Here is a 55,271-nt window from a genome sequence, read left to right as displayed (position 1 = left end):
CCACCTTCGAGGAGCCCTTTCTCTCCAAACATAGGCATTCACCCTGTTCGCAGCCAGGTACCGGCCGGCCAGTCGTATGCCCGTTAACCTTCGATCCGCTCTTCAACCGGGACAAGCGGAAGGGCCACCGGCGTGGGCGGTGGCATGGCCGGATCGGGGGAGTCAGCGTGGCGGCGGTCGGGTGGGTTCTCCCACCCACTAATAGGAGCCGTACATCCCCTCCTCACCCCACATATCCCTTCCTCACCCCAAGTATCCCCTCCTCCCCCTACTTCGTCAAGCTGGCGATGCGGTACCAGAGCACATCCCTTCCTCAACCCAAGTATCCCCTCCCCCCCTGCTTCGTCAAGCTGGCGATGCGCTACCAGAGCACATCCTTTCCTCACCCCAAGTATCCCCTCCCCCCCTACTTCGTCAAGCTGGCGATGCGCTACCAGAGCACATCCCTTCCATATCCTAAGTATCGTTCCCCCTTATGCGCCGTTGCCGATCCTTCATTCGCCCGGCCTGCTCTACACCAACAGTCTATCTTGGGCGTTCCCTTACCAATTTAAGTCGCCGTGCCGCCCCCCTCCGCCCCCGATTGCTACCGCGTACCCACCACCCCTTCTTCCGGTGAATTTCGCGATCGGGGCAGCAAATTCGTCGCCGTGCTTCGGCCGGTCCGCAGCGAAGCGGAAGCCCTTGCCGTCGTCGAGGAGCAGCGGCTGGCCCACCCGAAGTGCAACCACCACTGCTATGCTTACCGGATCGGACCCGGTACCGATCGCTGGCGGGCCAACGACGACGGCGAGCCCAGTGGTACCGCCGGTAAACCCATTCTCGGACAAATAGACAAGGAAGGCCTCAGCGACCTCATCATCGTCGTATCCAGGTACTTCGGCGGCACTAAGCTGGGCACCTCCGGCCTGATTACTGCCTACCGGGAAGCCGCCCGACTGTCACTGCTGGAAACGGTCCTGGCGGAGCGGGTACTAACCTCCCCCATCCTGCTGGAATTCGGCTACGCCCTCATGACGCCGGTTATGGGGGCGCTCAGCCAGCTCGGACTGGAAATGGCCGATCAGGAATTTACGGAGCGCGCCCGGATAAAACTAGAAGTCAGGCAGTCGGAAAGGGAAGCGACGGTAAAGGAGCTCAAGGCCGCCATCGCCGGCGTCTACCTCGCTGAAGTCCACGATACCTTCGTGGTGGAAGGACTTACCGTTTCGCTACCCGGTTAGTACCGCCGATGGCCCGCAAACGCCCTGGCAGCTCCCTTTCGGCACCGAGGCTAAAGTCCGGGGGTACGCACCCACCCTTTAGCAACTGTCTCTCCACCTTCCGGGGAGCTGCGGGGAAACCGCTCTTCTGTTTTGCGCCGGTGCGCGGGTGCACCAGCCAATCAGGAACGGAATTGCATTCCGGCAGCCAAAACCCATCCCGCTACCAGTCCAGTAGCTGTAGTTGGTTGCCCGCAGCCTTTCGCGGCCGAACCCGGACAATGAGCGGGCCAACGGGGCTTTTTTCACGGTTTCCGGTTGCTTCCTTTCCCTGCGCGCCGGCGCCCCCTTTCTGCTGGTCGCCCGAAAGTAAGCCCGGGGGAAATTGCCGCGAACGAAGCCCCATCGCCTTCGATCGTCGGCTGAAAAGCCTATTTTAACCGGCAAGTCTACCCTCCCATGAATCGCAGAAAAATCATTCAGGGCATTGCCGCCGGCACCATCGGTCTTCCCCTGGCCCTGCGCCTCTTCGGCGGCCGGGGCCACGCCCAGTCGACCGCCGGTACGGTGAGCGGAGAACGCTTCAATTGGAAGATGGTGACCACCTGGCCCCCAGGTTTTCCTATTCTGGGCGAAGGCTGTCAAATGCTGGCGGATATGTGCCGGGAGATGTCCGGCGGCCGCCTGAATATTACCGTGTACGGGGGTGGCGAACTGGTACCCGCTCTGGAGGCCTTCGATGCGGTCCGCCAGGGTGCGGCGGAAGTCGGGAGTGGAGCCGCCTATTACTGGTCCGGAAAACTGCCGGCCGCACAGTTTTTCGCCGGCTTCCCCTTCGGCATGAACGCCCAGCAAATGAACGCCTGGTTGCTTTCCGGCGGCGGGCTGGAATTGTGGCGGGAGCTGTACGCTACCGTCGGTCTGCTACCCTTCGCCGGCGGCAATACCGGGGTGCAAATGGGCGGCTGGTTTAACCGGGAGATCAATACCGTCGCTGACTTCCGCGGACTCAAAATGCGCATGCCCGGATTAGGCGGGCGCGTACTGGAACGACTGGGAGGAACCCCCGTACTGCTGCCCGGCGGAGAAATCTACACCGGGCTCGAGCGGGGCATCCTCGATGCTACGGAGTGGGTTGGACCCTACCACGACTACATCATGGGCTTCCACGAAATCGCTAAGTATTACTATTACCCCGGCTGGCACGAACCGGGCACCAACTTTGAGTTTTTCGTAAACCTGGAGAAGTTCGGCGAGCTCCCCCCAGACCTCCAGCAGATCTTTACCATAGCTACGCACTACATCAACCTTTACACCCTCTCCGCCTTCGAGGCGAAAAATGCCGAATACCTGGCCAAACTGAAGGAGGTACCTACGCTATCCGTCCGCCCTTACCCCGAAGAGTTGCTGACCCTCGCGCGGCGCGCTTCGTTGGAGGTAATGGAAGAATATGCCGACTCGGATGCCACTACCCGCAAGGTGTACGATTCCATCCTCCGCTTTCAAAGGCTGGCTAAGCCCTGGAATGCCATTACGGAGCGGTGGTACTATGACGGTCTCGAATCTTAAATATCCGGCACTTCCGTCGGCTCTTTGATCTTGGTAGGGTCGTGGGGGTGCGGCTCGGCCGGGGTAGGTTGCAGTAAAGACAGGATCACGCCGCCGGTGAGGGTCACGAAGATGACGACCAGGCTGACCCACTCCTCGGGATGCCACACCTCGTGCAGCATCAGCTTGATGCCCACGAAAGTGAGGATCAGCGCCAGGCTGTACTTCAGCAAACCAAACTTGTCGATCATCGATGACAGTACGAAATAGAGGGCCCGCAGTCCGAGCACGGCCAGGATATTCGAGGAGAAGACCAGAAAGGAATCCGTCGTAATACCCAGGATGGCCGGAATAGAATCGATGGCAAAGATCACGTCCGTGGTTTCCACCATCACCAGCGCCACGAACAGGGGCGTAGCGTGCAGCTTGCCGGCGTGGCGGACCCAGAAATCGTGGCCATGGTAATCGTGGGTGACCGGCACGATGCGCTTCACCAATTTGATCACCGGATTCTCCGAAGGATGTACTTCCTCCCCTTTGCCAACCATTTTGTAGGCGCTGAACAGCAGGAGCAATCCGAAGACGTAGAACATCCAGTCGAACTGTTCGAGTAGGTAAACCCCGGCGAGGATCATCGCCAGTCGGAAAAATACCGCTCCCAGGATACCCCAGAAGAGCACCCGGTGCTGATATTTGGCCGGCACCTGAAAGTACCCGAAGATCACCGCGATAACGAATACGTTGTCCATACTCAGCGACAACTCCACCAAATACCCCGTCAGGTAGTTGATCATAGCGGTGTGAGCCGGTAGATCGGACTCCACCCAGCCGTTAGAGTATGCTAAGTAGATAAATCCACAGAAACCGATTCCGATCGTCATCCAGAGCCCGGTTTGCCCGAGCGCTTCCCGGGTACGGGGGACATGGTCCTTCGCGTTCAGGACGAACAGATCTAAAAAAAGCAGCAAGGCCACGAATACGGCAAAGCCAATCCAAATGATGGGCATATTAAAACGTTATGTGCCTTATAACAGGTGGTCTGTAGGTATGTTTCAACCCCGGAGCTGCCACGTTCCCGACATTGTACGTCAGCCGTAACCGACCTGCCGGCACACCTCAGTTCATATCTTTAGGCCAATGAAAACGCGCGGTAAATGGTACGTTCTGGTGTTCGCGCTAGTGGTGTTGGCCCGGACCGCGGTAGCCCAGTCGGTACCGGAACACAGCGTCGCGCGAAAGTGGAATGAGGTTTACCTCACTGCCATCCGCAACGACCTGGCCCGTCCCGTCGTTCACGCCCGCAACTTATACCACAGCGCTGCCGCCATGTACGACGCCTGGTCGTTGATCAACCGCAGCGGCAGCCCGGCCCTGATGGGACGCACGCGCCCCGGTTATCGTTTGCGCATCGATCCGGCAACGGTTCCGGACTATCCGGACAAATCCGCCGCCAGCCGGGAAGCCATCAGCTACGCAGCCTACCGCCTGCTGCTACATCGCTACCGGGATGCCCCGGGATTCAAGCTGATCGCCCGCCAGGCCGATCAGTTGATGACCGAATTGGGTTTTGATCCGCAGGTCATCACCGAAAATTTTGTCGCTGAGGGGCCGGCAGCCTTAGGCAACTACATCGCCGCGGAGATTATCGCCTACGGGACGACCGACGGGGCAAACGAGCGGAGATTGTACGAAAACGACGGGTATCCCGCCCCGGGTAACCCGCCGCTCGTACTGGGTAATCCGCTCAGCATCCTGGAAGTCGAAAATCCGAATCGCTGGCAGCCGCTCGCTTTCCCCGGGGTAGTGATCGATCAGTCGGGGAACATTCTCGACGGTAACGTACCCGGCTTCCTGGGGGCCACCTGGGGAAAGGTCGACCCCTTCGCGATTCCCGAATCCGCCAAAACCATTTCCACCGACCAGTTCCCTACCCCGGCCCAAAGCCCCGTTTACCATGACCCCGGCCCGCCCCCCTTTTTCAATCCGACGGATACCGCCGAATTCAATTTCTACCGCTGGAATTTCGAAACGGTACTGAAGTGGTCCAGCCACCTCGACCCGGCCGACGGCGTGCTGTGGGATATATCTCCCGGAGCGAGAGGGAATATCCCAGATGCCCTCCCCCGTACTCCCGCCGAATACCGGGCGTTCTATAAGCAGCACGAAGGCGGGCAGCCCGGCACCGGCAGGGCGGTGAACCCGGTTACCGGTCTGCCCTACCCGCCAAATGTCGTTCCCCGCGGAGACTATACCCGGGTGTTAGCCGAGTTCTGGGCGGACGGCCCGCAATCCGAAACGCCCCCCGGCCACTGGTTTTCCATCCTGAACACGGTCATGGATCATCCCCTCTTCGAACGGAAGCTGTACGGCCAAGGACCTGATTTGCCGGCCCTGGAGTATGACGTGAAGATCTACCTGGCCCTCGGGGGCGCCATGCACGATGCGGCCATCACCGCTTGGAGCATTAAGGGCAAGTACGACTACGTCCGCCCCATCACCGCCATCCGCTACCTCGCGGTACGGGGCCAGGCGACCGTGGTGGACCACCCCCTTTACGAACCAACCGGCATCCGGCTCGATCCGGGCTTCATTGAGTTGGTTGACAGTGCGCACGAAGTGGTTAATACCACGATTGGCATGACCGTCAAGGCGCGCGCGTGGATCGGAAATGTCTTTATCGACGATCCGGACTTGGAGCAGGCCGGGGTAGACTGGATCAATCCGACGGTCTGGGAACCCTACCAGCGACCGACTTTCGTCACGCCCAACTTTGCCGGATACATTTCCGGTCACTCCACCTTCAGTGCCGCCGCGGCTACCGTACTGGAATCCCTCACCGGCAGCCCCTATTTTCCGGGCGGAGTCGGGGAGTTCGTGGCTGATAAAAACGAGTTCCTGGTTTTCGAGGAGGGGCCTAGCCAGGACATTGTTTTGCAGTGGGCTACCTACCAGGACGCGGCCGCCGAAACCAGCCTGAGCCGCATCTGGGGCGGGATACACCCCCCGGTCGATGACATCCCGGGCCGACGGATCGGGCGGATCGTAGGTCAGGATGCCGTCCGGCACGCCGATAGTTTGTTCGCGGGCACCATCGCCCTTCCCGCACCACTCCCCCGGCCTGCATACGAACTGTCCGTGTTCCCGAACCCGGCAGGAAACGGACAGATCGTGACCGTAGAAGTTTTCCGCCAGGATCCCCTCGATGGACCGCTTCGGGTGTACAACGGCCTCGGACAACTCATCGCCTCCACCGAAGTAGTCCGGTCGCAGGCCCGGATCGAAGTGTTCGATTGGCCCCCGGGTATCTATTTCCTTCAGCTGGGGGACGGAGGGGTAACCGGCAAACTTCAGGTCCGATAGCCACCCCACTGTGGCCCTCCCTTTCGGGCGGGATAGCCCATCAGAACGATGGCATCAAAAAAGGGGTGCCCGACTTGTCGAACACCCCTTTTTAGTCGCGGACCGGCCGTTTACACCATCAGGCGGATCGGATCCTCCAACGTAGCTTTAACGTCATTCAAGAACTGTGCCGCGGAAGCTCCGTCAACTACCCGGTGATCGCTGCTCAGCGTCACTTTCATGATTTTGCCGGGCACTACCTCCCCGTCGCGAATAACGGGCTTGTCGTTAATACCGCCGACCGCCAGGATGCAGGCATCGGGCGGATTGATGATGGCCGTAAACTCTTCGATGCCGAACATACCCAGATTGGAGATCGTGAAGGTGTTGCCCGTCATTTCATCTTGGGAAAGTTTCTTATTCTTCGCCCGGCCGGCCAATTCCTTGACCTCGGTGTTGATTTGGCTCAGCGACTTCATATTGGCGTAGCGGATCACCGGTACCAGCAAGCCGTCCGGGATCGCCACGGCGACGCCGATGTTGACGTCTTTGTTCACGCGGATGTGGTCGCCCTGCCAGCTGGAGTTGATCGCCGGGTGCTTGGGCAGGTTGACCGCGCAGGCCTTCACCACCAGGTCGTTGAAGCTAATCTTGACCGGCGCGACTTCGTTGATCCGCTTGCGCATCTCCCATACCTTGCTCATTTCGATTTCCACCGTAACGTAAAAGTGGGGAGCCGTAAACTTGGACTCTCCCAAGCGGCGAGCGATCACTTTCCGCATTTGGCTCACGGGAGACTCCTCAAAGTTGGCCCCTCCGCCGCCAAAGGCGAAAGCAGGAACTTTCTGCTGCGGCTTCTCGACATCCACGTTCGGGCTGGGCTGTTGGGCGGGTACGGGCTGCGGGGTTTTGGGTTGGGCGGCGGGCGCAGGTGCGGTGCTGGCGGGAGCCGTTTTCGCTTCCTCGATGTCGCGCTTGACGATCCGACCATTTTCCCCGGAACCACTGACGGATTTCAGGTCGATGCCGGCCTCTTTTGCCATGGCCCTGGCCAGGGGGCTTACTTTCAGCCGGTCGTCATCACCGGTTTCTTCGGTAGTAGTGCGGGCGGGAGTTGCCGGGGCGGCATCTTCGGGGACGGTTGGTTGCCCGGATTGATCCGAGGTTTCCCCTCCGGACTTTTCTTCCTGGCCTCCACCGGAAGTGCCTGCATCGGCCGAACCGTTGCCACCCGCGCCTTCGATGGCGGCTTTCCAGTCCTCGCCTTCTTCCCCGATCACGGCAATGACGCCGTCGATCGGAACGGCACCTTCCTTTACGGCAATGTGGAGCAGGGTTCCTTCGAAGAAGGAATCCAGTTCCATGGTGGCCTTGTCGGTTTCGACTTCGGCCAGGGTTTGACCAGGTTCAACGGCCTCTCCCTCTTCGACGAGCCAGGCGACGATATTGCCTTCTTCCATTGTATCACTCATCCGGGGCATGCGTATCACCTCAGCCATTTCTTCTTCTTTTTAGTTTGTTGTCAGAGACCGGCAAATTTGCGGCCTATGTACGGGATAAACAAACTGAATGACCGGCCGATTGTTTTTTTCTTACCAACCGTATTCCCTCGCTCGCCGTTCCATCGTCCATGCAATTTTCCTCCCGCCTTATTGAAGATGCCGTGAATGCCTTCGCTTCCCTGCCGGGGATTGGCAAAAAAACGGCCCTTCGCCTGGTCCTCGATTTAGTCCAACGTCCCACCGAAGATAGCGTCCAGCTGGCCCGCTCCATTGCCGGAATGCGCGAGAACATTCAGCACTGCATCACTTGTGGCAACCTGAGCGATCAGACTGTCTGCGCCATTTGCCGGGATCGCCGCAGGGATACGTCCATCATCTGCGTCGTGGAGAGTATTCGCGATGTAATGGCCATAGAGGATACCCAGCAGTACCGTGGGTTGTACCACGTTCTGGGTGGGGTGATCAGTCCGATTGAGGGCATCGGTCCCGCGGATCTCAACATCGATACGCTGATCAGCCGGGCCAAGTCGGAAGAGGTCGAGGAGATCATCATGGCGATCAGTCCGACGATCGAAGGCGAAACCACCATTTTCTACCTGAATAAGCAATTGGCCGATACCGCCGTGCAGGTCAGCAGCATCGCCCGCGGGGTCAGTTTCGGCGGCGAACTCGAATACGCCGACGAGGTGACCTTAGGCCGGAGTATCGTAGCGCGGCGGAAGCTCTAGCTGGGGCGGAAGGAACGGTCGGGCGTCTCCCCCACCCTTGATGATCTCGCGCACGATGGTGGAGCTGATGTGACTGTAAGCGGGTTGACTGATCAAAAAAATGGTTTCCAGCCCTTCCCCTACGATCTCGTTCAACTGGGAGATCGTCTTTTCGTAGTCGAAGTCGCTGGCGTTGCGCAGGCCGCGGAGCAGGTACCGGGCCCCGATCTGCTTACAGTAGTGGGCGGTCAACCCCTCGAAACTATCTACGCTGATCCGGTCATCGCCGGCGAACACCTCCCGTAACCACTCCATGCGCTGTTCCAGATCAAACAGGTAGCTTTTCTGACTATTGACGCCTACGGCCACGACAACCCGGTCGAAGAGGGGTACGGCCCGCTTCACCAATTCTACGTGGCCGGTGGTGATGGGGTCGAAGGATCCGGGGAAGACGGCGGTTTTCATACAGAAATTCAAATTTGTCGGGAGGAAACATACCGTCCCCACTCAAAACAATACTTGGTGAGACTATCGGCCAATGCATTTTGCCAGTAATAGCCGGACTTCAATACGAACCTAGCCATGTTAAACGGAACGCTGTAACCAGTAATAATCGCCATACGCTTTATAAATTCCCAGCTTGTTAGTGGGAAATTATCGCGCATTCCTATCCCGTCTCTGCCTGATGCATAGGCCAGTGCTAGGTGGCCGCGAAGTGTATACTTGTAGGGTTGGACTAAATGTTCCATGGTAATATCAGGATCGTAGAAAAGTTGACAACCGTTTGCTCGCAGTTTGCGCTGAAACTCGTCTTCCCCCGCTCGCCCAATCTTCTTCCCTATCATGCTTAATCCTGGTGTAAATCCGTCGACTTCTTCCCAGGCACTCCTTCGAATAGCCATAATTCCGCCAAATAAATATTCATCCTCCTTTATCTCTCCAAAATTTAATCGGGAAGAGGGGCACATAGGTTTTGTATAGTACTTAAGAATCCACTGAGGAGGCGGAGAGCTAAACCAGTGGGTGTATCCTCCTCCTAATCCGTCGAACTCTGCATTCTCCAATCGATTATGGAACTTTTCAACGAAATCAGGAGCTAACCGTATGTCATCATCCAACAACAATACCCAGGGCGTTTTTGCCTCGGCCATCCCCCGGTTTCTAGCGTGCTGTAATCCAATTCGCGGCTCTTCTACGTAATCAGCACCAAATTGCTCCGCGACTCGTTTGGTTTCCACCCTAACCGCATTATCGACAATCAGCAGAGCGTAAGTTTCCCGGCTAAGGGTTTGATGAAGCAGGGTACGAAGACTACTTTCGAGTAGCTGCTCACGTTGGTAGGTGGGAATGACAATAGTCAATAGCATAGGCAAAAGTAGGCAATATCAACTGCCTCGTATAACTGTTAATAGCTCAATCCGTGCAGGTTACGATTATCATCCCGGTGTACAATGCGGTACCCTTTCTTTCCCAAACCGTTAATTCTGCTATCCGGGCGGGGGCGCAAATAAAAGGAGAATGGGAGCTAATACTAGTGGATAACAACTCAACGGATGGGAGCATCCATATTCTCGAACAATACCAAACCCAGTATCCCAAGCGTGTAAAACTTCTCCGGGCCGCTACGCAAGGAGCGCCTTCAGCACGCAATGTGGGACTGGCGGAGGCCAGGGGGGAATGGGTGCAATTTCTCGATGCTGACGACCTGTTGGATGATCGTAAAATAGCTGATCAATTGAGCCTGGTAAAACCTACCACAGACTGGGTGATCGGCGCTTACCGTAATTGCTGGCCGAATGGCCTTGTTACTAACCATTCCCCCTATCAGGACCCGTGGAAGGGATTGGTGTACAATCATCACTTAGGCAACACTAATGCTAACTTCTATCGTCGATCGATCATAAAAAATGTAGGTGGCTGGAACGAGTCTACACCTTATTACGACGACCCCAACCTCCACCTCCGCTTACTTATGCACAATGCTACATTCCTGATCGATCCCGAAATACGCAGCACTTATCGCCAACACGAAGGAAAATCCCGCGTAACCAATGGAGCAAAAGCTCCCCAGGCAAAACAATCCATGGAGTTAGTAGCATCGACCGTTACTTACCTATCTCGCAAACAACCGGGGTACTTTGAAGCTAATGCATCCTATTTTTTAGGCGCTTTACTCCGCAGCATAAGGATATTTGCCACCTATGACCTCACCGCAGCTTCCCAGGCATACCGTACCTATTTCGGATCACCCAAGCGGTGGCCACTCACGGGCCCCTACCAACTACTGCCCAAATACACCCGCCTCTACCCCTACCTGGGCTTCCGCAACCTCGAACGATTGCGCCTCGCCCTGGCCGGCGTAATTCCCGGGGAGCTTAAACGGATGCTAAAGAGCTAATGCAATACCTTAGCCCCCTAACCCCTTAGCCCCCCACCCATGTCAGGCAGCACCCACGGCACCCTGTTCCGCGTCACCACCTTCGGAGAAAGTCACGGCATCGGACTGGGCGTAACCATTGACGGTTGCCCCGCCGGACTCGACCTGGACGTGGAAGCCATCCAGCGGGAAATGGCCCGGCGTCGGCCCGGACAAAGCAAGATCGTTACCCAACGCCAGGAAGGCGACCTGGTAGAAATCCTCTCCGGCACCTTCGAAGGCAAAACCACCGGTACCCCCATCGGCATGGTTATCTACAATCAGGACCAACGCAGTAAGGACTATAGCCACATCCACGACAAGTACCGCCCCAGTCACGCCGACTACACCTTTACCGCTAAGTACGGCCACCGGGATTATCGCGGCGGCGGCCGATCCTCCGCCCGGGAAACCGCGGCCCGCGTAGCGGCCGGCGCCGTAGCCCAACAACTGCTCGCGTCCCTGGGGATCAAAATCCGGAGCTACGTCGACCAGGTCGGGGCAATTCAAACCGGCAAGGACCACGGTGCACTCGACCTCAGCCTCATCGATTCCAATGACGTGCGTTGCCCCGACCCCGCAGCGGCGGCCGAAATGGAAACGAAAATCCTGGAAGTCCGTAAGGCGGGAGATACCATAGGGGGGGTCGTCAAATGTGTCATCTCCGGCGTGCCCGCCGGCTGGGGGGAACCCGTATTCGACAAGCTCCACGCCGACCTCGGGAAGGCCGTATTAAGCATCAATGCCTGCAAGGGATTCGAATACGGCAGCGGTTTCGCGGGGGTAAGCCTACGGGGCAGTGAGCACAACGATGCCTTCTATACCGACGAAGCCGGTAACACCCGTACGCGGACCAACCGGAGCGGTGGCATCCAGGGCGGCATCTCCAATGGAGAGGATATTTACTTCCGCGCCGCCTTCAAACCCGTGGCTACCATCATCACCGACCAGGAAAGCATCAATGAAAGTGGCGAACGGGTAACCGTCACGGGAAAGGGGCGCCACGACCCCTGCGTATTGCCAAGAGCAGTGCCCATCGTCGACGCGATGGCCGCCCTCGTCCTGGCCGATCACTTTCTCCGATCGCGCAACAACCGCCTCTAGCGGTTGCGATACCCGGGCTTGATCAGGGCATGGTCCAGCCATAACCCAGCCAGTCCTCCAGGTGGTCCACATCGGAGAGCGGAGCCAGAGTTGCCACGGAAAGCCCCTGCTCCCGCGCCCGCGCCATGGTTTCTTCAAAAACGGTTTCCGTACTCCAGACCATGTTGTTGAACAGGAAAGGATGCGCGTGCCGCATCCCGATCAGGTAGTAGCCCCCGTCGTTGGCCGGGCCGATGACCAGTTCGTGCGTAGTGAGCTCCTCGAAGGCCTGGTGCAGAAGCTCGGTAGTTACTCCCGGGCAGTCGCTGCCGATGACGATGATTTTGTCGTGCCCCCGCACAAACGCGTGATCGATGGCCGCCGCCATCCGTTCACCCAATCCCGCTCCCACCTGGACTAATTTGATGAACTCCCGGTTCGGCCATTCGTCAGCCGGATCCACCCGATCCGAATAGTGGAGGTAACGGGTCACCCCTTCCAATCCGAGTACCCGATCGCGGGTGTAGCGCATCAGGATCCGGTACATTGCCACCGCCTGCTCGTCACCGACGTCCTCCGCCAGCCGGGTTTTCGTTTTACCGGCAACCGGATTTTTAACCATGATGATGAGGGCTGGGCGTCGCATGCCGGCAAGATAAGCCCGCACCCATCGCAAACCATAGCCAGCCCCCCCGGTTATATCACACCCAGTACCCCAATCATGATGCAAGCGAGTTGGAACGGACGTATAGTAGCCCACAGCGCGGAAACCAAAGTGGTCGAAGGCAATCACTACTTCCCGCCCCAGAGCCTGAACCGGCAATTCTTTTCGGACAGCGCCACCACCTCCCACTGTGGATGGAAGGGAGACTGCAACTATTATAACCTGGAAGTAGACGGTAAATCCAACCCCGATGCAGCCTGGTACTATCCGGAACCCTACGACCGGGCCGAACACATCAGGGGGCACGTCGCGTTTTGGAAAGGGGTTAAAGTGGAAGAAATTTAGACTCGTTACCGTGACCACACCTACAACGGCAATCACCGCTATTGCCCAACAGTACACCCGCGTTCGGCAGCAATCGATTCGCCTCTGCGAGCCGCTTGAAGCGGAAGATTACACCGTGCAGCCCGTTGACGACGTCAGCCCGCCCAAATGGCACCTCGGCCACTCCACCTGGTTTTTCGAAAATTTTCTCCTCGTCCCGAATCTCCCGGACTACCAGCTATTCGACGAACGACTGAACTGGTTCTTTAATAGTTATTACGAAAGCCAGGGGCCCCGTATCCTGCGCAGCAACCGCGGCAACATGACCCGCCCTACCCTGGCGGCCATCCTCGATTACCGGAAACACGTCGACCGGGCGATGGAACAACTCCTGGACCGGGGAGAAGCGACCGTAGAAGATCTCACGGAGCTGGGGCTCCATCACGAGCAACAGCACCAGGAACTGCTGCTTTGCGACATCAAATACATCCTCGGGAGCAATCCGCTGTACCCTACTTACCGCAACGAACCCGACCGACCGACCGTACGACAACCGCATCGCTTCATTCCGGTGGCGGGAGGACAGTATTCGATCGGTCATGAAGGCGCGGGTTTCCGCTGGGATAATGAGCTGAGCCGCCACGACGTCCTCCTCCAGCAATTTGGCATCGGGTCCCGCTTGGTCACGAATGGCGAATACCTTGAGTTTATGGAAGACGGTGGCTACCGCCGTTTCGAACTCTGGCAGATGGACGGCATCGCCTGGGCCCGCACGCTCCCGGTAAAGGCTCCCCTGTATTGGTACCGCGAAGGCGACGCCTGGAAACAGTACACGCTGAATCGGGGGCTGGCGGATCTGGATCCGGATATTCCCGTCACCCACCTCAGCTGGTACGAGGCCGACGCTTATGCCCGCTGGGCCGGGGCGCGGCTGGCCACCGAATTCGAATGGGAGGTTGCGTGCCGACAACTCCAGCCCGACGTACCCCGTCACGGAAATTGGGTCGAGCGGGAGGATTTTCATCCGCTTGCCGCTACCTCGCTCGATGATCATCAACTCATGGGGCACTGTTGGGAGTGGACCAATTCGGCCTACCTTCCCTACCCCCGATATCCGCGCCCGGAAGGTGCATTAGGGGAATACAACGGCAAATTCATGATCAACCAGATGGTGCTCCGGGGCGGAAGCTGTGCCACGCCGGGAAGCCACATTCGCCCCACTTACCGCAATTTTTTTCAACCAGAAAAGCGCTGGCAATTCACCGGTATCCGATTAGCAAAAGACCTATAGCACATGACCGTTTCCCACACCTCCCCCACGCTTTCTACCTTCGCGGACGATGTAGTCCAACACCTTTCCGGCGAGCGCCCCCGGTTGAATAGCAAATGGTTCTACGACGAGCAGGGGAACACCCTGTTCCAGTCGATCATGCAAACGCAGGAGTACTACCTCACCGATGCGGAAAAAGAAATCTACGGCAGCTGCGGTAAGGATTTGCTACGGTATCTCGATCGCCAGCCCTTCGATCTCATCGAGCTTGGCGCCGGTGACGGCACCAAAACCCAGCACCTCATCGAACGCCTGCTCGCCGAAAAAGCCCGCTTCGCCTACCGGCCGATCGATCTCAACGGTAGTGCCCTGGAAGAATTAAGTGAACTGATCAATTTCCGTTGGCCCAAATTGGACTTCGAGCCCATCCAAGCCGATTACTTCGAGGCCCTGAATCGCCTCGGGAATTCCTCGGGAGGCCGGCGGCGCCTGCTACTCTTCCCCGGTGCCAACATCGGCAACTACACTCCGGGAGAAGCGGTGGACATGCTCAAAAGGCTACGGCAATTTCTTGCGCCCGGGGACATGCTCCTCACGGGCTTCGACCTTAAGAAGGATCCCGCCGTCATTCTGGCGGCCTACAACGATGCGGCTGGATACACGGCAGCTTTCAACCTCAATTTACTTACCCGGATCAACCGGGAGCTTAAAGCAGATTTTGTCCTGGACTGCTGGCGCCACTGGGAGACCTACGACCCGGTCACCGGCGCGGCGAAGAGTTACCTCATTCCGATCGAGCCACAAACCGTTCACATCGGAGCGGCAGGCCGGAGCTTCAACTTCCGCGCCTGGCAACCCGTGGAAGTCGAGATCAGTCAGAAGTATAGCCTGCGCGAGATCGAAGGTATGGCCGACGCGGCCGGTTTTGAATTCGTGCGCCACTTCCAGGATAGTCAGCAATACTTTACAGATAGCCTATGGCGGGTAGCCAACCACTGATCCACCATTTTAGCTTCAGTAGATCCAGCGCCTTCAAGTTGCCCGTTTCCAGTACGTATTTCTCCAGTACTTCCTCGGGCACATATCCCGAGAGGGTAGAAAATTTGGGGTAGCGGTCGGCGAACGTCGTCAGACGGGTTCGAAGGGTAGGATGCTGCTTCCGCAGCAGCCGGAGATTCTCCACCGCTTTCTTTTGCTTGGCGAGAAAAACCCGGTTACTTTCCAGCCCCAGGTGGACCACCGGGTTCTCAATGTACTGGATCGTAATTTTCGCGGGAACCAGTAATTGTCCCCATAGGGTATCCTCGTGCCCGTAGCCGTCGACGTCGGGGAACGGATTAGCGAGCATGACTTCTCGCCTGACCAGAAAGTTATTGCTCTGAAAAAACCGATTGCGGCGGCGCGCAGGAGCCAAGGCTTCCCGCCGACGCCCGTAATGCCAGTGCAGAAATAATTCAGGATCCGCCGGGCGTTCTATGGCGTAGGTAGTTCCGCCAACGACGACTTCCGAAGAAACGTGGGCGGCATAATTCTCTAGCAGCGTGGGGTTGGGCCAACTATCGACATCCAGCATGATCAGGTGCTCACCCGTAGCTTCCCTCGCCATCAGGTTTCGAATGGCCGCCCTCCCGATATTTTCGGGCATCTCCCGGTATCGGACCGAAGGCAGGTCCAGTAATTTGCGATTTTCGCACTGCCAGGAAGTACCGCTGGCGTCGTCGTAAACCAGTATTTCAATCGGGGTATCCAAAGCGATCGCCTGCCGCCGCAACTCGTTGGCTAATGGACGCGCATCGTAATGATAAACCGGAATACATACGGATAACATATCAGTAAGGAGCTAAGGGGGCTAGGTCCAGTGCAGTTAAACCGCAACTTTGCTAGCGGGGTTCGTAACCAACCATAACGGGTAGTCAGTAAAACGAGCTAGCCTGACTTTAATTTCCTGGTAAAACCACGTAAAAGCCTACGCGCTTCCGGCGTTGGAGCTGCGAGGTAGCGGAGCGGGAGCCCTTGTTCCAAGCGATAGGCGTCTTCCACCAGAGCGGCCATCTGTTCGTAGTTAAAGTCGTCCAGGCTATAGGCACCCCGTAAGCCCTCCAATCCACCGTAGTCATATCCCATCCGACTCCGCTGGGCTGCCAGGGCGCGCGGTATGTAAATCGCTCCGCGATTCACATACTGCCATACGTGCACCACCTCATGGACTAATATGGGTAGCGGAATGGGTCCCCAGCTATTGATGGTGTGGAAACTGACATAAATTAGGCCGTACCGCCGCGGGCCGATACGCGCGCGCTCGTCCAGCCGGATACGGTGATAAGGCACCGAATCCCCGAAGATGGGATAGAGGAGGTTGACTTCGCTTTCCGAAAGGGGGCGTATGCAGGAACTGAGCAGATTTGAAACCCGCTCGTAGCTATCGAAGAGAAACAGCAGGTCACACAGTTGAAATACCCGGTCTAAACAGGCTGTCCGGACGGCAGATCGGGGCAGGGGGCGCAGCATCCGCTGCCAGCGAAGTCGTAGAGGAGACATCAGATCAGGTCCGTTGAGCGATAGGGTGGTAAAGCTAACGTGACTGCCCCGAAGTGGCATCCGTAATCTGAAAAGGTTGCTGTAGGGGCAGGATTCGAACCTGCACGGGGCGGTTAGCTACTTTTCATTGCTCCGGAGAGCAACGCTCACGCGGAGCATTGAACGGTAGTTTATTCCGGCTTCCCCACCCGCGAGACAAGCGGGCATGGCTGCCAATTTCATCACCCTACAAAATGCCTGGTCGTCTGGATAGCAGACTAGGATCAGGATATATGCTGTAAGGGCAGGATTCGAACCTGCACGGGGCGGTTAGCCCGTTTCTACGCTCCGCAGAGCGGCGCTCGCGCCGAGCGTAGATAGGGTTTATCCCGACCTCCCCACCCGCGAGACAAGCGGGCATGGCTGCCAATTTCATCACCTTACAATATTCAAACGATGCCGTCGCTTCGTCCTTGCAATAGCAAAGATGCAACGTTTTGGACTTATTATGCAAATCTATTCAACGAAAAGATAAAAACTATTTAAATATTATAACGCATAGATCCATTTATTGAAAATGCATTAACGAATTGGTTTGAATTCGTCGGTATTTTAGAAAAATGGAACTATCCCTATCGTCGCCGGCCGGGAGAATTAAAACCAGAGCGTCTCTCCGCCACCCACCACGTAGTCGATAACCAGTTCCTCCCCCGATCGGATTTGCCGGGCGGCCGAAAAGCGGATCTGCTCGAAGTCGTAATCCATCTCGAAATCCAGGTTACCCGGAGAGGCGTGATTGTAGAGGGATCCATAGCCGAGCGCGATAGCTGCTCCTTCCCCACCCCACAAAAAGTAGTAGTCGTGCAGCGTCGTTGCGTGAATCGCGAGCCGGTCTTCGGAAGTAAGCACAATCACGGGTGCCAACTCCACGATAGCCCCCTCCTCGATTGTCTCGGCGGTAAAAACACCTCTCCCTCCTAAGGAACTCGGACGCACGTACAGAAAGGGCAGGTGTAACATGTGACGATCTTTCGGATGGCGGGAGCGATCCCGGTTTCCGACCGGAAAGGCTATGCCACTACCACCGGACTAGAACAAGCCCTCGATGACTTGTTCCTCGGAGATGCCCTCCGCCTCGGCTTTGTAGTTCCGTACGATACGGTGGCGCAGGACGTACTTGGCAATCGCTTGTACGTCGGCAATGTCCGGACTGTACTTACCATGGATCGCCGCGTGGCACTTTGCCCCCAGCACCAGGTACTGGCTTGCCCGGGGTCCGGCGCCCCAGCTGATGTATTCGTTGACGTTATTGCCCGCCCGCTGGGTATTCGGCCGCGTCTTCCCGGTAAGCTTTACCGCGTATTCGAGCACGTTGTCGCTGACCGGGATCTTGCGGACCAGGTTCTGGAAGAAAAGGATGTCCTCCCCCGACAGTACGTGGCGCAGCTCGGCCCGGTCGATCCCCGTGGTACCGCGAACCACGGCTAGCTCTTCTTCGTAGCTGGGATAGTCCAGCGGGATGTTGAACATGAAGCGGTCCAGCTGCGCCTCCGGTAGCGGGTAGGTGCCCTCCTGCTCGATGGGGTTCTGGGTCGCGAGGACAAAAAAGGGAGCGGGCAGGCGGTGGCGCTCGCCGGCTACGGTTACCGAGCGCTCCTGCATAGCCTCCAGCAGGGCCGCCTGGGTCTTGGGCGGGGTCCGGTTGATCTCGTCGGCCAGTACGATATTGGCAAACAGCGGGCCTGGAATAAATTCGAAGTGCCGTTCGTCGTTCAGGATTTCCGATCCGGTGATGTCGGTCGGCATGAGATCCGGAGTAAACTGCACCCGTTTAAAATCCAGCTCCAACACCTCGGAGATCGTGGAAACCAGCAGCGTCTTGGCCAGCCCCGGCACGCCTACCAGTAAGGAATGTCCGTTGGAAAAGAGGGAAATGAGCACCGTCTTGACGACTTCTTGCTGACCGACAATCACTTTGCCGATTTCGTTGCGTAAATCCTGGTAAGCCTGCGCAAGCGCGTCGACGGCTTCCACGTCGGAAGAGTAGTTTGGGGTTGGCATATGGTTATAATGTAATACGGTAGTTCGATAGCGGTATCGTTCGCTTCCGTCAAGGTATGCAGTAGTTACGATTGCGGCCCGCTATTGTTGCCACTTCGGTAGCTTTTCAAGACAAGGCGCAGCAAGCCGACCGCCGCGAGAATAAATAACAGCATGGCCGGGAACCCCCCGAGGGTAGAGATCAGCCGGATGCCGTCCAGGCCCGCAAACGAGACCAGCAACCACGAAACCGACCCGATTACGCCTCCCCAAAGAAGTTTGATGCGGAGCGGGGCCTCCGCCGATTCCGGTCCGATTCCCCGCACACACAGGGCACTCATCGCCGAAACGTTGCTGTCCGCGGCCGTGACGTAAGACAGGAAGATCAGCAGCAAAAAGAATGCTGCCGTGAAAGACAGCCAGGGTAGCTGCTCGAACAACGCATAGGCGACCGCTTCCGGCCCCGTAGTGGCTAGCGCGTTCGACAACAAACCGTTCGTTGCCTGATCGACGACAATGGCCGTCCCTCCGAAAGCCACCATCCAGCAGCCACCGAACAGCGAGGTGCAGAGCAAATTCATTTCAATAAACCTGCGCACGGTATACCCCCGGGCCAGTCGTCCGAGGAAAAGCGCGGTGATCGGCGCCCAGGCGTACCAGTTGGCCCAGTAGAAACCCGTCCAGGCATGGCTCCACTCGGTGGGAATACCCGGATCGCCTCCTACATTCCTGGCCAGGAAGGTCGCGGCGAAATCCGTTAGTCCCCGGACGGAGAGCGACAGGGTCTCCCGGAGCGGTCCGGCGACAAGCACGAAGAGCGCGAGCAGGATAAATCCGATGATGTTGTAATTGGATAGCATTCGAATGCCCCGTTGCAGACCGGTGGCGGCGGAAACACTAAAGGCAACGACGACGATGCCAATAACCACCGCCAAACTGATTGGCGTTGCACCTGCGTCCGCGCCCACGTACCCCTTAACTCCACCGATGAGTGCCAGGCTTCCCGCGCCCAGGGCGGCGGCCATACCGGCCACGAGCGAAAAAAGACAGATCGCATCTACGGCCGCCCCCCCGTGTTTGTGGATGGACGGTCCGAGCACGGGCCGCAGCAGCGTACTGAGTGAAAATGGTTGCCGGTGATTGTAAAATCCGAGTGCGAAGAGCAGCCCCCCGACGGTATAAATGGCGTAGGGCGTCAGGGTCCAGTGTAGAAACAAGGTAGACAAAGCAAAAACGGCCGGTTGCTCCCGGCCGGCCGGTGGCGGCGCGCTGAGGTGGTAAATGGGCTCGGCAATGCCCCAGAAGAGAATACCCGTAGCGATCGTCGTACAGGCCGTAATGGCGAACCAGCGCCAGGGCTGGAGGAGCCGTTCCGCTCCTTCACCGCCGATAACCGTGCGGCCCAAGGGGGAAATATACGTCAGCCCCAGCAGCAGTAAAAACGACGCACTGGACCAGGAAAACAACCAATCGAAGTGCACGAGTATCCAGTTACTCGCCCCCTGCGCGAAATCGAGTAAGGCGATCGGATCCCGTAGGGCCAGTCCGGCGCAAACCAGTAAGGGCAGCAGCGGCGGCAACAGGACCGAATAGCGGATGCGCCCCGTTATGGACACGGCCATACCCAGTCGCTCAACGGTTGCCGGGGGCCGTTGAAATTAAAGTGCCACCACTCCGTACGGATGGTGGAAAAACCGTTGGCCAGCATTACCTCCTGCAGCGTTTTCCGGTTTTGCAGCACCTTTTCCGACAGGTCCGTATTCGTGGTATAGGCTTCCGCTCCGAAGTAGTCATAGGGCGTCCCCATATCCAGTTCCTCGCCGGTCGGTAAGTCGATCAGCGTTAGGTCGGCGGCGGCGCCCCGGCTGTGGACGCTTCCCCGGGCGGGTGGCGCCACGAAGCGGGCATCCGGCATGACGTCCCAGAGCCGCTGTTGATAGGGACCGGGCCGGTAGCAGTCGAACATTTTCAGCCCGAGCCCACGGGGTGCTAGGTCGCGCTGTACCGCCAGAAGGGCTTCGGCAACCGCTGGCCGGTAGAAGCAACGGCCGCAATCGTAAATCTGCCGGTCCATGAAGTTGTCGGCGCTGGCATACCGGATCTCCAGGGCGATGCTGCTATCCCGACGGGACAGTTCCACCCAGGCCGTACTGTCGAAATCCAACGGGGGTGGCGGAGGGGGCGGCGCTTGCATGCCTAGCGGAAAAGCTCCCCGTAATTCCGGCGGCGGCGGAGAATCGCAGGAAGCCATCCAGCAAGCAAGGGCCGTGATGATGGGAAGCAGACGCATAGCGGGCCCAATATGCGAACTTTCGCCCGGGCACGCCAATGCGGGAGTGCGACCACCGCCGTACTTTGGCCGTTCATGGCCAACCTACGCAACTATACTCCGTTGCTGCTCCTCGGCGTTTTACTGGGTGGAGCCGCGGGTTATTTACATTTCTTTACCGAGGACTCCGTTCACTGGCCGGCCTTCGGCAGCATGGCCGTTTTCTATGCACTGGTGTATTACATCGGCGCGCGCGCCGCGCGCCGCCGCCGGGCCGAGGATAACGATGCCGACGGGATGATGCTGGCCGGAAGAGACTTGCCCCTGCTGGTGGCCATCTTCACCATGAGTGCTACTTGGGTGGGCGGCGGCTTCATAAACGGAACTGCGGAATACACCGCTACCCAGGGGCTGGTATGGGTACAGGCCCCCTGGGGGTACGCACTCAGCCTGGTCATCGGCGGGCTCTTCTTCGCCCGCAAAATGCGCCGCCGCCGCTACCGTACCATGCTCGACCCGCTGGCCGAGCGCTACGGTAAACGCATGACGGCATTGCTCTTTCTACCCGCCCTCACCGGAGAGCTCTTCTGGACGGCCGCCATCCTTACCGCTCTCGGCGCGACCTTTGCCACCGTACTGGGGGTAGACCTGACCACGGCCATCCTTTTATCGGCCACCATCGCGGTGGCGTATACCGCCCTGGGCGGACTCTGGGCGGTAGCCATGACGGACGTGGCGCAATTGATCATCCTGCTGGCCGGTCTGGCGCTCATTGTACCGTTTGCCCTGGAGTATACGGGGGGAATGTCCGCCACGTATTCCGCCTACCAGGATCGATTCGGGGCCGCGGCCAGCTTACTGCCCAGCCGGGAGGCACTCGGCGCCAGCTACTGGACCTGGTGGGACTACGCGCTCTTGCTGACCTTCGGAGGCATCCCCTGGCAGGTTTATTTCCAGCGGGTGCTGGCGGCGCGGGACGAGCGAACGGCCATGGTGCTGAGCGTGGTGGCCGGGGTGGTCTGTATCCTGGCGGCCATCGCGCCGGTGATCATCGGCATGGTGTCGGCAACCGTAGATTGGTCGACCCTGGCTGCCGGCCCGCCGCCGGACGCGAGCGCTACCCTGCCCTGGGTGGTCCGCTACCTTACTAACCCGGTCGTAGCCGTTATCGGACTCGGTGCCGTTGCCGCAGCGGTCATGTCCAGTGTGGACAGCAGCGTCCTCAGTGCCAGCAGCATGGGGGTGTGGAACGTATACAAGCCTTTGGTGGAAAAAGACCTGCCCGACACCAAACTTGCGACGTACATTCAGCGCTGTATCTGGATCGTGGGTACGGCGGCGACCCTCATTGCCTTCCAGGTCAGGAGCGTATACGAACTATGGTTTCTGTGTTCCGATTTCGTGTACTGCTTGCTCTTTCCGGCCCTCGTCTGCGCGCTCTTTGACAAGCGGTCGAATAAGCACGGTGCCCTGGCAGGCTTTTTGGTTGCGGCAGTACTGCGCTTTGGGGGAGGTGACGATACCCTAGGTTTACCTGCCTTTCTTTCCTACCCTTCGGACTTCCCCTTCCGAACCGTGGCCATGCTCGGCGGCCTGCTGTCCAGCCTAATCGTATCCCGACTCACCGGGGGGGCGGGAAACCAAAACCTAAGCCCAGCTGACGGGAAATAAAGAAACCCGAAAGACAGCTAGTCTTTCGGGTTTCGGAAAAGGCAATTGTGTAGTTCAAAGTGCGATCCGGATATCATCCGGTCTTTTCTTGGCTTCGTTGGCGATTAATCGCTGGCAACTAGTCCGTAATAATGCTAAAGGCGTGAATGTGTCAAAGTGTAGTGTCTCTCAATGATCGGGCAAAAGTAAGGCCGTTGCCCGCTCCATTTTGCTGAAATAAGGGAAGGTGCTATCATATTCAGTCAATACCGTCTTTTTCTCAGTTAACTGGCTAAAATACCTTCTCTTTTTGGTCAGGCCCACGAATGGCTACCTTGGATATGTGAATTTGCACCATATATCCTATCGAACGGTTAGCGCCCGCACCGCCATCCCGACGACTTAGCCCGGGGATACGCTCGACTACTTCCTGAATGCCACGGTCCGCTTGTTGGTTTCTGCTGCTTCTAGGTCTGCAAGTGCTGGTTCCCAGAAGCATGGCCGGTCAGGATACGCTACCCCTGGCACAGGAACTCGCCGAAATCCGCGGCCAGTATTACGTCAACGTGGACACGGCCCTAGCCAGAGCCCGGGCGATGCTTCCCCGGGCAATTCGCACGGAAGATCCGTATCTCATCGGGTTGGCCTACGAAACGATCGCCCGTTACTACCTTGATAACGGCATTCAGGATAGCACCCGCCTCCTGCTGGGTCAATCCAGATCCTACTACGACGCCAGCGAAATTCCCGAAGCGAGGGCTGCCTCCCTGTGGTCCCGTGCCACCCTTGCCTCGGTGAATAACCGCCACGCGGAATCGCTGAAGATCAGTCAGCAATTGGCACAAGCTTGCCGGGATATTGCGGACCAGACCTGCCTGGCCCGTGCCTACTGGCTGATGGGGGGGGCCTTTTTTTACCAGGATCAACTGCGCGCGGAACAACGCTACAACGCCCGTGCGATGGCCATTCTGGAAAAGGAGCCGGATCGGCTGTACTACGCCGGCTTGCTGATTAGTTATGCCATGTCATTACATGGCATAGGTCGCGACTCGGCAGCGCGCGCACGCTTTCAAGAAGCGCGTGGCATTCTCGAACGGCATCACGCACCGGCCTTGATGGCCGATCTGCACTTACACGAAGGCATTTTTTACCGGGATCAGGATTCTACGGCCTTCGGAAAACGACTATTCTGGGAAGGTCTACGGTACGCCGATGCCAGCGGCACCCGAATCTACAAGGCCTTGCTGCTGAACAACCTGGCCCATCTGGCGAACGAAGCCGGGGCTCATTACCGGGCCATCAAATTATTGGACGAGGAAATGGCCATGGCCCAGGGGTTAGATGACCCCCGGTACCTGATGGATTTCCAGTACGTGGTCAGCGATGCCTACGCGGGCCTCCACCGCTACGACAGCGCCTATCATTATTTACAACTGGCGGATCGCAATTACCGGAAGATCACCCAGGACGATTACGACAATCAGTTAGCCGAGCTACAGATTGCCTACGAAACCCGGGAGAAAGAAAAACGGATCCAGACCCAGATCGAGCAACTTCGCCAACAACGCTGGCTGCTGTATACGGCGGGCATCGGCTTCCTGATCTGCATCGCAGCTGCCATAACGCTCTACCGCCTGTCCCGAAAACTGCGACTAAGCGGCCAGGAAAAGGAACGGCTGATCGGGCAAAAAGAAGGGCTGATCCGAGAGATTCACCACCGGGTAAAGAACAACCTACAGATAATTTCGAGCCTTCTGAAGTTGCAAAGCCGGGATCTCGATTCGAAAGACTCCACCGCCTACCGAGCATTACGGGACAGTCGTTCGCGGGTACAGGCCATGGGACTGATCCACGAGAAGCTCTACCTTGGTGAAACCTCCAACACCATCAGTATGCAAGCCTACCTTCAGGATCTGGGCAACACCCTGCTGGACACCTACACCCTGGACGATCGGGTGGAGATTTACTACGATATCGAAGCGATTACCCTCGACATCGACACGGCGATTCCCCTCGGTCTGATAGTAAATGAATTGATCACCAACTCCCTCAAGTATGCCTTTCCGGGCGACCGAAAGGGCCTGGTAGAAATATCGCTTTACCGGGAGAAATCCGATCTGGTACTACGGGTCACCGACGATGGCGTAGGGGAAGCTCAGGCGACCGTTCTGCCCTCCGGCACTGCTTTCGGCACCCGCCTGCTCGATCTGCTCAGTTCGAAACTTAACGGAGAAGCCAAGACTATTGCTACGGTGGGCTACGGCACGGAGGTACGCTTCACTCCGCCCGCCGGCGGCCCCACGGCCTGAGTCCTAAAGATTTCCTACCCGGGTCATCAGCTCGGAGCGTTTAGACCGGCTAACGGGGATTTTGTGCGACCCTACGAAAACGAATATTTCCCCGATTTCCGTAATGCGTTGCAGGTTCACGAGGTAGGAGCGGTGGCAACGCACGAATGGTGCATCGGGCGGCAACAAACCGGAAAGCTTCTTCAGTGTCTTGGTCACCAAAAACTCCCGCTCGTCGGTGATTACCTTACAGTAATAGTCGTCGGCCTCTATCCACAGGATGTCGTGCAACATAATGCGGACCAGCCGGTCTTTCACCTTGAGAAACAAGCGGTCATGCAGCAACAGGGCGCTTTCCCCCTCCGGAAAAATCGGTTCCTGCTCGGTAACGGCAGCCGAAGGAGGGGTTTTGGCCGTCAGGGCCAAATCGATCGCATGGGCCAGATCCCGTCCCCGAAAAGGCTTGGAGATAAAGGCACTAGGCCGGGCGGCGCGGGCCCGGCGGTAGGTTACCTCGTCGCTGTTGCTGGTGAGAAAGATCACGGGCACCTGGCTGAAGCGGCGGATAGCCAGCGCCGTATCAACGCCATCCAGAGCCCCCTCCAGTTTCACGTCCATCAAAATCAAATCGGGAACGCTTTTTTTAAACTGCTCCAGGGCTTTCTCGCCACTCGAGTAGTTCCCGGAAACCCGGTATCCCAAATCGGTGAGGCGGTCGCCAAGATCGGCGGAAATAATCGGCTCGTCTTCTACAACGGCAATGGTAAGCTTCGTCATGAACAACTAGAAGAATGTACCTACAAGTAACGTTGGCCGCACTTTTAATTTATAAGCTAAATGTTTTAACCCCGCTCCCCCACGTCATGTAGGCAATAGCTTTAACCACACCGATTGCTTGGTTGCCCCTACCCCTGGAAGGGATCTTTGCCCCGAATGTGTTTACCTTATCCAAATTAAAATTGGGAGATATCCAAAACGAGCGATGAATGTTAACATTCTAAACCGGATTAAGTAAGAAGATTTATCTAAGTCCGTCGGGATACCGCTACCGGTACTGGGCGGCCACCGCCACCTGCTAGCAATTTGCACGAAGGAGAAGCTGCCCGTCATTCCAGATCCCGACCGATAAGCCAACCGCCCGTCCAGGCCGCCTGAAAGTTGAACCCCCCGGTTATGGCGTCGATATCCAAGACTTCCCCGGCTAGATAGAGGCTGTCGTACCGCTTCGAACGAAAGCTTCGAAAGTCGATTTCGTCGAGCGCCACCCCGCCGGCAGTCGTAAACTCATCCTTATTCGTAGCCTTGCCGATCACGCGGTACACACTACCGGTCAACCCCGCCACCAGGTCGGCTAGCGCTGCATTGGACAGTTGCGCCCATTGCAGGTCGGCGGCAATGCCGGCGGAAGCGACCAGCATTTGCCAGAGCCGCTGGGGCAGCTCCACCGGCGACCGCGAGCCAATCTGTTGCCTGCTCCTGCTTTCGCGGTTTGCCGATATCTCCTCCCCCACCTCCTTAGCCCGGCGGGCCAACCAGTTCACCCGCAAGTCAAAAGCGTAGGAAAGCGGATGAAGCTCCCGAGCACCCCATGCACTCAGCCGAAGTACGGCGGGGCCACTCAGCCCCTTATGCGTAATGAGCAGGGGACCATCCGCCTGCAACTTACCTCCCTCCACTTCCAAATGTACCCACGGGAGGCTGATGCCGGCCAGGGCCCTGAGTGCCCGGTCTGCAATGTTTACGGCGAACAGGGAGGGAACCGGGTCCACGATACGGTGCCCCAGCTCGCCAAGTAATTTCCAAACAGCGGGATTGCTACCGGTGGTCACCACTAGCCGATCGGACTCGAGCCATTCCTCACCAACCTTAATCCGCCAATTCGGGCGCCGGAGCGCAGGTGGGGATACATCCGTTACCCGAGCGCCGGTGACGACCTTGACGCCCCGCTGCTTCGCTTCCCGCCACAGGCAATCGATAATGGTCTGGGAGCTATTGGATTTGGGAAACACCCGGCCGTCCTCCTCAATCTTCAGTGCCACGCCGCGGTCGGCAAACCAACCCATCGTATCCCCGCAAGCAAATTTGTGGAACGGTCCCAGCAATTCCCGGCTACCCCTGGGGTAGAATTGCACTAACTCCCCCGGATCGAAGCAAGCGTGGGTAACGTTGCACCGTCCGCCCCCGCTTATCCGCACCTTTTCCAATACGGCCCGCCCCCGCTCGAGAATGATAATGTCCCCGCCCGGACGGTGTTCGGCGATACTGATGGCGGCAAAAAAGCCAGCGGCTCCTCCTCCGATGATGACCGTCTTGTCCATACTGCCGGTTAATCCCTTTCGTGGACCACGAAGGTACGCCTTCCGGATGCCTTGTCTTCCGGATCGTAAATTCACCGTATCGGAGCCCGCCCGTTGGTTCGAGGGAGTGCATCTTTACCCCCATCACCGCTACCTATGCTTACCTCCGCTACCGAACCATCCTACCCACCGCAGTATTCCGAAATCCGCGAAGCCGGAGAGGCGATGGACTTCACTATGCCCTCCGACCAGCGAGTGGGTGAACTGTTGCGGAGCCTCGTAGCGGCCAAACCCGGCGGAAATTTCCTGGAATTGGGTACCGGACTTGGCCTATCCCTCGCCTGGATGGTGCAGGGGATGCATCCGGATGCGCGGATACTATCGCTGGATAATCAGGTGCAGTACACGGATTTCGTATCCACCCTCTTCCAGAATGACGCACGAGTCAGCATCGTCTGCGCTGATGGGAAGGAATGGCTGGAAAACTACCTCGGGCCACCCTTCGACCTTATTTTCGCCGACACCTGGCCGGGGAAATACCACCAACTGGAACGGACACTCGATCTTTTACCGATCGGCGGAACGTACATCGTCGACGATATGCTGCCGCAGTCCAACTGGCCGGAAGGACACGCCGCCAAAGCCAACCACCTCCGTGCCACGCTGGCGTCGCGGGAGGACCTGTGGGTGTGCCCGCTGGAATGGGCTTCGGGGGTTATCCTCTGTGTTAAACGCAGCTAGATTTCCTTGAGCTTCCACTTCCCCCTACGGAACAGCCAGAGGGCGACCACCGCCAGTAGTAGTTCCGCGATGACCACCGACCAGATCACGCCCCGCACCGCAAAGCCGAGTTCGACGGCGAGATAATAGCTTAGGGGAATCTCGAGGAGCCAGAAACAGACGAAATTGAGCAGCGTGGGCGTCCCCGTATCGCCGGCACCGTTGAACGCCTGTACCGGGATTAATCCAAGCCCAAAGATGACGTACCCAATAGCGAATATCTTGAGCGCATCGACGCCGTAACCAACGGCCTCCGGATCCTGGGTAAAACTTTGCACCAGCGGCCCCGCGAAAAAATAATAGCCAAAAGAAAGTAGGAGGAGGTATACCGTCGTAATTCCGAGTGTCCACCAAACCCCGCGTTCCGCACGGTCCGGCTGTTTGGCGCCCAGGTTCTGGCCCACGAAGGTAGCCGCAGCGTTGCTCAATCCCCAGGCCGGCAACAGGGTAAACAGGATCAACCGGATCGACACGGTGTAACCAGCTACGGCCGAAGCACCGAAGCTAGCGACAATCCTGGCGAGGAAAATCCAGCTCGCCGACCCGATGATGTACTGAAACGCGCCGTTGGAGGCGATGCGCAGTACTCGCAACTGCATGATGGGATCGATTTTCCAGCCGCCGGTTTTGATCCGCACCACCGAACGGCCGGAAAAGAGGATATACAACTGGTACCCTACGCCAATAGCCCGCCCGATGGTGGTGGCGATGGCGGCCCCGGCAACGCCGAAGCCGGGGATGGGTCCCAGGCCGAAGATGAACAGCGGGTCGAGGAATACATTGATTCCGTTTGCGATCCACAACACCCGCATCGCGGTGGCCGCTTCTCCCGCCCCCCGGAACACGCCGTTCAGCAGAAAGAGCAGCATGATGACCCCGTTACCGGCAAAGAGAATGCGGGTATACCATATGCCTTCCGCGATCACTGCGGGCCCGGCCCCCATCAGGGCTAACAGGTCTCCGGCATAATAAACGGCCGGTACGGAGACGACGAGACTTAAGATGAGGGTGATCACGATGGATTGCCCGGCCGCTCGACTGGCTTCGTCCGGTTTCTTTTCTCCTACAAAGCGGGCAATGAGCGCCATGGGAGCCAGGCTGAGGCCAACGCCAATGCTGTAAATTAGGGTCATCATTACCTCCGTAAGCCCTACTGTGGTAAGCGCCTCCACTCCGATACGGCCCACGAAGAAGGTATCCACCAGCGCGAAAACGCTTTCCATGGCCATCTCCAGCATCATGGGAACGGCCAGGAGCACGATGGCGCGTCGGATGCTACCGCTCGTGAAATCGTGCGCGTCGCCCCGAACGGCAGACTTGATTAACGACCAAAATTGGCGAGCACTCACGAGTTAGGAATTGTCCCGGTAAAATGGAATGAAGCGGGCGGTAAGTTGCAAAAAAAGAGCGGATGCCCGTAGAAGGCATCCGCTCGCTTTGAAGGTTTACTATTTCTTTTCTAGAAGTCAGCTCCGATCTGCTGCATACGGCTACCGGTTCCCCGGCCCTGAAGGCGGCCTTCTTTCGAGAGTCCGTCGTACTTACGCATGAGCAGGTAGGTATCGATCTGCTGGAGGGTATCCAGTACAACCCCCACCATGATGATCAGTGAGGTACCACCGAAGAAGATAGCGAACTGCTGGTTGACCCCCAGCCCGGCGACGAAGGCCGGGAGGATGGCGATCAGGCCGAGCAGAACGGATCCGGGCAAGGTGATGCGGCTGGTAATCGAGTCGATGTACTCTTCCGTCTCGGTACCCCCACGTACTCCGGGAATGAAGGCATTCTGCCGCTTCAGGTATTCCGTATACTGACTGGGATTCACGACTAGTGCCGTATAGACATAGGTGAAAGCGACCACCAGAACAAAGTAGACGATGTTGTAAAGCGGGGAAGTGAAGTCGTTAAATTGCAGAGCGAGCCAACTGGTTTCCGCTTCGGAACCTCCAAACCCGGCCAGGCTGGCGGGAACGAACATCAATGCCTGAGCAAAAATGATGGGCATTACCCCCGATGCGTTCACCTTCAGCGGGATATAATCACGGGCGGTGGTGGAAGGAGCTGCTCCCTGCCCACGCCCCACCATACGCTTGGCAAACTGGATGGGAATCTTGCGGATGCCGGTAACGATCATCACCGTAGCCATCGTGACAAGGAAGAAACCGAACATTTCCAGTACGAAAATGAGCAGCGCCCCTCCCTGTAAACGGGATTGAAGTTCAAACCCAAGCGCGGCGGGAAGACTGACGATGATACCGACCGTGATCAGCAACGAAACACCGTTACCGATACCCCGATCAGTGATACGCTCACCCAACCACATCGCGAAAATGGTGCCGGTGGATAGGATGATAATGCCGGAAACCCAAAATACCGTTTCCGAAACCGCCGGACTCACCCCGCCCTGCGACCGGATATAGGTCAGGTAGCCGGCACCCTGTACGAGGGTGATGGCCACCGTAAGGGCCCGGGTGATTTGGGTGAGCTTCTTCCGTCCCGATTCACCTTCCGTCTTTTGTAACTTCTGAAAGTAGGGAACGGCGAATCCCAACAACTGTACGATGATGCTGGCCGTGATGTAGGGCATAATGCCCAGGGCCATGATCGAGGCGTTGTTGAAAGCCCCCCCGGTAAACAGGTTAATTAGGCCGAGCAGGTCATTAGCGTCGCCGCCACTGGCAAGGTTAGCTTGCAAGGTTGCAATATCCACACCGGGCAGGACGATGAACGATCCGAGACGGTACACAGCCATAAGGGCGAGGGTAAAGAGGATGCGCGTACGCAGCTCCTCAATCGACCAAATGTTTTTAATATTCTCGAAGAACCTCATGGCAAGTTGGTTTTAGGCGATGGTAAGGCTACCACCTGCTTTCTCGATGGCTTCCTTAGCGGAAGCGCTTGCTGCGTGAGCGGTAACCGTAAGCGCCGTGCTCACTTCGCCGTTGCCCAGCACCTTGATGCGATCGTTCTTTTTGACCACGCCAAGATCATAGAGCGTAACTGGAGTAATCTCGCTGAGGCTGTGCTTTTCGCTCAGGGCCTGCAGTTTTTCCAGATTCAAAGCTACGTACTCTACGCGATTCGGGCTGTTAAAGCCGCGTTTCGGTAAGCGCATTTGCAAAGGCATCTGTCCGCCTTCGAAGTTGCGTTTGCTTTTGTAGCCGCTACGGGATTTGGCGCCCTTGTGGCCACGGGTGGAGGTACCACCACGGCCGGAACCTTGTCCGCGGGCAATCCGCTTCTCGGACTTCGTAGATCCCTCGGCGGGCTTTAGATTATTGAGTTCCATTGGAGTATTGATTATGCGTCGGGCCGGAGGGCCCGTCTTTATTCTACGGTCACCAGGTGGGCGACCTTGTTAACCATTCCGCGGATGACCGGAGTATCCTCCCGCTCCACGGTTTGGTGCATTTTTTTGATCCCGAGTGCCTTGATGGTATCCTTCTGGCGCTGCGGCCGGTCGATTACACTTTTGACCTGGGTGATTTTGATCTTAGCCATGGTAGATGGTTTGCGGTTAGCCTTCGAAAAGCTTTTCCATTGAAATGCCACGTTGCTTGGCGATGGTCTGCGGGCTGCGCAACTTCTGTAACGCGTCGATAGTAGCCTTGATGACGTTGTGGGGGTTCGATGATCCTTGCGACTTGGCAAGTACGTTGTGTACGCCACAGATATCGAGCACGGAGCGCATGGCACCACCGGCAATTACACCGGTACCCTCACTGGCGGGCTTGAGCAAAACCTTTCCAGCCCCGTACTTACCGAGTTGTTCGTGGGGGATGGTTCCCTTGTACAGCGGCACCTTGATCATGCTCTTACGGGCAACGTCGGTGGCCTTCTGGATCGCTTCGGAGATGTCTTTCGACTTACCCGTACCGTGTCCGACCTTTCCCTTGCCGTCGCCAACTACGACGATGGCGGCGAAGGTGAAGGTGCGACCGCCTTTGGTCACTTTGGATACCCGGTTGAGGGCCACCATCTTTTCCTTCAGATCGGATTCGTGCTGGTCACCACGGTTGTTGCGTCCGCGATTATTGTCGCGGCGGCCACGTCCACCGCCGCTATTGTTTCTATTGTCAGCCATTGGAGCTTGATTTAAAGGTTCAGGCCACCCTCACGGGCACCTTCAGCGAGTGACTTCACCCGACCGTGATAGAGATACCCACCGCGGTCAAAGAGCACACCGTCGATGCCGGCGGCTTTTGCGCGTTCGGCGATGAGCTTGCCGACTTCCTTGGCCTGGTCTGATTTATTTCCTTCGTTAGCGACGGCGGCTTCGAAGCTGCTCGCACTAGCAAGGGTATTGCCAGTAACGTCGTCGATCAGTTGGGCGTAGATAAAGCGGTTGGAGCGGTAGACATTAAGGCGGGGCTTTTGGGCCGTTCCCTTGATCTTCTTCCGGACGCGGCTGTGAATCCGCTTGCGCCGCTTGAGTTTTGTAAGTTGCATTGCTATTATCTTTTACTTCTTAGCGGCGGTCTTACCTGCTTTGCGGCGAATCTCTTCACCTTCAAAGCGGATACCTTTTCCTTTATAGGGTTCCGGTTTGCGGAGCGCCCGGATCTTGGCCGCCACCTGTCCGACAAGCTGCTTGTCGTTGCTGTTAAGTTTGATCACCGGGTTTTTACCCTTTGCCGTTATCGTCTCGACGGCTACTTCCTTGGGAACCATGAAGTAGATGGGGTGGGAATAACCGAGGGTGAGGATCAACAGGTTTCCCTTGTTCTCTGCCCGGTAACCTACGCCGATTACCTCGAGGGTGAGGGCATAGCCTTCGGTAACGCCCTTGACCATGTTAGCGATCAGTGAGCGGTAGAGACCATGAAACGCACGGTGACGCTTGCTATCGGAGGGGCGGGTAACCTGAACCTCGGACTCCTTAATTTCGATTCCCATGTCGGGATCTACCTGTTGGGTCAATTCGCCTTTGGGGCCTTTTACCGTAACCAGGTTTCCCTTGCTTACCGTCACGGTGACTCCCTGGGGGAGACCGACTGGGTTTTTACCTATTCTGGACATAATAGTAGATTGGTCTTACGGGAAAAGATCTTTCCCTGCAGAGGTGGACTTTAGGATTAATATACGTAAGCGAGGACTTCTCCGCCAACATTTTGCTCGGTGGCTTGCCGACCCGTCATGACCCCCTTACTAGTGGACACGATGGAAATGCCGAGGCCGTTGATAACGCGCGGCATACTGTCTGCCTTGGCGTACTGGCGAAGACCGGGCTTGGAAACACGTACCAGCTTCCGAATAACCGGCCGCTTGGTCTCTCTTTCGTACTTGAGCGCAATGGAGATAACTCCCTGCTTGCCCTTACCCGCCTCGTCATCGAACTTGTACTTGAGAATGAATCCCTGATCGTACAAAATTTCGGTGAGACGCTTCTTGGTGCTGGAAGCAGGAATGTTAACTACCCGGTGACCGGCAATCTGAGCGTTGCGGATGCGAGTCAAGTAGTCGGCGATTGGATCGGTAACTGCCATTTTATAAAATTGCGCTCCGTGGTTTTCTAATTAGAACTTCCGGAACTGTTAGGATTAAATGTAAAAACAGAGACTACCGGTGGGTAAACGGAAACATGGAAGTTCCTGCCTGCCAGGCGGTAGCCCGATGGTATCGGAATTACCAGCTGGCCTTGCGAATGCCGGGGATTTTGCCGTCGAGGGCCATTTCCCGGAACTTAACGCGGCACAGGCCGAACTTCCGCATGTACCCCTTAGGGCGACCGGTCAATCCGCAACGGTTGTGCAAGCGGATGGGGTTGGAGTTACGGGGCAGCTTGTCCAGCTCTTCCCACTCTCCGGCAGCCTTCAACGCGGCACGCTTTTCGGCGTACTTGGCGACCATGCGCTCCCGCTTACGTTCGCGGGCGATTAGTGATTTACGAGCCATTAGTTGTTGTTATTCTGGTTCTTAAAGGGAAGTCCAAGCTCCCGCAGCAAAGCCAGGGCCTCGGCATCCGTCTTTGCGGTCGTTACGAAAGTGATATCGAATCCGGTAATGTTCGGAACGTCATCGAGGCTGATTTCGGGAAAGATAATCTGCTCGGATACCCCCATCGTGTAGTTACCTCTTCCGTCGAAGCTCTTATCGCTGATGCCGCGGAAGTCGCGAACGCGGGGAAGCGCGGTAGAAATGAGGCGATCGAGGAACTCGTACATTTTACCTCGTCGAAGGGTAACCTTGGCGCCGATGGCCATACCGTCCCGGAGCTTAAAGTTGGACACCGACTTTTTAGCCTTGGTGGTGATTGCCTTTTGGCCGGCGACGAGGGACATTTCCTTAACGGCGTTTTCCACCAGTTTCCGGTCCTGAGTACCCTTGCCAACACCCTGGTTGATCGCTATTTTGACCAGCCGGGGCACCTCCATGGGTGACTTGTAGTTGAACTGCTCCTGCAGCTTACTACGGACTTCGTCGTCGTACTTCTTCTTTAGTCTTGGCGTGTAGCTCATTATGCTATGATATTATCGTTACGCTTCCCGTAGCGCTGAAGCTTTCCGTTATCGTCTGCCTTACGACCGACGCGGGTCGGGGTCACCTCCTCGACGGAAGGATCTACCAACATCAGGTTGCTAATATGGATGGGGCTGGCTTTGTCAACAATGCCGCCGGCGGCATCTTCGGTGGGTTTCTGGTGCTTCTTGCGAATATTGACGCCGTCGACCAGCGCCCGGTTCTCGGCTGGAAAAACTTCCAGAACTTCACGCGCCGTGGTCCGGTCCTTGTACGCACCGCTGATCACTACGACCCGGTCACCCTTCTTGATCTTCAGCTTGGGCTGATGCCGCTTCTGCTTGTCTTTGTAAGTCTTGTTAGCCATGGCTATATAATTTACGCTCCGGGAGCGGGGAAGGAAAAGAATTTAGAGTACCTCGGGCGCTAGCGATACGATCTTCATATAGTTGCGCTCGCGGAGCTCGCGGGCCACCGGGCCGAAAATGCGGGTTCCACGGGGTTCTTCGGCCGCATTCAGCAGAACGACGGCGTTGTCGTCGAAGCGAATGTAGGAGCCGTCTTTGCGACGAACTTCCTTCTTGGTGCGGACGACGACGGCGCGGCTTACCGATCCCTTCTTGACGTTCCCACCGGGGGATGCATCTTTAACACTGACGACGATTTGGTCGCCGATGGTGGCGTAACGACGCTTCGAACCTCCCAGCACTCGGATACAAAGTACTTCCCGGGCTCCGCTGTTATCCGCTACGCGTAAACGTGATTCCTGTTGGATCATGACAAATTTCTTTTAATGCCGTTTACGATTGGATTACTTGGCCTTCTCCAGTACGGAGATGAGGCGCCAGCGCTTACGGCGGCTGAGCGGCCGGCATTCCATGATACGGACCAGATCGCCGATCTGACATTCATTGCTCTCGTCGTGGGCGATCAGCTTTTTAGTCTTCTTCACGTATTTACCGTAAATCGGGTGCTGAAGACGACGCTCGATAGCTACCGAGATTGTCTTGTCCATCTTATTACTGACGACGACGCCATCACGGGTTTTCCGTTCGTTACGGGCGGAATCCTTTTCACGCGTACCGGTTGACTTGCTGCTATCCACTGGAGATGTTTTTTTATTCGAAGATTCGGATTCGGAACTGCCGGTAATGCTTTCAATGGTTTCCGCGGCCGTTTCGACCGCATCGTCCACTGCACTGGTTACCTGCTGAAGCACGCTCTCCTTTCCCTCCGGACGCTCGTCCTGCTCGGGGACGTTTTTTTCCTCTGTACTCATAACTCAGTTACTTTTTGCGGCGGCGGCGAATGCTGTCGCGTTTGGCCAACGCTTCGGCGGACATACCCGCCAGTTCCCGACGCCGGAGCTCGGTTCTGATTCGGGCCACGTCGCGACGAACGGTGCGCAGCTCTAAGGGATTCTCAATGCCGTTCACGGTATGGTCGAACCTCATCTTTTCCAGACTGGTAACGCTCTCGTTCAACTGATCCCGGAGGTCAGCGTCGGAGGCATCTCGAAGTTCTAATGTTTTATTACTCGCCATCGTTTCTTATTCTTCCGCTTATCGAATGCTTCTACCCTAAAGCGGACTTAACTATTTAATGGTTGTTTCGATCTACTCCTGGTAGTCTACCCGGGTAATGATCTTGGTCAATACGGGTAGCTTCTGGGCGGCCAATCGCAACGACTCCTCAGCAACTTCCCGGCTGACACCATCGAGTTCGAAGAGTACGCGACCGGGTTGCACCTGAGCGACCCAGTGATCCAGGGCACCTTTACCCTTACCCATCCGCACCTCAAGCGGCTTGCTGGTGATGGGCTTATCTGGAAAAATGCGGATCCAAACTTTTCCCTCCCGTTTCATATTACGCGTCATAGCGATACGGGCGGCTTCAATTTGGCGGTTGGTGATTCGTCCGGAATCCAGGCTTTTAAGCCCGAAAGTTCCGAAGGAAACCAGATTACCACGGCCTGCCAGGCCCGTATTACGGCCTTTTTGCTGCTTGCGGTATTTCGTTCTTTTCGGCTGTAGCATGGTACTAAATTTGAAGAGGGCTCTCTTAGAGCGGGGCAAAGGTACGCTTTTCCCCTGACAATGAAAAGCATAACGCTCGATTTCTTCCGAGCAAAGTAAAGCAAGGTAGAAGCGGTCGGTGACCGGCTACTACCCTGCTCTTCGGGATGGAGATCAGCGCAAAGCCTGGCTTGATGATCTCCGGTCTGTTGTTCTCGCCGCTGGCGGTTAAGTCGTTGGAATATCGCTGATGCACCTGGCGTCACGCGCCGGCCACCAGGTCGTGGTAGTCGTAGCTCGTCTAGCGCCGGCCTCCGCCGCTGCCGCCGCGACGACCGCCCCGGCCGCCTCCGCCGCCGCTGCTTCCGCCGCTGCTGCTTCCGCCGCTGCGCCGATCGTCACCCTTCGTTGCCAGACCGGCATTCGGATTAAGGTCACGCTTACCTAGCACCTCGCCCTTACAGAGCCAAACCTTGATGCCGATACGACCGTAGACCGTATGGGCCTCCTTGTTGGCGTAATCGATATCGGCGCGGAATGTATGCAATGGCGTACGTCCTTCCTTGTACTCCTCGTTGCGGCTCATATCGGAACCGTTCAGGCGACCTGCGATCCGGATCTTGATACCTTCGGCACCCGCCCGCATCGTAGAAGCGATACTGGTCTTGATCGCCCGGCGGTAGTTGATCCGTGCTTCGATCTGGTTGGCGATGGATTCCGCCACAATATTCGCGTCCAGTTCCGGCTTGCGGATCTCGATGATATTGATCTGGATGTCTTTGTCCGTAAGCCGGCGAAGTTCCTCGCGAATCTGATCGATCTCTTTGCCTCCCTTACCGATGATGATACCGGGACGTGAAGTATGGATCGTGAGCGTCACCCGCTTGAGGGTCCGCTCAATGATGATCCGGGCGATACCGCCCTTGCTGATACGAGTATCAAGGTAAGTGCGGAGCTTCTCGTCTTCGATGACGTTGGCTGCGTAGTCTTTATCGGCGAACCAGTTACTGTCCCAGCCGCGAATGTAACCCAGACGGTTACCTATTGGATTTGTCTTCTGACCCATGATATATTATTCTTCGACGGTTTCCGGTTCGGTAGCTTCCACTTTTTCCGAGGGGATCGGAAGCGTGTTACTTACCTTGATTGTAATGTGGCAGCTGTGCTTACGGATGCGGTGGGCGCGTCCGTGCGGTGCTGGCCGAAACCGCTTGATTTGAGCTCCGGCATCGGCGAAGATTTCGCTGACGATCAGGTCGTACTCGTCGGCGCTTTCCAAACCGTCGGTTTTGTACTCCCAGTTCGCGATGGCCGAAAGCAGGTTCTTACGCAGCCAGATGGCGGCTTCCTGCTTGCTGTACTCCAGAATACCCAGAGCTTCTCCGACTCGCTTACCGCGGATCAGGTCGACTACGAGCCGCATCTTGCGGACCGACATCGGAATGCTATTTAAACTTGCTGTTGCTTCCATTATTGGATAAATTACGAGGGAACGGGTTAGTAAAGCGGGCCCGAAGGCGAGACCTTACTCTTCCTTCACTCAGTTTTAAAGTACGGTAGTACGGTAGCGTGGTAGTACGGTAGTCGGTGCATGCTGCTACCGTACTACCGACTACCGTACTATTTTTTCTTGCCACCGTGGCCGCGGAACGAACGGGTAGGTGCAAACTCACCGAGTTTGTGTCCTACCATGTTCTCCGTGACGTATACGGGGACGTGAGTTTTACCATTGTGAACCGCGATCGTGAGCCCTACCATGTCGGGGACGATCATGGATGCGCGCGACCAAGTCTTGATCATGCCCTTACGGCCTCCTTCCTGTGACTTTACAATCTTGTCGTAAAGCTTGTGAAAAACGTAGGGTCCTTTCTTTAGCGAACGTGCCATAAATTATTTCTTGTTCTTGGTCTTGCGACGGCTGATGATCATTTTGTTGCTAGCCTTATTGACGTTCCGCGTCTTCTGACCCTTGGCCATAATACCGGTACGTGAGCGGGGGTGACCACCCGAAGCGCGACCTTCACCACCACCCATGGGGTGATCGACGGGGTTCATGGCTACACCACGAACGCGCGGACGGCGGCCTAACCAACGCTTCCGTCCTGCCTTACCGGCAACGGTCAGGGCGTGGTCAGGGTTTGAAGTAGCACCGATTACGGCCCGGCAGGTCTTCAGGATCCGGCGAACTTCCCCACTGGGTAGTTTGACGGAAACGAACAACCCTTCCTTCCCCATCAGGGTACCATTCGTACCCGCCGAACGAGCCAACGCGGCGCCCTTACCGGGCTGCAGCTCGATGCTGTGGATTTGCGAACCCAGGGGTACGTCACCCAGCAACATGCAATTGCCGGTATCCGGCGTTGCTTCCGGGCCGCTGACGATGGTATCCCCAACGGTAAGTCCTTGCGGTGCGATGATGTAGCGCTTTTCGCCGTCGGTGTATTCCACCAGGGCGATAAAGGCGGTGCGGTTGGGATCGTACTCAATGGTTTTCACCTCGGCACGAATACCGTCTTTCTCACGACGGAAATCTACTACACGGTAGCGACGCTTGTGTCCGCCACCACGCTGACGCACGGTCATCTTACCGGTGCGGTTACGGCCGCCCGTACGCTTTACGGGAGCCAGCAGGCTCTTCTCCGGCTTATCACCCGACAGTTCGGTAAACTTATTACCGACGTGGAAACGGGATCCGGCGGATACCGGCTTAAATTTTTTGATTGGCATTATTGCGCTTGTTGCCCGGCAGATCTCGGAGCATGAAGACGGATACCCAGATCGACCCTGGTCCGCTGCTCCCCACCTACCGGTGTTGAATTAATACTCGTTATACAAGTCGATGGTGTCGCCTTCGATCAGGGTAACAATGGCTTTCTTGAAGCCAGCTATCCGTCCGCGGACGATACCGGACTTGGTCGATCTGTTTTTGCTTTTGGACGGCATGTTCATCGTATTGACGCTGTCTACGGTTACACCGTAGCGGGCCTCGATGGCATTCCGTACCTGAATCTTGTTAGCGGTGCTGTTCACCACGAAGGTGTAGTGCCCGCGGTTTTCGCTGAGTAGTTCGGCTTTCTCCGAAACTACCGACTTGATGAGGATATTCTTAGTCATTGGTCGTGGAGGTTTCGAAGGTCGCGAATTGCTCCTTCAGTTTATCAATGGCACCCTCGGCGATGAGGATGGTACCGGCGCGCATCACTTCGTACGTATTGACCGATCCGGCGCTTACGATGCTGCTGTTGGGCAGGTTACGACCGCTCCGGTATACGTTGCTATCGTGGTCGGCGGTGATGAGCAGCACCTTTCCTTCGGTTGCTTCCAGTGCATGCAGGAACTTTACATAGTCCTTGGTCTTGGGCGCATCGAACTGTAGGTTCTCTACTAATTTGATGTTTCCGGCAGCAGCCTTGGTGGAAAAAGCAGAAGCACGAGCCGTCATTTTGACGCGTTTGTTCAGCTTGATTCCGTAGGTACGGGGGCGGGGACCGAAGATGCGGCCACCGCTGCGGAATAGCGGGTTCTTAATGTCGCCCTTACGGGATCCACCCGTTCCTTTCTGGCGGTGCAGCTTCTTGGTAGAACCGGCTACTTCACCGCGTTCCTTTGCCTTGTGGGTACCCTGACGCTGAGCGGCCAGATAGGCCTTCACGGCGAGGTAAACGGCGTGCTCGTTGGGTTCGATTCCGAAGATGTGCTCGGGGAGTTCTACCTCGCGGCCCGTGCCGGCACCCGTAGCGCTATGAACTTGTAGTTTCATTTCTATTTCTTTTTAGAGGCGGGGTGCCTTATTTGTGCAGGATTACGGTTCCACCCTTCGGTCCGGGTACGGCGCCCTTCACCAGAATCAGGTTGCGGTCGGGAAATACCTTGAGTACCTTCAGGTTCTTGATGGTCACGCGCCCCCCTCCGTCGCGACCGGCCATGCGCATGCCCTTGAATACCCGGGCTGGGTAGCTAGCCGCACCGATCGAACCGGGGGCACGCTGGCGGTTGTGCTGACCGTGGGTGGCATCATTGACGCCCTTAAAGTTGTGCCGCTTCACGACACCCTGGAAGCCCTTGCCCTTGCTCGTACCTACGGCAGCTACCATATCGCCCTCGACGAAAACTTCGTCGACGGTGATGGTGTCGCCGAGCGCTTTAGCGAGTTTCATATCCCGAAACTCGATCACGTCGCGCTTTGGCCCCGTGCTAGCGGCTTTGAAGTGACCGGCCAACTGCTTGGTCGTCATCTTCTCTTTTTTATCTCCGTAGGCCAACTGCAGGGCATTGTACTGATCCGTATCGTCAGTTTTAACCTGAGTGACCACGCAGGGGCCGGCCTCGATAACCGTACAGGCCACGTTGCGGCCCGCGTCGTCGAAGATGGAAGTCATCCCGACTTTTTTACCAATTATACCGTTCATTGGTCTTAATTTATCCGCCTTCTCCGTGGAGAGCGGGCGGTAAGCTCCCGACCGATTGGGGGGAGCAGTTAGTTAAAAGGTTACATCAACCGCCCGGGGGCGGCAAGCAAAGAAGACCTTACGTCAGCTTTACCTGGATATCCACCCCACTGGGCAGCTCTAGCTTAGCCAGGGCGTCCACCGTTTTCTGGTTGGGGGTGTAAATCTCGATCAGTCGCTTGTGGGTGCGCAACTGAAACTGCTCCCGGGATTTCTTATTTACGTGCGGCGAGCGCAGAACGGTGTAAATATCTTTCTCGGTGGGCAGCGGAATCGGGCCGGTTACGATGGCCCCACTGTTCTTTACGGTCTTGACGATCTTCTCGGTAGACTTGTCTACCAGGTTATGATCGTAGGACCGCAGCTTAATGCGAATTTTCTGATTCATGCCAGTTTTAAATTTCAAGGATTGAGGAAGAGAAGGAGGACGTACCCCCTTCTCTCCAGAGGGCCGCCGGCATTCCGGCGGACATAATTACTAGGTTTAAGCTTCTCCGCGAGCCTTTTCGATAATTTCCTTAGCAATACCTGAGGGGGCCTCGGTGTAGTGGCTAAACGTCATGCTCGAGTTGGCACGGCCGGAAGTGATCGTGCGGAGGTCGGTTACGTAACCGAACATTTCACTCAGCGGTACGTCTGCGGTAATCTTGACCGCTCCTCCGGTTACCGGGTTCTGGCCCTTCGGCAGACCGCGGCGGCGGTTGAGGTCACCGATCACGTTACCGGTGTACTCCTCCGGCGTGATGATGACCACTTCCATGATGGGTTCGAGCAGCTTAGGCTGAGCCTGCTTGGCGGCTTCCCGGAAGCCCTCCTTGGCACAGAGTTCGAACGCAATGGGCTTCGAGTCAACCGTGTGCATAGCACCGTCGAACACACGCACCTTCATGCTGTCGATGTTGTATCCGGCAAGAATGCCGTTCTTCATCATAGACTTGAATCCGTCCCGAATAGGCTTCTGGTAGTTCTTGTCGATCGAACCGCCAACGATGTCCCATACGAACTGAAGGGTTTCCTTACCACTCTTGAAGTCCTCGCTTTCCAGGAACTCCTCGTCGGCCGGGCCGAGGTCGAAGCTCATGTCGGCAAACAGACCCGAACCACCCGACTGCTTCTTGAGGCGCTCCCGGTGGGTAACCGTGTTGAAGAGTGCTTCCTTGTAGTTCACCTGGGGCGCACCTACGTTAGCCTCTACCTTAAACTCGCGCTTCAGGCGGTCCACGATGATCTCCAAGTGCAGTTCACCCATGCCGCTGATGACGGTCTGGTTGGTGTCCTCGTCGTACTTAACCTGGAAGGTGGGATCCTCCTCCGCCAGTTTAGCGAGGGCCATGCCGAGCTTGTCGATATCCTTCTGCGTCTTGGGCTCGACGGCTACACCGATCACGGGATCGGGGAAGACCATGGACTCCAGTACGATGGGGTGATCGGCATCACACAGGGTATCGCCGGTCCGGATATCCTTGAATCCAACGGCGGCGGCAATGTCGCCGGCCTCTACTTTCGTGATGCTCTCCTGCTTATTGGCGTGCATCTGGTAAAGACGGGAAATACGCTCCTTGCTATCGCTGCGGGTGTTTCTTACGTAGGAACCGGCATCAAGACGGCCGGAGTACACCCGCATAAAGGCTAGGCGACCTACGAATGGGTCCGTAGCGATTTTGAAGGCCAGGGCCGAGAAGGGCTCGTCCACCGAAGCTTTCCGGGTGAGGATCTTCTCCTCGTCGTCGGGGTGGGTACCCTTGATCGGGGGAACGTCCAGCGGGCTGGGCAGGTAGGCACATACCGCGTCCAGCACGGCCTGTACGCCCTTGTTTTTGAAGGCGGATCCGCACATCATGGGTACGAAAGCAGCATCCATGACGGCATCACGGACGGCCTTGCGTACTTCTTCCACGCTGATGCTCTCGGGGTCTTCGAAGTACTTCTCCAGCAGACTCTCGTCGTATTCGGCTACGGCTTCCAGCAGCTTCTCGCGCCATTCTCCTACCGTTTCCTTCAGATCCTCGGGCGTATCGATGACGTTGAAGGTCATGCCCATATCGTCTTCGTTCCACTCGATGGCCTGCATGGTGACGAGGTCGACCACGCCGGTGAAGCGCTCCTCCGCGCCGATGGGCACCTGGAGCGGTATGGCTTTGGATCCCAGCTTGTCCTGGACGTCCTTGACGACGGCGAAGAAATCGGCTCCCGAGCGGTCCATCTTATTGACGAATCCGATGCGCGGAACTTTATAGTTGTTGGCCAGGCGCCAGTTGGTTTCAGACTGTGGCTCTACGCCCGATACGGCACAGAAGAGAAACACGAGTCCGTCCAGCACCCGCAACGAGCGGTTCACCTCTACGGTGAAGTCGACGTGGCCGGGGGTATCGATGATATTGAAGACGTAGCTCTCATCCTTCCACTTCCAGTTGGTGTGGGTAGCGGCGGAGGTAATCGTAATACCACGCTCCTGCTCCTGCTCCATCCAGTCCATGGTGGCGGCACCGTCGTGTACCTCACCGATTTTGTGGGAGATACCGGTATAGTAAAGAATGCGTTCGGTAGTCGTGGTCTTGCCCGCGTCGATGTGGGCAGCGATACCGATGTTTCGGGTATAATGAAGATCCGTAGCCATGGCGGTGGATGATATTTAGATGGGAAAAAGGAAAAGCAAAGACCTCGGTTTCTACCGACCGTAGTGGGCGAAGGCGCGGTTGGACTCGGCCATCTTGTGGGTCTCTTCCTTCCGCTTGACAGCCAAGCCTTCGTTGCGGCTGGCGGCGAGCAGTTCGGCGGCCATTTTTTCGGCGAAACCCTTACCGCTGCGCTGACGGGCAAAGCGTACGAGCCACTTCATGCCGATCGACATTTTCCGCTTGCCGCGGATTTCGGTCGGGATCTGGAAAGTAGCCCCACCGATCCGGCGGCTGCGTACTTCCACCTGAGGCATGGCGTTATTGATCGCCCGCTTCCATACTTCGTATTCGTCGATCTCCTCGTTGGAAACCCGCTCCTTGATGATGTCCATCGCGTCGTAAAAGACGGAGAAGGCCGTACTCTTCTTACCGGAGTACATCAGGTTGTTGACGAATTGGGTGACGAGGGTATCGCCGTAACGGGGGTCCGGAGTTACAATCCGGAGTTTTGGTTTTCTTTTACGCATAACTGCTTTACTTCAGATGGCCGTTTTCGACCGATGGGTGCCTATTTCGAGACAGCCCGTCTTACTGTTTAATTACTTTTTAGGACGCTTGGCACCGTACTTGGAACGGGCCTGCTTACGGTTAGCCACGCCGGCCGTATCCAGAGCACCCCGTACGATGGTGTAGCGTACACCCGGAAGGTCCTTCACACGACCGCCACGGATCAGCACGATGCTGTGTTCCTGGAGGTTGTGTCCTTCACCCGGGATATAGGCAATCACCTCGATTCCGTTGGTCAAACGAACCTTGGCCACCTTCCGTAGCGCCGAGTTCGGCTTCTTTGGGGTGGTAGTATAGACGCGGGTGCAGACGCCACGCTTTTGTGGGCAAGCATCCAGGGCGCGCGATTTACTCGACTCCTTGATCTGTTTGCGGCCCTTCCGCACTAATTGATTAATTGTAGGCATACGTTTTCTTTGCTTTACGAACGCTTTTTATATTACCAGAGGCCTACCTCCTGAAAAAGCGAGCACAAAGGTAAGTTTTTCTTTTCGGAAAACCTAACGGTCAGGCAATTGGAATCATTTTTTTGCGCCGAAGCGCGGGAACAGGGGCTGACACCGGCGGTCGGGCCCGATAACTTACCCGGATCGGGGGCCGCATTTCGCCTTTTCTTGCTACCTGCGCTCCGTCGCCCAAAATATCCGGACGCTTGCAGGAGGATGGCGCCGCACCCCGAAGTCCCCTGGTGGTGGGGCGCCAAAGGGAGGTCGAGCTTCACCCGTCGTTCACCGACCCCTCAAAACGTATCCCCAAACAAGCTGTCCACGAACGCCCGTTTGTTGAAAACCTGCAGGTGCTCGATCCCCTCCCCTACGCCGATGTAGCGGATGGGTACCTGGAATTGGTCGGTGATGCCGATGGCTACGCCTCCCTTTGCGGTTCCGTCCAGTTTCGTAAGGGCCAGGGAATTGACTTCGGTCGCCTCGGTGAAGGCTTTGGCCTGTTCGATGGCGTTCTGGCCGGTGGTAGCGTCGAGCACCAGCAGCACCTGGTGGGGCGCGCCCGGCATGGCCTTGGTCACCGAGCGCTTGATCTTGGACAGCTCCTTCATCAGGTTGAACTTCGTGTGCAACCGGCCCGCGGTATCGATAATGGCCACGCTGCAATCGTTCTTCTTGGCGTACTGGACCGTTTCGAAGGCGACGGCGGCGGGATCGGTGTTCATGCCCTTGCTGTAGAACTCGCAGCCTACGCGCTGGGCCCAGATTCCCAACTGGTCGACGGCGGCCGCCCGGAACGTATCGGCGGCCCCCAGCACCACTTTATGGCCCCGCTGCTGAAACTGGTGGGCGAGCTTGCCGATCGTGGTTGTTTTTCCGACCCCGTTCACCCCTACAACGAGGATGATAGCGGGGCGCTCCGTGGTCGGCAGTACGTAATCGTCGAAGTCCTCGTTGTTCTGCTCGGCGAGTAGATTGACTATTTCGTCCCGGAGGATATGATTGAGCTCGCTGGTATTGAGGTAGCGGTCCTGGGCTACCCGCGCCTCGATGCGCTCGATGATCTTGATGGTCGTGTCCAGTCCGACGTCGCTGGCGATCAGCACGTTTTCCAGTTCGTCGAGTACTTCCTCGTCAACCCGGTCCTTGCCCGCGACCGCCCGCCCGAGCTTGTTGAAAAATCCCTCTTTGGTCTTTTGCAGGCCCTTGTCGAGATCCTCTTTCTTATCGGCGGTAAAAAACTTTTTAAAAAAACTCATTCGTGTCGCGGTTTGAAGCCGCAAAGGTAACGCGCGAAGCCGGCTAAGGATTTACGGGTAGTCCGCACTTCGGCGAATAAGGTGCTCAGCCGCCAGGGGAGCCGCGGAACACCGCTGCGCTCCTATCGGCGGGAGAGCGGGCGGGGGAGCCGGAGTTTGGGAAGGAGCCGGCGGCCGGCGGCGGGATGGGTAAACTGACCGGCTTCGGCTTCGGGCAGATGCTCCAGCAGAAAATTGGGCAGTTGCACCAGGGAATCCAGCATGGCGTGGTGGGGGGCGACGGCCAGCTCGTTGTAGGAGTGGCGGCCGTTGCATACCGCCAGGTTGAAATGAACCCGGGCCTCGTTGGCCAGGCGCAGCAGGCGGGGGGTATCGAAGGCGGCGAAGCTGAAGCGGGGATTCTGCAGACAGGCATTTTCCTGGGCCATCCGCACTGGATTATCCTTCTTGTTCTGGTCGGTGATGATGGCCTGGACGGTCCCATCTTCCTCCACCGTCCAGTTGAGCCGACCGAGTAAAAGGAGGGTTCGCTCCCGGTCGAAGTCGCTAAGGAGGCAAATGCGGACGCCGCGCCGGTGCAACCAGGCGAAGGTAGCTTCCGCACCCGGCATTTTCTCGAGGGAAGCGGTGGGCAGATAGCCATCCATGTCCTCCTGAATCCCAACGCACATATCGTTGAGACGGAAGATGGCCAACTGCAGATGGCGGTCGCTCATGAGATTAGGTGGATACGTCACGCGAGAGGGATATCAGCAACAAAGTCGCCCCGTTAAGTAAATGGGTTGCAGGACCTTGTAACGCTAAAACTACGCTCGGGATTGAAATTCCACATGCTGTGGAAAACGATTTAATGTAGGCTTAATACGCACGCCCCCCTTTTAGGTGGTCGGTTACAAACCCTTAACGTAGGGGGGGCGTTCTCCCTGCATGAAAAAGCAGGGACTGAGCTCCGGCATCCTCCACCATACTATTTACCACCAGGACGATACCTACGACTGGATGGTGTTCATACATGGGGCCGGAGGGAGTTCCATCACCTGGAAACACCAGGTCAAGGCGTTTCGCCCGTTCTTCAACCTGCTGCTGATCGACATGCGCGATCATGGGTACAGCAAAGACCTCGAGCCGGAATACAGTACTTACGATTTCGACATCGTCACCGATGACGTACTCCGCACCATCGATCACGTGGGGGTTACTCGCGCGCATTTTCTCTCCCTATCATTGGGGAGTATTGTGCTACAGCGGCTGTACGACCGCCGGCCGGAACTGATCGAGTCGATGATTATGGCGGGGGGCGTCTTCAAGGCAGACTGGAAGATTCGCCTTTTCGCCCACAGCGGCAAGTTTCTCAGCTACTTCGTCCCCTTTCGGTGGATCTACGACACCTTCATTATGATCGTGTTGCCGCGGGAGAACCACGCGCCGAGTCGTCGCCTCTATCGCTTACAATCGAAGAAGCTGACCCCGACGGAGTTTTTGAAGTGGTTAGGCCTTTACCGGGATTTTTTCCACATCGTGAAGCGGTTCTACCGCCGTAAGCTCCGCACGTCCAGCCTCATCGTCATGGGGGGCCAGGATCACGTTTTCCTCGAAGCAGCCCAGCGTTTTGCACGTAAACAGGCTCACCACGCCGAGCTGGTGGTGCTGGAAGGATGCGGTCACTTGTGCAATCTGGAGGAGGTGCAGCGTTTCAACGACGCGGTGCTCCGCTTTTTGGGCAAACCGGTATCAACGGCGGGGGAAAGTACGGTCAGTAGCGGTCCCATCGCGTAAACTCGATTACCCCACGGCATGGGAGGTAAGCCCTTCCAGGACTGCGGGCCAGCAACTCCGCCAGCGACAATCAGCGGTTAGCGTAAGTTACGGGCGCCCTGGACCAGCAAATTCACTTCGTTGTTCAACACCTCGACAAACCCACGGTCAATACTGAACGTAAGACTGCGGTTGGCGGAGTCATCGTTTTTCATTCCACTGGACGCTTCGTCGTAGTAGCGATACGACCCGGCGGCGGTGACGAGCGTCACCCGGCCCGCCGTTAGGCTGGAAACGAGGGGAGCGTGATTATCCAGCACCTGGAAGCTACCGTCCGTTCCCGGCAGGCCTACCTTCGAGACGTTACCGGTGAAGATGGTGCGATCGGGAGTTAGAACGGAGATTTTCATAGATAGCTAGTCTTTCAGTTCTTTAGTCTTCTAGTCTTTTGGTTCGGCAGCACCTCGGTGCTGCCGAACCAAAAGACTAAAGAACTAACGTAACCATTACGCTGCGTTGGCCGCCAGTTGCTTTTCCCCTTTCTCGATGGCATCTTCGATGGTACCGACGAGGTTGAAGGCATCTTCGGGGTATTTGTCTACTTCCCCGTCGATGATCATATTGAAGCCCTTGATGGTATCCCGGATGTCGACGAAGACACCCTTGAGTCCGGTGAATTGCTCCGCTACGTGGAAGGGCTGGCTGAGGAAGCGCTGCACCCGGCGGGCGCGGCTTACGACCAGTTTGTCTTCTTCGCTGAGTTCGTCCAGTCCGAGGATGGCGATGATATCCAGCAGCTCGTTGTAGCGGGCCAGGATGTTGATCACGCGCTGGGCCGTATTGTAATGCTCGTCGCCGATGATGGCGGGGTCGAGGATCCGGCTGGTGCTATCGAGGGGGTCGACGGCGGGATAGATGCCCTGGGATGCGATTTTCCGGTTAAGTACCGTAGTAGCATCGAGGTGAGCGAAGGTGGTGGCGGGAGCGGGGTCGGTCAAGTCATCCGCGGGTACGTATACGGCCTGTACGGAGGTAATCGAGCCACGCTTGGTCGAGGTGATCCGTTCCTGCATGAGGCCCATCTCGGTGGCCAGCGTGGGCTGGTAACCTACGGCGGAGGGCATCCGGCCGAGGAGGGCGGATACTTCCGAACCGGCCTGGGTGAAGCGGAAGATGTTGTCGACGAAGAAGAGAATGTCCCGACCGCCGGTGGGATCGCTGAGGTCACCATCGCGGTAATACTCGGCGATGGTCAGTCCCGAAAGGGCTACCCGGGCGCGGGCGCCGGGGGGCTCGTTCATCTGACCGAAAACGAAGGTAGCCTTGGATTGCTCCAGCTCCTTCATATCGACCTTGCTGAGGTCCCAGCCACCCTGTTCCATGTTGTGCTTAAAATCTTCACCGTAGCGGATGATGCCGGCTTCGATCATTTCCCGGAGGAGGTCGTTCCCTTCGCGGGTCCGCTCCCCTACCCCGGCGAATACGGAGATACCGTCGTAACCTTTAGCGATATTGTTGATCAGCTCCTGAATGAGGACCGTCTTGCCTACTCCGGCACCGCCGAAGAGGCCAATCTTTCCGCCCTTTGTGTAGGGTTCGATCAGGTCGATCACCTTGATACCGGTAAAAAGAGGCTCGCGGTCAGTAGCCAGGTTTTCGAACATCGGGGCCTCGGCGTGGATGGGGCGGGCGTTGGCGCCTTTCGGTACGCGGGGCATACCGTCGATGGGCTCGCCGACTACGTTGAAGAGGCGTCCCTTAATGGCCGGCCCTACGGGCATGGCGATCGGCAGACCGGTGTCTACCACGTCCAGTCCACGGGTAAGGCCATCGGTAGCGTCCATGGCGATGGTGCGGACGGCGTCTTCGCCAAGGTGCTGCTGCACTTCCAGCACGAGGGTCTCCCCGTTGGCGCGCTTGATCTCCAGCGCGTTGAGAATGGCGGGCAGCGCGGCGCCTTCGGCGGCGAAGGACACGTCGACTACGGGGCCGATTACCTGCTTAACTTTACCGATGTTGGCCATTTGTCTGAGCTTCTTTGTAGTGGAAGGGGGTTACAATTGAGCCGCAAAAGTACGAAAGAGTTTTGAATTACGGGTAGGCAATCGGGTTTACTTTGCTAAGCCAAAGGTTCGCCGGGCATACCGTACTTTGGCGTCCCGCTCCGCCGCAATCGTCGATCCTTCTTACCTTCCCGTCTTATCTCAGCACCTTCCGATGAATCACCGTAAGAGTATTCTTTACCGCGCCGGCCGCTACGTGACCCAGTTGCTGATCCACCAATTGCCCAAAGATCGCGTCTTCCACAACCTCCACCACACCATCAACGTGATGCAGGGAGCGCTCAAAATCGGTAAGGAAGAGGGACTGAACGAGGAAGAGCTGGAGATCGTGATGCTGGCCGCCTGGTTTCACGATACCGGCCACATCAAAACCTACACGGGCCACGAACGGGTAAGTATGGACATTGCCCGCGAGTGGCTCGAAAACGAGGCGTACCCCGAACCGAGAATCCGCGAGGTGCTGCGCTGCATCGAAGTGACTACCATGCCCCAACGGCCCGAAGACACCATCGAGAACGTGATGTGCGACGCAGACCTGTACCACCTTTCCTTCAATACCTACGACCACTACCAGGAGATGCTCCGGGAGGAACTCCGCCGGGAAATGGGCATCGAGGTAAACGACGAGGAATGGTACCGACAAAACACCGCCTTCCTGACCAACCATAAATACTGGACGGATTATGGCCGGCGGGTGCTGGAATGTCGCAAGAGCATTTAGCTAACCGTCCCACGATTCCTTCTCCTGCGGCCACACGCCCCAGCATCAGCAGCAACTGAAGACAATGGCTCACCCCCCCTCCACCAACGCTCAGGCACCTACCCCGGCGCCGGATCATGCAGCCCACAGTGGACTCCTGGGCGAGCGCACCGAATTGTACTTTGCCGTGGCCAGCGGCTGCTTTTGGCTGACCGGACTGTTACTCGGCATCTTCACCGATCTTCCAAACGGGGTTGGGATCGGCATTTTCGGGGCGGCTATCTTTTTCGGTGGTTACTACGCTACGATCGAAGCTTACGAAGGGGTTTCCTCGGGTCGTTTCCAGATCGATTTCCTGATGATCGTCGCGGCAGCCGGTGCCGCCGCCCTAGGTAAATTGGGTGAAGCCGGATTGCTGTTGTTTCTGTTCAGTCTCGGACACGCCCTGGAGCACTACGCCATGGCGCGGGCCCGCAAATCCATCTCCGCACTGGCCGATCTGGCCCCCGCCACGGCGCTATTGCAGGAAGCGGATGGCCGTATCCGCGAAGTAGCCGTGGAGGAGTTGACCGTCGGTGACGTAGTGGTCGTAAAGCCGAACTCGAAGATCCCGGCCGACGGCGTCGTAATCAAGGGGACGAGTGCCGTGGACCAGTCCGCCATCACCGGTGAAAGCGTTCCCGTAGATAAAGTAGCGGTTGCCGATCCCGACAAACCCTACACCCTGGCCGATCTTCCCGCAGCGTACCGCGCCTTTGCCGGCACCATCAATGGGAACGCCGTGCTGGAAGTACGCGTACTGAAGCCGGCCAGCGACAGTACCCTCGCCAAGCTGGTCACCCTGGTGCAGGAAGCCGAAACCCAAAAGTCGCCCACCCAGCACCTGGCGGATAACTTCGAGCGCTATTACGTTCCTATCGTACTGATCGTGGTGGGGATATTACTGCTGGCATTCGTAGTAATCGATGAAACCTTTGCCGAAAGCTTCTACCGGGCCATGGCGGTACTCGTCGCCGCGTCTCCCTGTGCACTGGCCATTTCCACCCCGAGTGCCGTACTGGCGGGGGTGGCTCGGGCCGCGCAAAAGGGGGTACTCATTAAAGGCGGACGGCCACTGGAAAATCTCGGTAGCCTGACGGCCATCGCGTTCGACAAGACGGGGACGCTCACCGAGGGAAACCCCCGGCTCACGACCGTATTACCGGGTGCGGGAGTGACGCGCCGGGAATTATTATCCACCGCCGTGGCCGTAGAGGAACTCAGCGACCACCCCCTGGCCGCAGCGATCGTCAACGGCGGGCGCGAAGAGCTCGGCGGCATGCCCACTGATAAAGCAAGTGGCCTCGAGGCCCTTACGGCCCGGGGCATCCGCGCCGAATACGGGGGAGAAACCGTCCACATCGGCAACCGCCGGCTCCTAGAGGAAATCACGGCCGCGGCCATTCCCCCCGATATCGACCGTCAGATGAGCGAGCTGGAAACGGGCGGCCACACCGCCATGATCGTTCACCGCGGCCACCGGTACCTGGGCATCATTTCCGTTATGGACGTAGCCCGTGCATCCGCGAAATCCACCCTGATCGCACTGCGAAGGATCGGCATCGAACGCATGATCATGCTCACCGGCGACAATCAACGCGTAGCCAACGCCGTCGCTAAGGAAATCGGCATCACCGATCCCCTCGGAAGTCTGCTACCCGAGGATAAGGTGGCTTCCATTGAGCGACTGATGGCCGAGGAAGGGCGCGTAGCCATGGTTGGCGACGGGGTCAACGATGCTCCCGCCATGGCCCACAGTACGGTCGGCATCGCCATGGGCGCGGCCGGCTCCGACGTAGCCCTGCAAACGGCCGACGTTGCCCTGATGGCCGACCGGCTGGACAACCTGCCCTTTGCCATCGGGCTAAGCCGGAAGGCCCACCGCATCATCCGGCAGAACCTTTGGATCAGCCTGGGGGTGGTGGCGATCCTCGTTCCTCTGACCGTTTTGGGTATCGCCAGCCTGGGCCCAGCGGTAATCGCCCACGAAGGATCTACCATGGTAGTCGTGTTAAACGCCCTGCGCCTGCTCGCTTACCGGGGAGCAGCCGTGGACGTTGCGCCCGGCCGCCGCCCCAATCTGGCGGAGGTCGCCTGACGCGCCGGAGAAATTTCCGTAAAGGGCCAGCTGCCTTCAACCATTTTCCCTGAAGGGCAGTTAATAGCAATATTGCTATATTACTAGATCTCTTCCATGCGACTCTCCGAACTCAAGAATTTTCTGGCCGGTAACGACCGTTTCACCATTACCCTGCCCGACGGTAGCCAGGTGCCCGCTCACTTTCACGTGACCGAAGTGGGGGAAGTCACCAAAAACTTCATCGACTGCGGCGGTACCGTGCGCCGCGACCGCGTGGCCAGCCTGCAGCTCTGGAGCGCGGACGACTACGATCACCGCCTGGCACCCGACAAACTGACCCGCATCATCGAGATCGCCGAAACCGAGCTGGGGCTCGGCAACCTGGAGATCGAGGTGGAATACCAGGGAACGCACACGATCGAAAAATTCGGCCTGGAATCGGACGACGACGCCCTTCGCCTCACCACCAAGCTGACCGACTGCCTGGCCAAGGATGCCTGCGGTATTGCCAAGAAGCCGAAGGTATCGCTGAGCGCCTTCACCGCTGCCGCTTCCGGCTCCTGCACCCCGGGAAGCGGCTGCTGCTAGGTCATGGGCGTCACGAAAACCGAAGCCTACACCGCGCCGCAGCTCGAACTGGCGGACTTGTGCAAAGCACTCGCCCACCCCGCCCGCGTGGCCATTCTGGAGCACCTGCTTACCCAGGATTGCTGCATCTGCCAGGACCTGACCGACGTCATCGACCTGAGTCAGCCCACCCTTTCGCGTCACCTGCAGGTCCTGCGGGATGCGGGCCTCATCCTGGGCACCACGGAGGGCACCAGCCGGTCGTACTGCATCCACCCCGCCCACTGGCGGCGGGTACAGGGGATGCTGAACGGCTTCTTTGACCGGTTTCAGGACGGGTGTTGTTGATGGGTTCGCGAGGCCCCCGCTCGCTGGCGCGTGGCCTTGACCTCGCTACAATGGGTGCGTCCCTTCCAGGGCCGTTGGCAAGGATGTCAGCGGCAATCCACGATATAACGGCGCAGCCAATCGGTAAGGAAATCCGTGCCCTAGCGAAGCGATCCGTGGCTATCCGTGTTTAATTAAACGCAAGTCGCAGGCGAGTAAACTTCACCACAGAGGTAACACAGAATACAGCACAGAGGAATCACGGAGTGCAGGAAAGAAAAGTGTCGCTATGCCACCGAGGAGGGAAACCACACCGTGGCGAAGAACCGCAAAGTTCCGCGGAGCGAGGAAGGCGCGCAGCGCATGCAAAATCTGTGAAATCCCGGAGCGACACAAGAAACTACGAAGTAGCGGCGCAGCCAATCCGTGCCCGAGCGAAGCGATCCGTGACCATCTGTGTTTAACCAAACGCGAGCCGCAGGCGAGTAAAACCGCCGAAAACCTAGCCACGTTAAACCCAACCCACAAGCAAATCGTATTTATTCCGTTAGCTTCGTACCGTGATCCGCATCCTTCCCCTCTTCCTGGCCCTTACCATGCTCGTCGGCTCCGTCGGCGTGACGGTGAGCCGCCATTTCTGCATGGGAGAGTTGAAGTCGCTCACACTCTACGGCGAGGCCGAAGCCTGCGAAATGGACGCGGTGGTCAGCCAACCGGCCTGCCCCATGCACGCCAAGTCCGCCAAAAAGGGCTGCTGCGACGACGAGCACGAGTTCGTCAGCTGGGACGACGACCGCCAACTCAGCGAGGCAGTCCCCCTGCCCCCGACGGCCTGGATCGCCTCACCCGCCCCTATTGTTCCACCGTGGGCCCTTCACCTCCCCGATAGCTATCGGGGCGCCGCCCTGCGTCCGTTCCAACATTACCGACCGCCCCCGCTCGTCATTGACGTGCCGCGCGCCTGGCAGGTCTTCCGTTTGTAGCCCCGGTTTTAGCTCCGCTTCGCCCCTCACCGCTCGCGTGATGGGCTTCTCTCGTTGTGCTAAGGCCTAATTATGTTAGCTGCAATTATTCGTTTTTTCCTGGAAAATAAGCTGGTCGTCTGGCTGCTCCTGCTCGGCTTCGTGGGCTGGGGACTGGCCACGGCGCCCTTCAACTGGGACTCCGTAGGCTTCTTGCCGCGCGACCCGGTGGCCGTGGACGCCATCCCCGACATCGGCGAGAACCAGCAGATCGTGTTCACCCCCTGGCCCGGCCAGTCGCCGCAGGACGTGGAGAACCAGATCACCTACCCCCTCACCTCCGCCCTGCTCGGCATTCCGGGGGTGCGCAGCGTGCGCTCCACCTCCATGTTCGGCTACTCGAGCATTTACCTCATTTTCGAGGAGGACATCGAGTTCTACTGGTCGCGCAGCCGCATCCTCGAGAAACTCAACAGTCTGCCGGAAGGCGTACTGCCCGACAACGCCGTCCCCGCCCTCGGCCCCGACGCCACCTCCCTCGGCCAGGTCTTCTGGTACACCCTCGAGGGCCGCGGCCCCGACGGCGAGCCGGTGGGCGGCTGGGACCCCGATGAGCTGCGGAGCATCCAGGATTTCTACGTCCGCTACGGCCTCAGTGCCGCCGGCGGCGTGAGCGAGGTGGCCAGCGTGGGCGGCTTCGTGAAAGAATACCAGGTGGACGTGGACCCCGACAAAATGCGGGTCTACGGCATCACCCTCGACCAGGTCATGCGGGCCGTTCGCGGCAGCAACCAGGACATCGGCGCGGCCACCCTGGAGATCAACCTCGCGGAGTACTTCGTGCGGGGCCTCGGCTACGTGGAGGACCTGGCCGACCTGGAAGCCACCGTGGTTTCCGAGGCGGATAACGTCCCCGTCCGCCTGTCGGACATCGCCCGGGTCAACATCGGTCCGGCCGAGCGCCGCGGCCTGCTCGACAAGGCCGGCGCCGAGGCGGTGGGCGGCGTGGTGGTCGCCCGCTACGGCGCCAATCCGCTGGAAGTCATCAACAACGTCAAAGCCGCCATCGCCGA

At 57.6% G+C, this 55,271-nt stretch carries 62 protein-coding genes (1 of these 62 cut by a window edge); 19 read left to right on the top strand and 43 right to left on the bottom strand.

Going from position 1 to position 55,271, the window contains the following annotated elements:
- Positions 1-560: 560 nt before the first annotated feature.
- Together CLV84_RS11350 and CLV84_RS11345 are read left to right on the top strand one after the other, a co-directional pair.
- A complete protein-coding gene (locus tag CLV84_RS11350; protein WP_104419911.1) occupies positions 561-1,223 on the top strand; it encodes an IMPACT family protein in 663 nt (220 codons plus the stop codon).
- 438 nt (positions 1,224-1,661) lie between these two features.
- On the top strand, positions 1,662-2,771 hold the full coding sequence (locus CLV84_RS11345; RefSeq protein ID WP_104419910.1) for a TRAP transporter substrate-binding protein: 1,110 nt from the start codon (positions 1,662-1,664) through the stop codon (positions 2,769-2,771).
- Here CLV84_RS11345 and CLV84_RS11340 read toward each other — a convergent pair.
- Entirely contained in the window at positions 2,768-3,757 is a 990-nt protein-coding gene (locus CLV84_RS11340) for a TerC family protein (RefSeq protein ID WP_104419909.1), read from the bottom strand. The two genes, CLV84_RS11345 and CLV84_RS11340, sit on opposite strands and share 4 nt — an antisense overlap.
- Positions 3,758-3,887: 130 nt before the next feature.
- Between CLV84_RS11340 and CLV84_RS11335 the strand changes: the two genes are divergently transcribed.
- A complete protein-coding gene (locus tag CLV84_RS11335) occupies positions 3,888-6,110 on the top strand; it encodes a T9SS type A sorting domain-containing protein (protein WP_104419908.1) in 2,223 nt (740 codons plus the stop codon).
- 110 nt (positions 6,111-6,220) lie between these two features.
- Here the strand turns inward: CLV84_RS11335 and CLV84_RS11330 are convergent, their stop codons facing one another.
- The gene (locus CLV84_RS11330; RefSeq protein ID WP_104419907.1) at positions 6,221-7,588 is read right to left on the bottom strand and encodes a pyruvate dehydrogenase complex dihydrolipoamide acetyltransferase; all 1,368 of its coding nucleotides are present in this window, start codon (positions 7,586-7,588) and stop codon (positions 6,221-6,223) included.
- 131 nt (positions 7,589-7,719) lie between these two features.
- Between CLV84_RS11330 and recR the strand changes: the two genes are divergently transcribed.
- Positions 7,720-8,319 (top strand): recombination mediator RecR, encoded by a 600-nt coding sequence (gene recR, locus CLV84_RS11325; RefSeq protein WP_104419906.1) that lies wholly within the window; start codon positions 7,720-7,722, stop codon positions 8,317-8,319.
- Here the strand turns inward: recR and coaD are convergent.
- Positions 8,284-8,763 (bottom strand): pantetheine-phosphate adenylyltransferase, encoded by a 480-nt coding sequence (gene coaD / locus CLV84_RS11320; RefSeq protein ID WP_104419905.1) that lies wholly within the window; start codon positions 8,761-8,763, stop codon positions 8,284-8,286. The genes recR and coaD overlap by 36 nt on opposite strands.
- 8 nt (positions 8,764-8,771) lie before the next feature.
- On the bottom strand, positions 8,772-9,665 hold the full coding sequence (locus CLV84_RS11315) for a glycosyltransferase family 2 protein (RefSeq protein ID WP_104419904.1): 894 nt from the start codon (positions 9,663-9,665) through the stop codon (positions 8,772-8,774).
- A 53-nt stretch (positions 9,666-9,718) separates the two neighbouring features.
- Between CLV84_RS11315 and CLV84_RS11310 the strand changes: the two genes are divergently transcribed.
- Both CLV84_RS11310 and aroC read left to right on the top strand, forming a co-directional pair.
- Positions 9,719-10,696 (top strand): glycosyltransferase family 2 protein, encoded by a 978-nt coding sequence (locus CLV84_RS11310; RefSeq protein WP_170067674.1) that lies wholly within the window; start codon positions 9,719-9,721, stop codon positions 10,694-10,696.
- A 39-nt stretch (positions 10,697-10,735) separates the two neighbouring features.
- The gene (gene aroC / locus CLV84_RS11305; RefSeq protein ID WP_104419902.1) at positions 10,736-11,818 is read left to right on the top strand and encodes a chorismate synthase; all 1,083 of its coding nucleotides are present in this window, start codon (positions 10,736-10,738) and stop codon (positions 11,816-11,818) included.
- Between the two features lie 22 nt (positions 11,819-11,840).
- Here aroC and CLV84_RS11300 read toward each other — a convergent pair whose 3' ends face one another.
- Positions 11,841-12,443, bottom strand: coding sequence for a TIGR04282 family arsenosugar biosynthesis glycosyltransferase (locus CLV84_RS11300; protein ID WP_104419901.1), 603 nt, complete (start codon positions 12,441-12,443; stop codon positions 11,841-11,843).
- A 75-nt stretch (positions 12,444-12,518) separates the two neighbouring features.
- On the opposite strand from CLV84_RS11300, the gene CLV84_RS11295 reads away from it, so the two are divergent.
- From CLV84_RS11295 to CLV84_RS11285, 3 genes are read left to right on the top strand one after another with little or no spacing between them, the layout of a single operon-like run.
- A complete protein-coding gene (locus tag CLV84_RS11295; protein WP_104419900.1) occupies positions 12,519-12,806 on the top strand; it encodes a DUF427 domain-containing protein in 288 nt (95 codons plus the stop codon).
- A 10-nt stretch (positions 12,807-12,816) separates the two neighbouring features.
- Positions 12,817-14,076, top strand: coding sequence for an ergothioneine biosynthesis protein EgtB (egtB, locus tag CLV84_RS11290; protein ID WP_245911483.1), 1,260 nt, complete (start codon positions 12,817-12,819; stop codon positions 14,074-14,076).
- Between the two features lie 3 nt (positions 14,077-14,079).
- Positions 14,080-15,054 carry an L-histidine N(alpha)-methyltransferase gene (locus CLV84_RS11285; protein WP_104419898.1) on the top strand — a complete coding sequence of 325 codons (975 nt, stop codon included), beginning with the start codon at positions 14,080-14,082 and terminating at the stop codon, positions 15,052-15,054.
- On the opposite strand, the gene CLV84_RS11280 is transcribed toward CLV84_RS11285, so the two are convergent.
- From CLV84_RS11280 to CLV84_RS11255, 6 genes are all read right to left on the bottom strand, one after another.
- On the bottom strand, positions 15,020-15,883 hold the full coding sequence (locus CLV84_RS11280) for a glycosyltransferase family 2 protein (protein WP_104419897.1): 864 nt from the start codon (positions 15,881-15,883) through the stop codon (positions 15,020-15,022). The two genes, CLV84_RS11285 and CLV84_RS11280, sit on opposite strands and share 35 nt — an antisense overlap.
- A 98-nt stretch (positions 15,884-15,981) precedes the next feature.
- Complete coding sequence (locus CLV84_RS11275) at positions 15,982-16,593, bottom strand: hypothetical protein (protein WP_146088781.1); 612 nt, start codon at positions 16,591-16,593, stop codon at positions 15,982-15,984.
- A 633-nt stretch (positions 16,594-17,226) separates the two neighbouring features.
- A complete protein-coding gene (locus CLV84_RS11270; protein WP_104419895.1) occupies positions 17,227-17,592 on the bottom strand; it encodes an SET domain-containing protein-lysine N-methyltransferase in 366 nt (121 codons plus the stop codon).
- A 69-nt stretch (positions 17,593-17,661) separates the two neighbouring features.
- Entirely contained in the window at positions 17,662-18,633 is a 972-nt protein-coding gene (locus CLV84_RS11265; RefSeq protein ID WP_104419894.1) for an AAA family ATPase, read from the bottom strand.
- 65 nt (positions 18,634-18,698) lie between these two features.
- On the bottom strand, positions 18,699-20,234 hold the full coding sequence (locus CLV84_RS11260) for a BCCT family transporter (protein WP_104419893.1): 1,536 nt from the start codon (positions 20,232-20,234) through the stop codon (positions 18,699-18,701).
- Positions 20,219-20,902, bottom strand: a complete 684-nt coding sequence (locus tag CLV84_RS11255) for a M15 family metallopeptidase (protein WP_245911480.1) — start codon at positions 20,900-20,902, stop codon at positions 20,219-20,221. The genes CLV84_RS11260 and CLV84_RS11255 overlap by 16 nt, the downstream gene beginning before the upstream one ends.
- Positions 20,903-20,977: 75 nt before the next feature.
- Here CLV84_RS11255 and CLV84_RS11250 point away from each other — a divergent pair, with 75 nt between their 5' ends.
- Both CLV84_RS11250 and CLV84_RS11245 read left to right on the top strand, forming a co-directional pair.
- Positions 20,978-22,552: a sodium:solute symporter family protein gene (locus CLV84_RS11250; RefSeq protein WP_104419892.1), complete on the top strand. Its 1,575-nt coding sequence runs from the start codon at positions 20,978-20,980 to the stop codon at positions 22,550-22,552.
- 458 nt (positions 22,553-23,010) lie between these two features.
- Positions 23,011-24,840, top strand: a complete 1,830-nt coding sequence (locus tag CLV84_RS11245) for a sensor histidine kinase (protein ID WP_170067673.1) — start codon at positions 23,011-23,013, stop codon at positions 24,838-24,840.
- A gap of 3 nt (positions 24,841-24,843) precedes the next feature.
- Here the strand turns inward: CLV84_RS11245 and CLV84_RS11240 are convergent, their stop codons facing one another.
- Both CLV84_RS11240 and CLV84_RS11235 read right to left on the bottom strand, forming a co-directional pair.
- The gene (locus CLV84_RS11240) at positions 24,844-25,596 is read right to left on the bottom strand and encodes a LytR/AlgR family response regulator transcription factor (RefSeq protein ID WP_104419890.1); all 753 of its coding nucleotides are present in this window, start codon (positions 25,594-25,596) and stop codon (positions 24,844-24,846) included.
- A 329-nt stretch (positions 25,597-25,925) separates the two neighbouring features.
- A complete protein-coding gene (locus CLV84_RS11235) occupies positions 25,926-27,137 on the bottom strand; it encodes an aminoacetone oxidase family FAD-binding enzyme (RefSeq protein WP_104419889.1) in 1,212 nt (403 codons plus the stop codon).
- 135 nt (positions 27,138-27,272) lie between these two features.
- Here CLV84_RS11235 and CLV84_RS11230 point away from each other — a divergent pair, with 135 nt between their 5' ends.
- Complete coding sequence (locus CLV84_RS11230) at positions 27,273-27,857, top strand: O-methyltransferase (RefSeq protein ID WP_104419888.1); 585 nt, start codon at positions 27,273-27,275, stop codon at positions 27,855-27,857.
- Here CLV84_RS11230 and CLV84_RS11225 read toward each other — a convergent pair.
- From CLV84_RS11225 to CLV84_RS11090, 28 genes are all read right to left on the bottom strand, one after another.
- Positions 27,854-29,245 (bottom strand): MATE family efflux transporter, encoded by a 1,392-nt coding sequence (locus CLV84_RS11225; RefSeq protein WP_104419887.1) that lies wholly within the window; start codon positions 29,243-29,245, stop codon positions 27,854-27,856. The two genes, CLV84_RS11230 and CLV84_RS11225, sit on opposite strands and share 4 nt — an antisense overlap.
- A 110-nt stretch (positions 29,246-29,355) precedes the next feature.
- Complete coding sequence (gene secY / locus CLV84_RS11220) at positions 29,356-30,726, bottom strand: preprotein translocase subunit SecY (protein WP_104419886.1); 1,371 nt, start codon at positions 30,724-30,726, stop codon at positions 29,356-29,358.
- 12 nt (positions 30,727-30,738) lie between these two features.
- Positions 30,739-31,185 (bottom strand): 50S ribosomal protein L15, encoded by a 447-nt coding sequence (rplO, locus tag CLV84_RS11215; RefSeq protein ID WP_104419885.1) that lies wholly within the window; start codon positions 31,183-31,185, stop codon positions 30,739-30,741.
- 38 nt (positions 31,186-31,223) lie between these two features.
- Positions 31,224-31,397: a 50S ribosomal protein L30 gene (gene rpmD / locus CLV84_RS11210; RefSeq protein ID WP_104419884.1), complete on the bottom strand. Its 174-nt coding sequence runs from the start codon at positions 31,395-31,397 to the stop codon at positions 31,224-31,226.
- Between the two features lie 16 nt (positions 31,398-31,413).
- Entirely contained in the window at positions 31,414-31,980 is a 567-nt protein-coding gene (rpsE, locus tag CLV84_RS11205) for a 30S ribosomal protein S5 (protein WP_104419883.1), read from the bottom strand.
- Positions 31,981-31,991: 11 nt separating this feature from the next.
- Complete coding sequence (gene rplR / locus CLV84_RS11200; protein WP_104419882.1) at positions 31,992-32,345, bottom strand: 50S ribosomal protein L18; 354 nt, start codon at positions 32,343-32,345, stop codon at positions 31,992-31,994.
- Between the two features lie 12 nt (positions 32,346-32,357).
- Positions 32,358-32,915: a 50S ribosomal protein L6 gene (rplF, locus tag CLV84_RS11195; protein WP_104419881.1), complete on the bottom strand. Its 558-nt coding sequence runs from the start codon at positions 32,913-32,915 to the stop codon at positions 32,358-32,360.
- A gap of 56 nt (positions 32,916-32,971) precedes the next feature.
- A complete protein-coding gene (gene rpsH, locus CLV84_RS11190) occupies positions 32,972-33,382 on the bottom strand; it encodes a 30S ribosomal protein S8 (protein ID WP_104419880.1) in 411 nt (136 codons plus the stop codon).
- Between the two features lie 139 nt (positions 33,383-33,521).
- Positions 33,522-33,791: a 30S ribosomal protein S14 gene (rpsN, locus tag CLV84_RS11185; protein WP_104419879.1), complete on the bottom strand. Its 270-nt coding sequence runs from the start codon at positions 33,789-33,791 to the stop codon at positions 33,522-33,524.
- On the bottom strand, positions 33,791-34,354 hold the full coding sequence (rplE, locus tag CLV84_RS11180) for a 50S ribosomal protein L5 (protein WP_104419878.1): 564 nt from the start codon (positions 34,352-34,354) through the stop codon (positions 33,791-33,793). Before rplE ends, rpsN begins: the two co-directional genes overlap by 1 nt.
- Complete coding sequence (gene rplX / locus CLV84_RS11175; protein WP_104419877.1) at positions 34,354-34,722, bottom strand: 50S ribosomal protein L24; 369 nt, start codon at positions 34,720-34,722, stop codon at positions 34,354-34,356. Before rplX ends, rplE begins: the two co-directional genes overlap by 1 nt.
- A 42-nt stretch (positions 34,723-34,764) precedes the next feature.
- Positions 34,765-35,133, bottom strand: a complete 369-nt coding sequence (gene rplN, locus CLV84_RS11170) for a 50S ribosomal protein L14 (protein WP_104419876.1) — start codon at positions 35,131-35,133, stop codon at positions 34,765-34,767.
- 33 nt (positions 35,134-35,166) lie between these two features.
- Positions 35,167-35,634 (bottom strand): 30S ribosomal protein S17, encoded by a 468-nt coding sequence (gene rpsQ / locus CLV84_RS22320; RefSeq protein ID WP_104419875.1) that lies wholly within the window; start codon positions 35,632-35,634, stop codon positions 35,167-35,169.
- Positions 35,635-35,641: 7 nt separating this feature from the next.
- Positions 35,642-35,899 (bottom strand): 50S ribosomal protein L29, encoded by a 258-nt coding sequence (gene rpmC, locus CLV84_RS11160; RefSeq protein ID WP_104419874.1) that lies wholly within the window; start codon positions 35,897-35,899, stop codon positions 35,642-35,644.
- A gap of 72 nt (positions 35,900-35,971) precedes the next feature.
- Positions 35,972-36,391, bottom strand: a complete 420-nt coding sequence (rplP, locus tag CLV84_RS11155) for a 50S ribosomal protein L16 (protein WP_104419873.1) — start codon at positions 36,389-36,391, stop codon at positions 35,972-35,974.
- A 280-nt stretch (positions 36,392-36,671) separates the two neighbouring features.
- A complete protein-coding gene (gene rpsC, locus CLV84_RS11150; RefSeq protein WP_104419872.1) occupies positions 36,672-37,436 on the bottom strand; it encodes a 30S ribosomal protein S3 in 765 nt (254 codons plus the stop codon).
- A 6-nt stretch (positions 37,437-37,442) separates the two neighbouring features.
- Positions 37,443-37,841 carry a 50S ribosomal protein L22 gene (rplV, locus tag CLV84_RS11145; RefSeq protein WP_104419871.1) on the bottom strand — a complete coding sequence of 133 codons (399 nt, stop codon included), beginning with the start codon at positions 37,839-37,841 and terminating at the stop codon, positions 37,443-37,445.
- Between the two features lie 149 nt (positions 37,842-37,990).
- Complete coding sequence (gene rpsS / locus CLV84_RS11140; RefSeq protein ID WP_099106028.1) at positions 37,991-38,257, bottom strand: 30S ribosomal protein S19; 267 nt, start codon at positions 38,255-38,257, stop codon at positions 37,991-37,993.
- A gap of 3 nt (positions 38,258-38,260) precedes the next feature.
- Complete coding sequence (gene rplB / locus CLV84_RS11135; RefSeq protein ID WP_104419870.1) at positions 38,261-39,097, bottom strand: 50S ribosomal protein L2; 837 nt, start codon at positions 39,095-39,097, stop codon at positions 38,261-38,263.
- Between the two features lie 90 nt (positions 39,098-39,187).
- Positions 39,188-39,484, bottom strand: a complete 297-nt coding sequence (gene rplW / locus CLV84_RS11130; protein WP_104419869.1) for a 50S ribosomal protein L23 — start codon at positions 39,482-39,484, stop codon at positions 39,188-39,190.
- Positions 39,477-40,130: a 50S ribosomal protein L4 gene (gene rplD, locus CLV84_RS11125; protein ID WP_104419868.1), complete on the bottom strand. Its 654-nt coding sequence runs from the start codon at positions 40,128-40,130 to the stop codon at positions 39,477-39,479. The genes rplW and rplD overlap by 8 nt, the downstream gene beginning before the upstream one ends.
- A gap of 28 nt (positions 40,131-40,158) precedes the next feature.
- Complete coding sequence (rplC, locus tag CLV84_RS11120) at positions 40,159-40,779, bottom strand: 50S ribosomal protein L3 (protein WP_104419867.1); 621 nt, start codon at positions 40,777-40,779, stop codon at positions 40,159-40,161.
- 118 nt (positions 40,780-40,897) lie between these two features.
- Entirely contained in the window at positions 40,898-41,206 is a 309-nt protein-coding gene (gene rpsJ / locus CLV84_RS11115) for a 30S ribosomal protein S10 (protein WP_099106033.1), read from the bottom strand.
- 96 nt (positions 41,207-41,302) lie between these two features.
- Entirely contained in the window at positions 41,303-43,435 is a 2,133-nt protein-coding gene (gene fusA / locus CLV84_RS11110) for an elongation factor G (protein WP_104419866.1), read from the bottom strand.
- A 51-nt stretch (positions 43,436-43,486) separates the two neighbouring features.
- Entirely contained in the window at positions 43,487-43,963 is a 477-nt protein-coding gene (rpsG, locus tag CLV84_RS11105; protein WP_104419865.1) for a 30S ribosomal protein S7, read from the bottom strand.
- Positions 43,964-44,035: 72 nt separating this feature from the next.
- Positions 44,036-44,410 (bottom strand): 30S ribosomal protein S12, encoded by a 375-nt coding sequence (rpsL, locus tag CLV84_RS11100; RefSeq protein ID WP_104419864.1) that lies wholly within the window; start codon positions 44,408-44,410, stop codon positions 44,036-44,038.
- A 332-nt stretch (positions 44,411-44,742) separates the two neighbouring features.
- Complete coding sequence (gene ftsY, locus CLV84_RS11095; RefSeq protein ID WP_104419863.1) at positions 44,743-45,705, bottom strand: signal recognition particle-docking protein FtsY; 963 nt, start codon at positions 45,703-45,705, stop codon at positions 44,743-44,745.
- A 122-nt stretch (positions 45,706-45,827) separates the two neighbouring features.
- Positions 45,828-46,421, bottom strand: a complete 594-nt coding sequence (locus tag CLV84_RS11090; RefSeq protein WP_104419862.1) for an HAD family hydrolase — start codon at positions 46,419-46,421, stop codon at positions 45,828-45,830.
- Between the two features lie 211 nt (positions 46,422-46,632).
- Here CLV84_RS11090 and CLV84_RS11085 point away from each other — a divergent pair, with 211 nt between their 5' ends.
- Positions 46,633-47,481 carry an alpha/beta fold hydrolase gene (locus tag CLV84_RS11085; protein WP_104419861.1) on the top strand — a complete coding sequence of 283 codons (849 nt, stop codon included), beginning with the start codon at positions 46,633-46,635 and terminating at the stop codon, positions 47,479-47,481.
- 77 nt (positions 47,482-47,558) lie between these two features.
- Here the strand turns inward: CLV84_RS11085 and CLV84_RS11080 are convergent, their stop codons facing one another.
- The gene (locus CLV84_RS11080; RefSeq protein ID WP_104419860.1) at positions 47,559-47,870 is read right to left on the bottom strand and encodes a F0F1 ATP synthase subunit epsilon; all 312 of its coding nucleotides are present in this window, start codon (positions 47,868-47,870) and stop codon (positions 47,559-47,561) included.
- A 96-nt stretch (positions 47,871-47,966) separates the two neighbouring features.
- Complete coding sequence (gene atpD / locus CLV84_RS11075) at positions 47,967-49,484, bottom strand: F0F1 ATP synthase subunit beta (protein ID WP_104419859.1); 1,518 nt, start codon at positions 49,482-49,484, stop codon at positions 47,967-47,969.
- 193 nt (positions 49,485-49,677) lie between these two features.
- Between atpD and CLV84_RS11070 the strand changes: the two genes are divergently transcribed.
- The 6 genes from CLV84_RS11070 to CLV84_RS11045 form a co-directional block, all read left to right on the top strand.
- Entirely contained in the window at positions 49,678-50,244 is a 567-nt protein-coding gene (locus CLV84_RS11070; protein WP_104419858.1) for an HD domain-containing protein, read from the top strand.
- A 64-nt stretch (positions 50,245-50,308) separates the two neighbouring features.
- Entirely contained in the window at positions 50,309-52,360 is a 2,052-nt protein-coding gene (locus CLV84_RS11065) for a heavy metal translocating P-type ATPase (protein ID WP_104419857.1), read from the top strand.
- Between the two features lie 96 nt (positions 52,361-52,456).
- Complete coding sequence (locus CLV84_RS11060) at positions 52,457-52,930, top strand: DUF6428 family protein (protein ID WP_104419856.1); 474 nt, start codon at positions 52,457-52,459, stop codon at positions 52,928-52,930.
- Between the two features lie 3 nt (positions 52,931-52,933).
- A complete protein-coding gene (locus tag CLV84_RS11055; RefSeq protein ID WP_104419855.1) occupies positions 52,934-53,257 on the top strand; it encodes an ArsR/SmtB family transcription factor in 324 nt (107 codons plus the stop codon).
- Positions 53,258-53,796: 539 nt separating this feature from the next.
- A complete protein-coding gene (locus CLV84_RS11050; protein WP_104419854.1) occupies positions 53,797-54,219 on the top strand; it encodes an HYC_CC_PP family protein in 423 nt (140 codons plus the stop codon).
- Positions 54,220-54,291: 72 nt separating this feature from the next.
- Positions 54,292-55,271, top strand: the 5' end (the start) of a protein-coding gene (locus CLV84_RS11045; protein ID WP_104419853.1) for an efflux RND transporter permease subunit. 2,662 nt of this gene lie beyond the right edge of the window; 980 of the gene's 3,642 nt are visible here — the first part of the coding sequence; its start codon is at positions 54,292-54,294; the stop codon falls past the right edge of the window.

Origin of the sequence: Neolewinella xylanilytica (assembly GCF_002934605.1) — a bacterium.
Classification (GTDB): Bacteria; Bacteroidota; Bacteroidia; order Chitinophagales; family Saprospiraceae; genus Neolewinella; species Neolewinella xylanilytica.
Note: the sequence above shows the minus strand (reverse complement) of the source record. Positions and strands in the feature narration are given on the sequence as shown.

Excerpts from the sequence above, each read along its gene's own strand:
- CLV84_RS11345 (WP_104419910.1), top strand. The coding sequence starts at position 1,662 with ATGAATCGCAGAAAAATCATTCAGGGCATTGCCGCCGGCACCATCGGT.
- CLV84_RS11340 (WP_104419909.1), bottom strand. The coding sequence starts at position 3,757 with ATGCCCATCATTTGGATTGGCTTTGCCGTATTCGTGGCCTTGCTGCTT.
- CLV84_RS11335 (WP_104419908.1), top strand. The coding sequence starts at position 3,888 with ATGAAAACGCGCGGTAAATGGTACGTTCTGGTGTTCGCGCTAGTGGTG.
- CLV84_RS11330 (WP_104419907.1), bottom strand. The coding sequence starts at position 7,588 with ATGGCTGAGGTGATACGCATGCCCCGGATGAGTGATACAATGGAAGAA.
- recR (WP_104419906.1), top strand. The coding sequence starts at position 7,720 with ATGCAATTTTCCTCCCGCCTTATTGAAGATGCCGTGAATGCCTTCGCT.
- coaD (WP_104419905.1), bottom strand. The coding sequence starts at position 8,763 with ATGAAAACCGCCGTCTTCCCCGGATCCTTCGACCCCATCACCACCGGC.
- CLV84_RS11315 (WP_104419904.1), bottom strand. The coding sequence starts at position 9,665 with ATGCTATTGACTATTGTCATTCCCACCTACCAACGTGAGCAGCTACTC.
- aroC (WP_104419902.1), top strand. The coding sequence starts at position 10,736 with ATGTCAGGCAGCACCCACGGCACCCTGTTCCGCGTCACCACCTTCGGA.
- CLV84_RS11300 (WP_104419901.1), bottom strand. The coding sequence starts at position 12,443 with ATGCGACGCCCAGCCCTCATCATCATGGTTAAAAATCCGGTTGCCGGT.
- CLV84_RS11295 (WP_104419900.1), top strand. The coding sequence starts at position 12,519 with ATGATGCAAGCGAGTTGGAACGGACGTATAGTAGCCCACAGCGCGGAA.
- CLV84_RS11285 (WP_104419898.1), top strand. The coding sequence starts at position 14,080 with ATGACCGTTTCCCACACCTCCCCCACGCTTTCTACCTTCGCGGACGAT.
- CLV84_RS11280 (WP_104419897.1), bottom strand. The coding sequence starts at position 15,883 with ATGTTATCCGTATGTATTCCGGTTTATCATTACGATGCGCGTCCATTA.
- CLV84_RS11275 (WP_146088781.1), bottom strand. The coding sequence starts at position 16,593 with ATGTCTCCTCTACGACTTCGCTGGCAGCGGATGCTGCGCCCCCTGCCC.
- CLV84_RS11270 (WP_104419895.1), bottom strand. The coding sequence starts at position 17,592 with ATGTTACACCTGCCCTTTCTGTACGTGCGTCCGAGTTCCTTAGGAGGG.
- CLV84_RS11265 (WP_104419894.1), bottom strand. The coding sequence starts at position 18,633 with ATGCCAACCCCAAACTACTCTTCCGACGTGGAAGCCGTCGACGCGCTT.
- CLV84_RS11260 (WP_104419893.1), bottom strand. The coding sequence starts at position 20,234 with ATGGCCGTGTCCATAACGGGGCGCATCCGCTATTCGGTCCTGTTGCCG.
- CLV84_RS11255 (WP_245911480.1), bottom strand. The coding sequence starts at position 20,902 with ATGCGTCTGCTTCCCATCATCACGGCCCTTGCTTGCTGGATGGCTTCC.
- CLV84_RS11250 (WP_104419892.1), top strand. The coding sequence starts at position 20,978 with ATGGCCAACCTACGCAACTATACTCCGTTGCTGCTCCTCGGCGTTTTA.
- CLV84_RS11240 (WP_104419890.1), bottom strand. The coding sequence starts at position 25,596 with ATGACGAAGCTTACCATTGCCGTTGTAGAAGACGAGCCGATTATTTCC.
- CLV84_RS11235 (WP_104419889.1), bottom strand. The coding sequence starts at position 27,137 with ATGGACAAGACGGTCATCATCGGAGGAGGAGCCGCTGGCTTTTTTGCC.
- CLV84_RS11230 (WP_104419888.1), top strand. The coding sequence starts at position 27,273 with ATGCTTACCTCCGCTACCGAACCATCCTACCCACCGCAGTATTCCGAA.
- secY (WP_104419886.1), bottom strand. The coding sequence starts at position 30,726 with ATGAGGTTCTTCGAGAATATTAAAAACATTTGGTCGATTGAGGAGCTG.
- rplO (WP_104419885.1), bottom strand. The coding sequence starts at position 31,185 with ATGGAACTCAATAATCTAAAGCCCGCCGAGGGATCTACGAAGTCCGAG.
- rpmD (WP_104419884.1), bottom strand. The coding sequence starts at position 31,397 with ATGGCTAAGATCAAAATCACCCAGGTCAAAAGTGTAATCGACCGGCCG.
- rpsE (WP_104419883.1), bottom strand. The coding sequence starts at position 31,980 with ATGGCTGACAATAGAAACAATAGCGGCGGTGGACGTGGCCGCCGCGAC.
- rplR (WP_104419882.1), bottom strand. The coding sequence starts at position 32,345 with ATGCAACTTACAAAACTCAAGCGGCGCAAGCGGATTCACAGCCGCGTC.
- rplF (WP_104419881.1), bottom strand. The coding sequence starts at position 32,915 with ATGTCCAGAATAGGTAAAAACCCAGTCGGTCTCCCCCAGGGAGTCACC.
- rpsH (WP_104419880.1), bottom strand. The coding sequence starts at position 33,382 with ATGGCAGTTACCGATCCAATCGCCGACTACTTGACTCGCATCCGCAAC.
- rpsN (WP_104419879.1), bottom strand. The coding sequence starts at position 33,791 with ATGGCTCGTAAATCACTAATCGCCCGCGAACGTAAGCGGGAGCGCATG.
- rplE (WP_104419878.1), bottom strand. The coding sequence starts at position 34,354 with ATGAGCTACACGCCAAGACTAAAGAAGAAGTACGACGACGAAGTCCGT.
- rplX (WP_104419877.1), bottom strand. The coding sequence starts at position 34,722 with ATGGCTAACAAGACTTACAAAGACAAGCAGAAGCGGCATCAGCCCAAG.
- rplN (WP_104419876.1), bottom strand. The coding sequence starts at position 35,133 with ATGATCCAACAGGAATCACGTTTACGCGTAGCGGATAACAGCGGAGCC.
- rpsQ (WP_104419875.1), bottom strand. The coding sequence starts at position 35,634 with ATGAGTACAGAGGAAAAAAACGTCCCCGAGCAGGACGAGCGTCCGGAG.
- rpmC (WP_104419874.1), bottom strand. The coding sequence starts at position 35,899 with ATGGCGAGTAATAAAACATTAGAACTTCGAGATGCCTCCGACGCTGAC.
- rplP (WP_104419873.1), bottom strand. The coding sequence starts at position 36,391 with ATGCTACAGCCGAAAAGAACGAAATACCGCAAGCAGCAAAAAGGCCGT.
- rpsC (WP_104419872.1), bottom strand. The coding sequence starts at position 37,436 with ATGGGTCAGAAGACAAATCCAATAGGTAACCGTCTGGGTTACATTCGC.
- rplV (WP_104419871.1), bottom strand. The coding sequence starts at position 37,841 with ATGGAAGCAACAGCAAGTTTAAATAGCATTCCGATGTCGGTCCGCAAG.
- rpsS (WP_099106028.1), bottom strand. The coding sequence starts at position 38,257 with ATGGCACGTTCGCTAAAGAAAGGACCCTACGTTTTTCACAAGCTTTAC.
- rplB (WP_104419870.1), bottom strand. The coding sequence starts at position 39,097 with ATGCCAATCAAAAAATTTAAGCCGGTATCCGCCGGATCCCGTTTCCAC.
- rplW (WP_104419869.1), bottom strand. The coding sequence starts at position 39,484 with ATGACTAAGAATATCCTCATCAAGTCGGTAGTTTCGGAGAAAGCCGAA.
- rplD (WP_104419868.1), bottom strand. The coding sequence starts at position 40,130 with ATGAAACTACAAGTTCATAGCGCTACGGGTGCCGGCACGGGCCGCGAG.
- rplC (WP_104419867.1), bottom strand. The coding sequence starts at position 40,779 with ATGAACGGTATAATTGGTAAAAAAGTCGGGATGACTTCCATCTTCGAC.
- rpsJ (WP_099106033.1), bottom strand. The coding sequence starts at position 41,206 with ATGAATCAGAAAATTCGCATTAAGCTGCGGTCCTACGATCATAACCTG.
- fusA (WP_104419866.1), bottom strand. The coding sequence starts at position 43,435 with ATGGCTACGGATCTTCATTATACCCGAAACATCGGTATCGCTGCCCAC.
- rpsG (WP_104419865.1), bottom strand. The coding sequence starts at position 43,963 with ATGCGTAAAAGAAAACCAAAACTCCGGATTGTAACTCCGGACCCCCGT.
- rpsL (WP_104419864.1), bottom strand. The coding sequence starts at position 44,410 with ATGCCTACAATTAATCAATTAGTGCGGAAGGGCCGCAAACAGATCAAG.
- ftsY (WP_104419863.1), bottom strand. The coding sequence starts at position 45,705 with ATGAGTTTTTTTAAAAAGTTTTTTACCGCCGATAAGAAAGAGGATCTC.
- CLV84_RS11090 (WP_104419862.1), bottom strand. The coding sequence starts at position 46,421 with ATGAGCGACCGCCATCTGCAGTTGGCCATCTTCCGTCTCAACGATATG.
- CLV84_RS11085 (WP_104419861.1), top strand. The coding sequence starts at position 46,633 with ATGAAAAAGCAGGGACTGAGCTCCGGCATCCTCCACCATACTATTTAC.
- CLV84_RS11080 (WP_104419860.1), bottom strand. The coding sequence starts at position 47,870 with ATGAAAATCTCCGTTCTAACTCCCGATCGCACCATCTTCACCGGTAAC.
- atpD (WP_104419859.1), bottom strand. The coding sequence starts at position 49,484 with ATGGCCAACATCGGTAAAGTTAAGCAGGTAATCGGCCCCGTAGTCGAC.
- CLV84_RS11070 (WP_104419858.1), top strand. The coding sequence starts at position 49,678 with ATGAATCACCGTAAGAGTATTCTTTACCGCGCCGGCCGCTACGTGACC.
- CLV84_RS11065 (WP_104419857.1), top strand. The coding sequence starts at position 50,309 with ATGGCTCACCCCCCCTCCACCAACGCTCAGGCACCTACCCCGGCGCCG.
- CLV84_RS11060 (WP_104419856.1), top strand. The coding sequence starts at position 52,457 with ATGCGACTCTCCGAACTCAAGAATTTTCTGGCCGGTAACGACCGTTTC.
- CLV84_RS11055 (WP_104419855.1), top strand. The coding sequence starts at position 52,934 with ATGGGCGTCACGAAAACCGAAGCCTACACCGCGCCGCAGCTCGAACTG.